The organism is Segatella copri (assembly GCF_019249655.2).
Lineage (GTDB): Bacteria > Bacteroidota > Bacteroidia > Bacteroidales > Bacteroidaceae > Prevotella.
The window spans coordinates 2,473,586-2,531,256 of record NZ_CP137557.1 but is presented as its reverse complement, the minus strand read 5'-3'; the positions used below and the strand labels follow the sequence as shown (position 1 = coordinate 2,531,256).

General features: G+C 48.1%; 40 protein-coding genes and 2 tRNA genes (2 of these 42 running past the window's edge). 12 read left to right on the top strand and 30 right to left on the bottom strand.

All coding sequences use genetic code 11. From position 1 onward, the window contains the following. From KUA49_RS10255 to KUA49_RS10230, 6 genes are all read right to left on the bottom strand, one after another. Positions 1-353, bottom strand: the 5' end (the start) of a protein-coding gene (locus KUA49_RS10255; protein WP_203050989.1) for an oligosaccharide flippase family protein. The gene continues 1,189 nt to the left of window position 1, outside the view; 353 of the gene's 1,542 nt are visible here — the first part of the coding sequence; its start codon is at positions 351-353; its stop codon lies beyond the left edge, outside the window. 3 nt (positions 354-356) lie between these two features. After that, on the bottom strand, positions 357-1,277 hold the full coding sequence (locus tag KUA49_RS10250; RefSeq protein ID WP_412178576.1) for a chain-length determining protein: 921 nt from the start codon (positions 1,275-1,277) through the stop codon (positions 357-359). Between the two features lie 290 nt (positions 1,278-1,567). Continuing rightward, positions 1,568-2,695 carry an AAA family ATPase gene (locus KUA49_RS10245; RefSeq protein WP_218411401.1) on the bottom strand — a complete coding sequence of 376 codons (1,128 nt, stop codon included), beginning with the start codon at positions 2,693-2,695 and terminating at the stop codon, positions 1,568-1,570. A gap of 117 nt (positions 2,696-2,812) precedes the next feature. Further along, positions 2,813-5,413 (bottom strand): SLBB domain-containing protein, encoded by a 2,601-nt coding sequence (locus tag KUA49_RS10240; protein ID WP_218411402.1) that lies wholly within the window; start codon positions 5,411-5,413, stop codon positions 2,813-2,815. A gap of 199 nt (positions 5,414-5,612) precedes the next feature. After that, complete coding sequence (gene nifJ, locus KUA49_RS10235; protein ID WP_218411403.1) at positions 5,613-9,191, bottom strand: pyruvate:ferredoxin (flavodoxin) oxidoreductase; 3,579 nt, start codon at positions 9,189-9,191, stop codon at positions 5,613-5,615. A 100-nt stretch (positions 9,192-9,291) separates the two neighbouring features. Further along, positions 9,292-10,482, bottom strand: a complete 1,191-nt coding sequence (locus tag KUA49_RS10230) for an ATP-binding protein (RefSeq protein ID WP_218411404.1) — start codon at positions 10,480-10,482, stop codon at positions 9,292-9,294. 170 nt (positions 10,483-10,652) lie between these two features. Here KUA49_RS10230 and KUA49_RS10225 point away from each other — a divergent pair, with 170 nt between their 5' ends. Then, positions 10,653-11,747 (top strand): hypothetical protein, encoded by a 1,095-nt coding sequence (locus KUA49_RS10225; protein WP_218411405.1) that lies wholly within the window; start codon positions 10,653-10,655, stop codon positions 11,745-11,747. 74 nt (positions 11,748-11,821) lie between these two features. After that, positions 11,822-13,111 (top strand): serpin family protein, encoded by a 1,290-nt coding sequence (locus tag KUA49_RS10220; RefSeq protein WP_218411406.1) that lies wholly within the window; start codon positions 11,822-11,824, stop codon positions 13,109-13,111. Between the two features lie 68 nt (positions 13,112-13,179). Here KUA49_RS10220 and ligA read toward each other — a convergent pair whose 3' ends face one another. The 4 genes from ligA to KUA49_RS10200 form a co-directional block, all read right to left on the bottom strand. Beyond that, positions 13,180-15,147 (bottom strand): NAD-dependent DNA ligase LigA, encoded by a 1,968-nt coding sequence (gene ligA / locus KUA49_RS10215; protein WP_218411407.1) that lies wholly within the window; start codon positions 15,145-15,147, stop codon positions 13,180-13,182. A 6-nt stretch (positions 15,148-15,153) separates the two neighbouring features. Next, positions 15,154-15,678 carry a GNAT family N-acetyltransferase gene (locus KUA49_RS10210; protein ID WP_218411408.1) on the bottom strand — a complete coding sequence of 175 codons (525 nt, stop codon included), beginning with the start codon at positions 15,676-15,678 and terminating at the stop codon, positions 15,154-15,156. Between the two features lie 207 nt (positions 15,679-15,885). Next, positions 15,886-17,184: a CobW family GTP-binding protein gene (locus tag KUA49_RS10205; protein WP_218411409.1), complete on the bottom strand. Its 1,299-nt coding sequence runs from the start codon at positions 17,182-17,184 to the stop codon at positions 15,886-15,888. 128 nt (positions 17,185-17,312) lie between these two features. Beyond that, positions 17,313-19,388, bottom strand: coding sequence for a protein-disulfide reductase DsbD family protein (locus KUA49_RS10200; protein ID WP_218411410.1), 2,076 nt, complete (start codon positions 19,386-19,388; stop codon positions 17,313-17,315). A gap of 163 nt (positions 19,389-19,551) precedes the next feature. On the opposite strand from KUA49_RS10200, the gene KUA49_RS10195 reads away from it, so the two are divergent. From KUA49_RS10195 to KUA49_RS10160, 8 genes are all read left to right on the top strand, one after another. After that, positions 19,552-19,974, top strand: coding sequence for a DUF6769 family protein (locus KUA49_RS10195; protein WP_218411411.1), 423 nt, complete (start codon positions 19,552-19,554; stop codon positions 19,972-19,974). Between the two features lie 158 nt (positions 19,975-20,132). Further along, a complete protein-coding gene (locus KUA49_RS10190) occupies positions 20,133-21,377 on the top strand; it encodes an efflux RND transporter periplasmic adaptor subunit (protein ID WP_218411412.1) in 1,245 nt (414 codons plus the stop codon). Between the two features lie 13 nt (positions 21,378-21,390). Next, complete coding sequence (locus KUA49_RS10185) at positions 21,391-24,579, top strand: efflux RND transporter permease subunit (RefSeq protein WP_218411413.1); 3,189 nt, start codon at positions 21,391-21,393, stop codon at positions 24,577-24,579. Between the two features lie 51 nt (positions 24,580-24,630). Beyond that, positions 24,631-25,950, top strand: a complete 1,320-nt coding sequence (locus KUA49_RS10180) for a TolC family protein (protein ID WP_218411414.1) — start codon at positions 24,631-24,633, stop codon at positions 25,948-25,950. A 117-nt stretch (positions 25,951-26,067) separates the two neighbouring features. Continuing rightward, a complete protein-coding gene (ftsY, locus tag KUA49_RS10175; RefSeq protein WP_203038445.1) occupies positions 26,068-27,027 on the top strand; it encodes a signal recognition particle-docking protein FtsY in 960 nt (319 codons plus the stop codon). Positions 27,028-27,094: 67 nt separating this feature from the next. After that, on the top strand, positions 27,095-28,393 hold the full coding sequence (rimO, locus tag KUA49_RS10170) for a 30S ribosomal protein S12 methylthiotransferase RimO (protein WP_218411415.1): 1,299 nt from the start codon (positions 27,095-27,097) through the stop codon (positions 28,391-28,393). A gap of 23 nt (positions 28,394-28,416) precedes the next feature. Continuing rightward, on the top strand, positions 28,417-28,710 hold the full coding sequence (locus KUA49_RS10165; RefSeq protein WP_218411416.1) for an HU family DNA-binding protein: 294 nt from the start codon (positions 28,417-28,419) through the stop codon (positions 28,708-28,710). Further along, the gene (locus tag KUA49_RS10160; protein WP_256624718.1) at positions 28,703-30,295 is read left to right on the top strand and encodes an HU family DNA-binding protein; all 1,593 of its coding nucleotides are present in this window, start codon (positions 28,703-28,705) and stop codon (positions 30,293-30,295) included. The genes KUA49_RS10165 and KUA49_RS10160 overlap by 8 nt, the downstream gene beginning before the upstream one ends. Before the next feature lie 152 nt (positions 30,296-30,447). Here KUA49_RS10160 and KUA49_RS10155 read toward each other — a convergent pair whose 3' ends face one another. From KUA49_RS10155 to KUA49_RS10080, 16 genes are all read right to left on the bottom strand, one after another. Further along, the gene (locus KUA49_RS10155; protein WP_218411417.1) at positions 30,448-30,891 is read right to left on the bottom strand and encodes an RpiB/LacA/LacB family sugar-phosphate isomerase; all 444 of its coding nucleotides are present in this window, start codon (positions 30,889-30,891) and stop codon (positions 30,448-30,450) included. A gap of 42 nt (positions 30,892-30,933) precedes the next feature. Then, the gene (locus tag KUA49_RS10150) at positions 30,934-32,955 is read right to left on the bottom strand and encodes a transketolase family protein (RefSeq protein ID WP_218411509.1); all 2,022 of its coding nucleotides are present in this window, start codon (positions 32,953-32,955) and stop codon (positions 30,934-30,936) included. A 174-nt stretch (positions 32,956-33,129) separates the two neighbouring features. After that, positions 33,130-34,701 carry an alpha-N-arabinofuranosidase gene (locus KUA49_RS10145; RefSeq protein WP_256624719.1) on the bottom strand — a complete coding sequence of 524 codons (1,572 nt, stop codon included), beginning with the start codon at positions 34,699-34,701 and terminating at the stop codon, positions 33,130-33,132. A gap of 110 nt (positions 34,702-34,811) precedes the next feature. Next, a complete protein-coding gene (locus tag KUA49_RS10140; protein WP_218411418.1) occupies positions 34,812-36,404 on the bottom strand; it encodes a xylulokinase in 1,593 nt (530 codons plus the stop codon). A gap of 87 nt (positions 36,405-36,491) precedes the next feature. After that, positions 36,492-38,033: an L-arabinose isomerase gene (gene araA, locus KUA49_RS10135; protein ID WP_218411419.1), complete on the bottom strand. Its 1,542-nt coding sequence runs from the start codon at positions 38,031-38,033 to the stop codon at positions 36,492-36,494. 72 nt (positions 38,034-38,105) lie between these two features. After that, positions 38,106-38,804 carry an L-ribulose-5-phosphate 4-epimerase gene (locus tag KUA49_RS10130; RefSeq protein ID WP_218411420.1) on the bottom strand — a complete coding sequence of 233 codons (699 nt, stop codon included), beginning with the start codon at positions 38,802-38,804 and terminating at the stop codon, positions 38,106-38,108. Positions 38,805-38,830: 26 nt separating this feature from the next. Continuing rightward, positions 38,831-39,511: an NUDIX hydrolase gene (locus tag KUA49_RS10125; RefSeq protein ID WP_218411421.1), complete on the bottom strand. Its 681-nt coding sequence runs from the start codon at positions 39,509-39,511 to the stop codon at positions 38,831-38,833. A gap of 261 nt (positions 39,512-39,772) precedes the next feature. Further along, positions 39,773-41,497, bottom strand: coding sequence for a sodium:solute symporter (locus KUA49_RS10120; RefSeq protein WP_203038487.1), 1,725 nt, complete (start codon positions 41,495-41,497; stop codon positions 39,773-39,775). 63 nt (positions 41,498-41,560) lie between these two features. Then, on the bottom strand, positions 41,561-42,748 hold the full coding sequence (locus tag KUA49_RS10115) for an aldose epimerase family protein (protein ID WP_218411422.1): 1,188 nt from the start codon (positions 42,746-42,748) through the stop codon (positions 41,561-41,563). Between the two features lie 259 nt (positions 42,749-43,007). Further along, on the bottom strand, positions 43,008-44,168 hold the full coding sequence (gene galK / locus KUA49_RS10110; RefSeq protein ID WP_218411423.1) for a galactokinase: 1,161 nt from the start codon (positions 44,166-44,168) through the stop codon (positions 43,008-43,010). A gap of 103 nt (positions 44,169-44,271) precedes the next feature. Further along, on the bottom strand, positions 44,272-45,618 hold the full coding sequence (locus KUA49_RS10105) for an MFS transporter (protein ID WP_218411424.1): 1,347 nt from the start codon (positions 45,616-45,618) through the stop codon (positions 44,272-44,274). A gap of 167 nt (positions 45,619-45,785) precedes the next feature. Further along, complete coding sequence (locus tag KUA49_RS10100) at positions 45,786-46,871, bottom strand: aldose epimerase family protein (RefSeq protein WP_256624720.1); 1,086 nt, start codon at positions 46,869-46,871, stop codon at positions 45,786-45,788. A 121-nt stretch (positions 46,872-46,992) separates the two neighbouring features. Beyond that, positions 46,993-48,240, bottom strand: coding sequence for a bifunctional folylpolyglutamate synthase/dihydrofolate synthase (locus KUA49_RS10095; RefSeq protein WP_218411425.1), 1,248 nt, complete (start codon positions 48,238-48,240; stop codon positions 46,993-46,995). Positions 48,241-48,344: 104 nt separating this feature from the next. Beyond that, a complete protein-coding gene (gene dnaJ / locus KUA49_RS10090; protein ID WP_203049975.1) occupies positions 48,345-49,508 on the bottom strand; it encodes a molecular chaperone DnaJ in 1,164 nt (387 codons plus the stop codon). 119 nt (positions 49,509-49,627) lie between these two features. Further along, entirely contained in the window at positions 49,628-50,275 is a 648-nt protein-coding gene (locus KUA49_RS10085) for a nucleotide exchange factor GrpE (RefSeq protein ID WP_218411426.1), read from the bottom strand. 115 nt (positions 50,276-50,390) lie between these two features. Beyond that, positions 50,391-52,013: an ABC-F family ATP-binding cassette domain-containing protein gene (locus KUA49_RS10080; protein ID WP_218411427.1), complete on the bottom strand. Its 1,623-nt coding sequence runs from the start codon at positions 52,011-52,013 to the stop codon at positions 50,391-50,393. 216 nt (positions 52,014-52,229) lie between these two features. On the opposite strand from KUA49_RS10080, the gene KUA49_RS10075 reads away from it, so the two are divergent. Beyond that, positions 52,230-53,276: an RluA family pseudouridine synthase gene (locus KUA49_RS10075; protein ID WP_256624721.1), complete on the top strand. Its 1,047-nt coding sequence runs from the start codon at positions 52,230-52,232 to the stop codon at positions 53,274-53,276. Then, positions 53,269-53,421 carry a sulfate transporter gene (locus tag KUA49_RS10070; protein WP_203038479.1) on the top strand — a complete coding sequence of 51 codons (153 nt, stop codon included), beginning with the start codon at positions 53,269-53,271 and terminating at the stop codon, positions 53,419-53,421. Before KUA49_RS10075 ends, KUA49_RS10070 begins: the two co-directional genes overlap by 8 nt. A 105-nt stretch (positions 53,422-53,526) precedes the next feature. Here KUA49_RS10070 and KUA49_RS10065 read toward each other — a convergent pair whose 3' ends face one another. The 4 genes from KUA49_RS10065 to KUA49_RS10050 form a co-directional block, all read right to left on the bottom strand. After that, entirely contained in the window at positions 53,527-55,008 is a 1,482-nt protein-coding gene (locus KUA49_RS10065; RefSeq protein WP_218411428.1) for a tagaturonate reductase, read from the bottom strand. A gap of 302 nt (positions 55,009-55,310) precedes the next feature. Next, a tRNA-Gly gene (locus KUA49_RS10060) sits at positions 55,311-55,381 on the bottom strand. Positions 55,382-55,430: 49 nt separating this feature from the next. Continuing rightward, positions 55,431-55,503 (bottom strand) — tRNA-Thr (locus KUA49_RS10055). A gap of 222 nt (positions 55,504-55,725) precedes the next feature. Further along, positions 55,726-57,671, bottom strand: partial view of an ATP-dependent Clp protease ATP-binding subunit gene (locus KUA49_RS10050; protein WP_218411429.1) — the 3' portion only. 817 nt of this gene lie beyond the right edge of the window; the window shows 1,946 of its 2,763 coding nt (coding positions 818-2,763); its start codon lies off the right edge, out of view; the stop codon is at positions 55,726-55,728.

Genomic DNA, 57,671 nt, shown 5'->3' with positions numbered 1-57,671 from the left:
AACCAGGGACCAACAATCTCAAATAGGACTAACAGAACGAGAGCTATCAGCACGACTATGTTGAGGCTCACGGAGAAAATCTCCTTTAATCTGTCTGATTCTCCTTTACCCATTGCGAATGAATAAAAGCGTTGGGTGGATAGGGCAAGTACACTGCTAATGCATGTGCTTGCTGTCACCACGCCTGCCACGGCATTGAAGATGCCATAGTCTTCTGTGCCAAGTCCTGCCAATACCCAACGTACCGTATAGAGATTGACGAAGGTGATAATAAGCATTCTAGCGAATAGCACCAATGTATTGGACGCTATTCGCTTAGAACGGTTTTGTATGTCTTTGTTTTTATCTGACATGATTTATTTCTTTTCACCAAAGATAATCTTTCTGATAGAATAAATGGTTATAACCATGAATGCCATGATGCACATTCCCAATACAAACAGCATTCTCTTAGGACCAGCTGGCTTCAGAGGTACAGAGGCACTCTGAAGGGTAGTAAACGCTGGAGTCTGGAGAGTAAGCTTGGCACGGGCTTGCTGTACTTGACCCTGCATTGCTGTATAGTTGTTGTAGAGCAACTGCATCTCGTTTTCCAAATCGTTTTCCTTCAGTTTATAGGATTCCAGAATGACATCATTGTTGGCATCTGCATAGCTTCCATAGGTCTGTCTCACTTTCTCGTATTTGCTTTTTGCATCAGCGCAGAGTTTCTGATAATACTCTAAGTCCTTGCGGGCTTTGCTGGTTCTGTATTCTGTGATAAACTGCTGCAAGCGTGATTGTACCGTATCTGTTATTGTTGCACAAATCAGTGGGTCTTGATCTTCTACTGAAATTGAAATCACATAGTTCTTTTTGTCAACAGAACAGGATACTTTGCTTGCTATATTACGTGCAATTTCATCTTGTTTCTTGGTTAATCTGAATGGATTCACCCGATTATTGGCATGGGCTGTAGAATCCTTATCTGCAAACCATGATTTGATGCCATATATAGTTTTTGACCACCATGGTGATTGCTGCTTAGTGGCAAGGTAGTCATAATATGTGGTATTGATTGTTCCGTCAAGTGACTTGACCTTAACGTCAAACAAACTTGTAAGGAAATCGTTAGACTGTATCAATTCTGGATACAGTTCAGGGAAGATGGCATCTCCATTAGAAGATGAACCTCCGATGTCGAAGCCAAAAGATGAGGCAAGATCGCCCAAAGAGCTAGAATTAAAACTAGACAACTCAGGTGCAAGCTTTGCTGTACTGTTGTAATATCTTGGCACGCAAATAATTAAAAGACAAGAAATTACACAGACTATTGGCAATGTAATGAAGTATAGCTTTTTATGTTGCCACATTGCTTTCACAATTGCCACAACATCTATTTGTTTGATATTTTCGTCTTTATTTTCCATTTTATTCTTTTTTGTTCTTAAATGTCTTGCAAAAGTACTTCTTTTTTCTTAATCTACCAAATATTATTGGATGTTTCTACCTTTGTGGAGGGATTATTCTACAATATCCCATGCTTCAAGCCCACGACTTTCTCTGGAGAACGATAGAACTATGCATGTTACTTGTTTCTTGCTGGCTGCAAACGCATCTCTATCATGTCCTTTGCCTCTCTATTGGGATAGCCTAAGGTATATGTGTCTCCATCAACAGCCTTAATCGTTAGATACCCGGCTTGGTATAGAAACAGTTTCGGGTCTATCATGTTGACATCACTTTCTTCCAGATAGTCTGCGTCGATAAGACAATTGTCTAATTTGGGTATGTCTTTAGCAAACTTATTCAGTATTTTAAAGAGCATCTCATTTGAGCCTGATGCTATCCAATAGGAATTGAGCTTTCCTCTAGAGAAAGCTGACAATACACTATATGGATTATATACATTTAGCATGTTGGAGGCAAAATGATAACCGTCATAAAGTGATTTCATCTCATAGATGGTATCAGCTTCACTCAGCTTGCATTTCTCAGACAACATTGCGATCTCTTTTTGAAAATAGAAGAGAAGTTCTTGGTTGGTGATACCGCAAACTGCAGCTAATGAATCTTCAAAACTGATGTTGACCAGCGTGTTCAGAGTACTGAACAAACTGATTTGCGTAAACTTTGTGATTCCTGTTATGAATACGCATTTGATGCAATAGCCATAGTCTTTAAGACCCGTGAAGAAATCACGATATATCGTGCGGCATTCATCATGGTGCTCTGTCTCGTATGTATGTTGCAGAGGAACATCGTACTCATCAACAATGACTGCAATTTGTGTACCTGCCTGTTCGTATGCTCTTTCAATGATACCGTTGAAACGGTTTCCCAGTGATTGTTCTGCAGGATTTTTGCCATAGATTTTTTCGTAATAGCTCAATCGTTCGTTGAGATATTCTTTTAACGACTGAGCGTCTGATCCTCCTAGACTCATGCTAAGGTAAATCACCGGTCGTTTGATCCAGTCGTTCTCTAATGACATGATCTTGAGTCCCTCAAAGAGTTCTTTCTTTCCTTCAAAATAACATTTTAGGGTAGATGCCAACAATGATTTACCGAAACGTCGTGGACGGCTCAAGTAATTATACTTCCTTTGGTTAGCGATTGCCCAGACCATATCTGTCTTATCTACATAAAGGTAGTTGCCTTTACGTAGTTCTTCAAAGTCTTGAACCCCAAGGGGTAAATTTCTATTTGATGTCATAACGATAGTTGTTTGTTATTGTGAATTTTGAACCAAACTAGAATGAGGGTGATGATGATATAGCCATGGCAGAAGCCTTGAAAACTAGGCTCTGCCATGACTAAATGATATTTTCTGTTATTTACTCAAGTTGGCTATCGTTGCAATCATGGCAGCGATGCTACTCATGCTGGTACCCAGACTCATGGTCTCTGCTACGCTCATCTTACGCTTCAGCTTAGATGGGATAACAATCTCACAACCAGGCTGTACCTTGGCCCCGTGACCTACCTTTGCCACCTTGCCGTTCATATAGATGATGTAAGCCTTGCTCTTCTGGGCATCGCTGGCAAAGCCACCTGCCTCATCGATGTATGACTTCACGCTTCTGCCTTTTTCGTAAGCCACAGTGTTGGCATACATCACGGCACCATTGATCTTCACGGTTCCGTTGTACTGAGGAACAATCAGGCGGTCGCCTTCACGCAGAATCATGTCGGCCTCACTGCCTGGTTTTTTCAATGCTTCTGCCAAGTCGATACCGATAGGATACTCATCTGGAACGTTGAACTTCTCGAGCTCTGCACTCTGGGCTCCCTTTGCTACATCCTGCAGATTGCTGCCGTTGCTGCTGGCTGCCAACTGGAGAAGGTTCTTCTGCTGCTGTTCACGCTGCATCTTCAGAACGGCTCTCATGCGCTCTTTCTCTATAGCGTTGGCTCTTCTTACCAGTCGGGCACCCTTGATGTATGCCTGTTCTGTAGCCCCACCTGATTTGGCAAAGAGGTCGCTGAGGCGGGCGTTGCGGCGAGTCAGGGTATAAGAACCGCTAAACATCACTTCACCTTCTATCTTTACGTTCTTCTGCTCGGCATAGCCAGGGCTCTTGCGAATCATTACCTCATCGAATGGCATCAGTACGAAACCTGGTGTTCCATCTACCACGAATCCGTCTTTCAACGAAAGGGTGAAGGTCTTGGCAATGACGCTGTCTGGCTGCATAGCCTTGTTATCCGCTACTCGTCGGCTTACGCTTACATTTACGGTAGATGCCTTGTCGGTTAAGCCACCTGCCTGAAGTACGAAGTCTTCGATGGTCTCATTGTCCGCATACTGATATGTACCAGGATACTGCACCTCGCCACGAATGGTGATGGTGCGCTCCTGAATCTTGTCCTGACGGGTAGGGATGAAGAGCACATCGTTTTCCTTCAATGGGATGTCAGGTACCTTGCCATCCATGATACCTGCGATGTCTACGGCAATCACTTCCAGGGTGCGGTCCTTCTTCATGCGGTGCATCACGGCACGGTTGGTGAAGGCGTCTTCTGTCATTCCCTCGGCATGCTCAACAAGGGTGCGTACACTGTTTACCTGTTCGCCAAGGTTGTACATACCTGGACGGAACACGGCTCCCTTCACCTCTACGGTGTTGGCATAGCGTGGAAGAATGGAATCTACGCTGATAGAGTCGCCATCATCTACACGGAAGCTGGAGAAGTCGAACTCTCCTACATTATATACGGCATATTCCCTGCCTGTCTTGCGGTTTACTCGAACCGACTTCTTATAGGCATCACCCGTAAAACCACCTGAGTATTTGAGGATGGAGTTGACACTCTCGTTCTTCTTCATCTCGTAAATCATAGGGCGCTTTACCTTACCCGTTACGGTGACGAGGCAGTCGTATGGTCCAACTACGATAACATCGTTGTCACTCAGGCGAACGTTGCCTGTCAACTTACCATTGAGAATGTAGTCGTAGATATCAACCACGGTAACGAGTCGGTTGTTGCGATATACCTTGATGTTACGCAGGGTTCCGAGGTCGTTGGTTCCACCTGCCATGTAGAGAGCATGGAATACGGTGGCGAAGGCTGATAGGGTATAGGTGCCCGGTGCCTTCACCTCACCCATCACGTTGACCATGATGGTTTTGGTCTGGCCCACTGTGAGCTTCACTCTGCTGGAGCGATAACGGCTTCCCAGTGTGCCACGGAGTCTGGCGTTGGCCTGTGCCACGGTGAGACCGCTTACATTCACTGGTCCATATCCCTCGATGGTAACCTCGCCATCAGGAGAAACGGTGCTCTGGATGGTTTTCTGAGAAGCGCCATAGATATCGATGATGACAGCATCGCCAGGCCCCAGACGATAGTTCTGAGGAGTAGCGATGTTCATGTTTGGTTCGAAGCTCAATTCCTTGTTGTTGAAGATGTCTCTACCGAACACTTTCTTGCGAGCCTGGTTGCGCTCGGCAAGCAGCTGCTTCAGCATCAGGGTAGAATCAGGAATAATACCGCTCAGCTCATTCTGGAAATCCATGTATTCCTCATCGTTGTTATCGTAGGTATGACGATAATTGGCGTCTTTCTCTGCCGATACACGATAGTTGCTATAGTTCTGAGATTCCTGGCTGATTCCACTGCCGTAATCTTTACGAGTCTTGCCATTGTTGGTGCGCAGGCGAGAGGCATCCTTGCCGGCTACTTCGGTAGAAGCTCCGGTAACGCCACCCTGTTTCATCTGTCGTTCGTACTTGTCTCGAACTCGACTAATCTGCGATCTGTCGACGCCTTTCTGCATCAGCTTGATCACAATCTGTGCATTGCTAGTGCCGCGTTCGTGCTCCTTGACCACGAAACTCATCACCTGGTCATCGCTCATGCTTGATGACTGAGCCATGACGGGACCGGCTGTCAATGCCAATAGTAATACGAGAATGAATTGCTTTTTCATCTGATATGATATGTTCTTGTTTTTATTCCTTTTTTATATATAACTCGTTTGTACGAATTTTGTTGCAAAGATACTAAAAAAAATGCGGATAAAATAGTGTTTTAGTAGAAAATAAAGAAAAAAGGGAGAAAAAAAGCCTTGGCCACATCCGGAGATGCAACCAAGGCCCAATTTATTTTATAATCTAAAAGTATTCAGATTAGATCTGCTCGCTCCAGTCCTCCTGGCTCTTACGAACGTAAGTCTGGTAACGGAGCTTAGCCATCTTCTCTGCCTGAGAGAAGAGCTCATCAGCCTCCTTAGGGAATGCCTTCTGTACAGAGAGGTAACGAACCTCACCGAGCAAGAAGTCGCGGAAGTTCTCCCAGTTAGGAGCCTTAGAGTCGAGTGTGAATGGGTTCTTACCCTCATCAGCCAACAGTGGGTTGTAACGCCACAAGTGCCAGTAACCGCACTCAACAGCCAACTCTTCCTCGTGCTGTGAACGACCCATACCGCCCTTACGCTTCAAACCGTGGTTGATACATGGTGCGTAAGCGATGATGAGTGATGGGCCTGGATAAGCCTCAGCCTCGCGGATAGCCTTCAATGTCTGAGCATTGTCAGCACCCATAGCTACCTGAGCTACGTAGATGTAACCGTATGTAGTCTGCATCAAACCGAGATCCTTCTTACGGATACGCTTACCCTGAGCAGCGAACTGTGCGATAGCACCGAGTGGAGTAGACTTAGAAGACTGACCACCTGTGTTAGAGTAAACCTCAGTATCGAGTACCAAAATGTTAACATCCTCACCAGAAGCCAATACGTGGTCGAGACCACCGTAACCGATATCATAAGAAGCACCGTCACCACCGATGATCCACTGTGAACGCTTAACGAGGTAGTGATCCAAAGTCTTGAGCTCCTTGCAGATAGGGCAACCCTTCTCAGCGCCGGCAGCGATGAGAGGCTTCAACTCTGCAGCAGCCTCCTTAGAACCCTCTGAATCGTTCATGTTAGCCATCCACTTGTCAGCAGCTGCTACGAACTCAGCAGGAACATGCTCCTGAGCCTTAGCCTCCTCGAGCAAGTGAGCGATGCGCTCCTTCATCTTCTTGTTACCCATTACCATACCGAGACCGAACTCGCAGAAGTCCTCGAACAATGAGTTGTCGAATGCAGGACCCTGACCCTTAGCGTTCTTTGTATATGGAGTAGATGGGATTGAAGCTGAGTAGATTGAAGAACAACCAGTAGCGTTAGCAATCATCTGACGATCACCGAAGAGCTGAGAAATCAACTTAACGTATGGAGTCTCACCACAACCAGAGCAAGCACCAGAGAACTCGAACAATGGCTGAGCGAACTGAGAGTTCTTAGGGCTCTGCTTGATGTCAACGAGATCCTGCTTAGAAGCAACGTTGTGTACGAGGTACTCCCAGTTAGCTGCTTCCTTGACCATATCCTCTGCGTCAACGTTGAATGGAACCATTGTCAACGCCTTCTCACCCTTCTTACCTGGACAGACGTCAGCACAGTTACCACAACCCAGACAGTCGAGTACTGATGTCTCGATGCGGAAGTGCATGCCAGCCATAGCCTTAGGTGCCTTAACATCCTGAGTCTCGAGACCCTCGATGCCTGCGAGCTCCTCATCGGTCAATACGAATGGACGGATAGCTGCGTGAGGACAAACGAATGAACACTTGTTACACTGAATACAGTTCTCAACGTTCCATACTGGTACGAATGCCTCAACACCACGCTTCTCGAATGCTGAAGTACCGTTCTGCCATGTACCGTCTACTGTGTCGTGCTTAACGAAGTCAGAAACCTTCAAGAGGTCACCTGCCTGGCCGTTGATAGGACGAACGAGCTCCTTAACGAATGCTGGAGCGTTATCCTCCTTAGCCTCATCGTCAGCGAGGTTAGCCCAAGCTGGATCTACTGTCAACTGCTTGTACTCACCACCACGGTCAACAGCGCCGAAGTTCTTGTCAACAACGTCCTGACCCTTCTTAGAGTAAGACTTAACGATGAATGCCTTCATCTGCTCTACTGCAAGATCCAAAGGAATAACCTCTGTGATACGGAAGAATGCAGACTGGAGGATGGTGTTGGTACGGTTGCCGAGACCAATCTCCTGAGCAATCTTGGTTGCGTTGATATAGTAAACAGTGATGTTGTTCTGAGCGAAGTAACGCTTTACCTTGTTAGGGATGAAGTTAACCAACTCCTCGCCGTCGAAGATAGTGTTCAACAGGAAGAAACCGTTCTTACGCAAACCACGTGTTACATCGTACATGTGGAGGTAAGCCTGTACGTGGCAAGCTACGAAGTTAGGAGTATTTACCTGATAAGCACTGTGGATAGGGTTGTCGCCGAAACGCAAGTGAGAGCAGGTGAAACCACCAGACTTCTTAGAGTCGTAAGAGAAGTATGCCTGGCAATACTTGTTAGTATTGTTACCGATAATCTGAACTGAGTTCTTGTTAGCACCAACAGTACCGTCAGCACCCAAACCGTAGAACTTAGCCTCGAACAAGTCGTCACCACCCATTGGAATCTCCTCCTCTTCTGGGAGAGAAGTGAATGTAACGTCATCAACGATACCTACAGTGAAGTGGTTCTTTGGCTGTGGCAACTCGAGGTTCTTGAATACAGCAACGATCTTAGCTGGAGTTGTATCAGAAGAACCGAGACCGTAGCGACCGCCAACGATCAATGGCTTGCGCTCGTCATCGTAGAGAGCTGACTTCACGTCGAGGTACAATGGCTCACCCTCTGCACCTGGCTCCTTAGTACGGTCGAGAACAGCGATACGCTTAACTGTAGCTGGGATAACCTTCTTCAGGAAGTCTACAGAGAATGGACGATACAGGTGAACTGCAACCATACCAACCTTCTTGCCCTGCTTGTTCAAGTAGTCGATAGCCTCACGAGCTGGCTCTGTAGCAGAACCCATCAGGATGATGATGTTCTCAGCATCCTCAGCACCATAGTAGTTGAAGAGGTGGTACTCACGACCAGTGATCTTAGTCATCTCCTGGCAGTACTTCTCTACTACCTCAGGGATTGCATCGTAGTAAGGGTTGCAAGCCTCACGGTGTGTGAAGAATGTCTCTGGGTTCTCAGCGGTACCGCGAGTAACAGGACGCTCAGGAGTCAAAGCACGGTTACGGAAGTCCTCGATGAACTCATCCTTAACCAATGGACGGATGTCTTCCATATCCATCTCCTCGATCTTGTGGTACTCATGAGAAGTACGGAAACCGTCGAAGAAGTTGATGAAAGGAACCTTTGTCTCCAATGTAGCCAAGTGAGGAACTGCAGAGAGGTCCATAACCTCCTGAACAGAACCAGAGCAGAACATAGCGAAGCCAGTCTGGCGGCAAGCCATTACGTCCTGGTGGTCACCGAAGATACAAAGTGAGTGAGAAGCCAATGTACGAGCTGATACGTTGAACACGCAAGGGAGCAACTCACCAGCAATCTTGTACATATTAGGAATCATCAACAACAGACCCTGAGAAGCAGTGTATGTTGAAGTCAAGGCACCAGCCTGGAGAGAACCGTGAACTGCACCGGCAGCACCAGCCTCAGATTCCATTTCCTGGATAGAAACTCGCTGACCGAAAAGGTTCTTACGACCTTTGGCAGCCCATTCATCTACATGCTCCGCCATTGGTGATGATGGAGTAATAGGGTAGATAGCAGCAACCTCTGTAAACATGTAGCTTACATGTGCGGCAGCGGTGTTACCATCACAAGTGATAAATTTTTTCTCTTTAGCCATTTTACTTTTAGATAAAATATTAAATATGTTTTGTATAAATTCTCGTTTCTTTATTTCTTTGAGTACAGGAATTCTACCCATAGTACAAGAATCCTATTCTTTAGTATAGGAATCCCAGCAGCCACAAAGGAATCTTGTTGTCCTTTCCCACCTCCGTATTATAGCGGGCATAGATGGTGTCTGGATTGCTTCGAATCTTGTTGGTGGCTTGGGCGTCGCAGATTCTGAACTTCCTGTTGCCGTCTACCGTGTAGAAGTGATCCTTACCTCCCTGGTGCACCTTGTGGTCTTTCCAGAGCGAGTTGACGAAGAATGTTTCCATCACCTCCTGTGTATCTATCTGGATAGGATAGATGGCGTACATGAGGTTCGGGTTGTGCATCATCACTTTGGATGGCTTCTTCGGGAAATCCTGACCTTCTGGATAAATCATATTGATGAGTCGGGCGTCTGCCAGATACTTGATGTAGTTCATCACCGTGGCACGACTGGTATTGATACTGTCTGCAAGCTGGCTCACATTTGGCGCCTTGGCTCCTTCCACTGCCAGCTGATAGAAGAGTGACTTGATCTTCGGCAGGTACTTCAGTTCAATCTGCTTGATGAGGAGGATATCAACCTCGGTCATCATATTCATCGTCTTTAGTAGATTCTCTGTAAAGTTACGCTGTTCCAGGAAGAATGGATAGAAACCATGGTGCAGATAGTCCTGGAAATATTTCATCGGACTTACCTTTGGCAGAATCTGCTTGATGATGTGCTCATGATTGCGCAGGATGTCGTCAAGTTCGTATGCCTTGAAGTTGTTACCCGTCTGCAAGTTGATGAACTCACGGAACGAGAAGCCGCGCAGGTTGTAGCTTTTCACGATGCCGTTCAGCTCAGGGTTCTCTTCCTTCAGTCGCATCACGCTTGAACCGGTGAATACGATTTTCAGTTCCGGATACAGGTCGTAGCACTTGCGGAGCTCCTTGCTCCAGTCCTGCTGCTTGAACACCTGGTCGATGAGCAATGTTCTGCCACCTTGTTTCACGAAGTCGCCGGCAAAGTCGGCGATTCCTCTACTCTGGAAATAGAAGTTGTTCATGTTCACAAACAGGCACTTTCGATCGTGAGGTCCAAAGTGCTCCTTGGCATACTGCAATAGGAATGTCGACTTGCCGACACCTCGTGTGCCCTTGATTCCAATCAATCGGTCGTTCCAATCGATTTCATCCATCAAGGTGCGTCTCACTGGGGCATCTGTATGCTCTACGAGATATGTATGTGTTCTGAAGAATGCTTCTTCCATGCGTTTAATATTGATTCAATTTTGTTTTTACGATGCAAAGGTAATAATATATTTTAAATTTGCAAACTCTAGATAGCAAAAACTAACTTTTTTTTCATTATTTAGCACTTTTCTACGTAAAACCGCCCTTATTTTGCCATTTTTCCCTCTTTATTTTGTAACTTTGCAGCATGAAACTACATATCTTCAATCCGGAACACGATTTGGCCTTGGCCGCAAATTTGCAGCAGTTCACCGCACCTCATGCAGGAAGACAGTTGCGAAGCGACCTGGCGTTTATTCCTGCCTTGTGGGCAGATCAGGGTGATTGGGTGCTTGTTGATGACATCGACAATGCACTCGACAAGGTGCGCCATTTGGGGGAGCATCTTGCAGAAAAAGTTGAGTTTATAACCAAAGTTCAGTTGGAACATGCGCTTAAGACGGAGTTTCTTGACAGCATTCATCCCTGGGGATGGAACTTGAGTCTGAAACATGAGCTGGAGCGAATGGGCGTGCCCGACATCATGTTGCCTACCGACAATACATTAAATAAGGTTCGCATGATAAGTAGCAGGCAATGGGCTGCCCTGCATCTGCAGCAGGGCGTAGTATATGCTGATTCCTATGAGAAGGTGAAGGCGTTGGTGCTGCAGCAGGGCAAGGCTGTGGTCAAGGCTCCCTGGAGCAGCAGCGGCAGGGGCGTGAAGTATGTGGCTGCCGATGAATTCAGAACAGCTGGCGAATATCCTGCCTTTGAACGCTGGACCCGCAACATCATTGCGCAACAGGGTGGCGTTACCGTGGAGCCTTATTATAATAAGGTGAAAGACTTCGGCATGGAGTTCGAAATGCGTGACGGCAAGGTGAACTATCTGGGACTCTCGTTGTTTGATACCATCAAGAATGCTTATTCCGGCAACCTGCTCTGCTCGGAAGAGGATAAGCTGGATATCTTGAAGCAATACGTGAGTGAAGAGACTCTTTCTGCTGCACGTCAAAGAATTATGGATGTTATGGAGCCTGCACTGAAGGATGTCTATAGCGGACCTTTTGGCGTGGATATGATGATTGCCTCCAAGGAAGGTCAGCTGGAACTGGTTTCATGCATAGAACTGAATCTTCGCAGAACGATGGGCCATGTGGCTCTAGATTTGGCAAAGATAGCCAATTCGCAGAGTCTGATGCGTGTGGAGTTTGACGGCAACAGATATCATCTGCGTGTGATGCCAGGCAAGCAGGCAGTTGATGGGGCTTTAGGCAAGCAGGCTGTTAATGAGTCTTAAATTAGAACTGTCTGATGCAAGAAATCGTCGAAACTTGCATTTCATAGACAGATTATCAACAAATATGAATGATTATGAAGAAGAGTAATTTTAGCAAAATGGCTTCTGCTGCCCTCATGATGACGGCAGCTATGGCAATGACTTCCTGCGCCAGCAGCAAGAAGATAAATGGCGATTCTAATGCAAGCAAGAGTAACGATATGGGCAAGAATGAAGAGGACTTGGACAACAGTTATCTGGTTCTTTCTGATTCCCAGCGAGAGATTATCCATAAGAATAATGTTTTCGCCCTTCGTCTTTTCGACAAGCTCTCAGGTCATTCTTCACAGGTGGTTTCTCCGATGAGTGTGGCTTATCTGATGGGTATGTTGGCGAACGGTGCTGATGGAACTACTCAGCAGGAGATATTGAAAGCCATTGGCTGCGAAGGTGTTAACGTTGATGAGTTAAATGAAACCTACAAGGCTATTATCCAAACTGCAGGTAGACTTGACAAGCAGACTAAAGTGGAGATAGCTAATTTCATCGCTGTCAACAAGAGCTTCTCTGTGAACAATGCATTCAGCAAGAAGGTAGGCGACAATTATCAGGCTGCCATTGAGAGTCTTGACTTCACATCGGGTAAAACCACCGACCGCATCAATGGCTGGTGCAAGGAGAAGACCCATGGCATGATTCCGCAGATTATCAGTCAGGTGGATCCTCAGGCTGTTTCTTATCTGATGAATGCCATCTTCTTCAATGGTACATGGCAGTCGAAGTTTGATGCACGCAATACAAAGGAGGTCAACTTCCGTGGTTACACCCGTGATATTCAGAAAGTGCAGATGATGCATCAGGTTAAGAAGTTCTTCTATTCAGAGAATGATACCTTCAAGGCCATCGACCTTCCTTACGGCAACGGTACCTATCGCATGATGGTGCTTCTTCCTAATGAGGGCAAGAGCATCCAGGACATGATGAAGGGATTGGATGCTGATAAGATTACGAATCTGGGAAACAACATGGAGGAATGCATGGTGAACCTGAAGCTGCCAAAGTTCACCATCGAGCAGGAGTTGTCGCTTAATGATATCATCAGCGGCTTGGGCGCGCCTTCCATGTTCAATCCCAACGAGGCAAACTTCACCCATTTTGCCAATGGTCCTTTCTTTGTAAGCAAGATGCTACAGAAAGCTAAGATTGAAGTAAGCGAGCGTGGAACCAAGGCGGCTGCCGTAACTGCTGCCGTTATGCTCACATCGATGGCTCCTATGGAGATACGCAATGTAGAGTTTCATGCCGACCATCCGTTTGTCTATATGATTCAGGACACACAGAGTGGTGGTATCCTCTTTATGGGCCAATATTGCGGAACACACTAATTTCCTGGATTAACTATATTAAAAGAAATCCCTTAGACTTGATATGAAGCCTAAGGGATTTCTTGTTTTTATCCGAATTTCTCGACGAACTCATCTTCTGTAATGATAGGGATGTTGAGCTCATGCGCTTTCTTGTTCTTGGAACTTTGAGAGGCAGCATCGTTGTTAATCAGGAAATTAGTACTCTTGCTCACGCTTCCCGTCACCTTGCCGCCTTGGCTCTCTATGTAAGCCTTCAGCTCGTTGCGGTTCTTATAATGATGTACATCGCCGGTTATAACGAAGGTCAGACCGTCGCAGGCGCTTCCTTTCTCTACCGCTTCCTGTTCTACGATTTCCAGCTCTTTCATCAATTTCTGTACATGGGAGAAGTTGGTGTCGTCCTTGAACCAGCCAATGAACTTGGCGCTCTTTTCTGGTCCGATGCCGTCGATGCTGGCAAACTCATCGTCAAACATGCAGAGGCGGGCGGTCTCTATCAGTTCTTTTACCGGATAACGCTCGATGAGTTTCTTTGCCACATCGCCTCCGCAGAGAGGAATGTTGAGGGCATAGAGCAGATGGCGGCCATCTGTCTGGCGACTCTTTCTTACGCTTTCCAGCATGTTGGTAACGCTCTTCTTTCCAAAACCATCCCAGGCTGCTATCTCGTAGGCATAGTCGTTGAGGTGATAGAAGTCAGCGTATTCGCTGATCAGTCCTTCGTTTACCAGCTTCCAGATGGTCTGTTCTGAGATTCCTTCTATATTGAGACCTTCCTTGCTCACGAATCTGGCAAACTTCTTAATCTGCTTGGCTGCACAGTGAGGATTGCTGCAATGCAGGGTCTTTGTTCCGCTCTCGCTTTCCTTGACGGTAGCCTCGGCATGGCAGACAGGGCATTTGGTTGGAATCTCGAAGATGCCCATCGGTTCCGTTACATTGATAACCTTCGGGATAATCTTGTTTGCCTTGATAACCTGCAGTTTGCTTCCCTTGCCGCCGATGCCCAGTCGTTCGCATTCGCTTACGTTGCAGAGTGAGGCACGCTTAACGGTGGTTCCTTCCAGTTCTACCGGTTTGAATACTGCCACCGGAGTGATGGTGTTGGCTGCGCACGACCATTCTATGTGGTCCAGTTCTGTATCTGCATGTTCATCCTGCCATTTGAAGGCGTATCCAGCTCTTGTGGCATGGTGCCCGGTTACGGAACCGGTTGCTGCGTAAGCTGTATCATCGTAGCAGATAACGAGTCCATCCACAGGATAAGGGTTGGTCTTGTCGGTCACCTTTTGGGTGAAGCGGTCGATTTCTGCCTGGATGCTTCTTTCGTCAGGATGTTCGATTCGGGTTCTTTCCACTGGTTTGAAGCCTAAATCCTGCAGCATCTGCATGCGTTCTCCCCACGAATTGATTTCCTTTTCGGTGTAAACCAGGGTGAAGGGAATCCATTGGATATGGCGCTGCTTTACTTCCTCGGCGTCCTTCAGTGAAAGCGAACCGGAAGCAAGGTTTCTCGGGTTGGCATAATCGCCTTCGCTCTCGATGATAAACTGTTCGAAGTCGGTATACGAGATAACGGCTTCGCCACGAATCACGAGATGGCCTTTCTCCTTGATGGTTTTAGGTATACCGCTGATGGCAGACGCCAGATGAGTGATGTTGGTTCCGATATGTCCGTTGCCACGGGTTACTATCTTCGAAAGCTTTCCGTTGTCGTAGGTTACTACAAGGGTAAGACCATCCAGTTTCCAGGAAATCCAGATAGGGCGGTCTTCTGCCCATTTCACCAGGTCGCTCACCAGTTTGGTCTTGGCAAGTGATAGGGCGGCAAATTCGTGTTCTTCCTTCTTGCCCACGATGGTGTCTTCTGAAACCTTGTTGGTAGGAGAGTCGGGCAGCACTTCGCCGGTTTCCTCCTCCAGTTTCTTGAGTTGGTCGAACTTGGCGTCCCACTCATAGTCGGTCATCAGTTCCCCTTTGCCGTTATAATAAACGTCAGAAGCCTGGTTGAGTTGTTCAACCAAGCTTCTCATCAATATCATTTTATCTTCCATTGAGTCTTAATAAATTTGCGGTTGTATGGTAAGCTTCTCAAAAGCGAAGCGCATGCCGCGGTTGCCATAGTTGATTCTGCCGCAGATGCTGAATCCCATGCTTGAAAGCAGGCCAATCATCGGCAGGTTGTCGAAATTGGTATCCACCTTGATGCTTGGCACCTTTTCTACTTCGCAGAGACTGTTCACCTTATTAATAAATATACGTGCGAATCCTTCTCGTTGGTATTTAGGGAGAGTGGCGAAGCGATGAATTACATAGTAGTCGCCAGTGGTAAGCCATTTGCCGTCGATGAAATCGTACTGAGGTTCTCCATTGAGAATGACTGCTCCATAGACGGCTATTTCGCCATCCACAGTGAGTACGTAGGCATTGCCATTGTTGATATCTTCTTTTATGTCGTGTTCGGCAGGATAGTCGCTGGTCCATTGGTGGCGGCCAGAGGCAATCATGGAGCGACGAGCTTGGTCGATGATATTCCAGCAAGCCTCAAAGTCCTTGATATATGCAGGTCGAAAATCGGTCTTCATTTCTTTATACATTCGCTAATTATTATTAATCGGGTGCAAATTTAACAAAAAAAAACGAATTAAAAGTATAAACGGAGAAAAAACTGCAAAAATACTGCAATTTTTCCTCCGTTTTCTATCTTAAGTCAAGAAAAAGTCTCGTTTTATAGACTTTTTTCTGCATTTTCATTCATCTTTCTTCAAGGTCATATTTTCCCTTCAAGTACATTAGAGTGCCAGACATTTGTCGAGTTCTGCAATGATGGCATCCTTCTGTTCCTTGATGTGCTGACCGATGAAGACGAGTTTGATCATGCGGTCGCCATACTCCTCATCCCATTCCTTTTCAAGCTGAGGATTGTTCTTGCGGAGTTCGGCAAGCTGGTCGGCTGGCATGGTGGCAAGCCACTGTCCTGCCTGCTTCACGGTCTTCTGCTGTCCTGCCTGCTCAAATACGTAGCACATGTCGCGTTCGTCTGCGAAATAGCAGATACCCTTGGCGCGAACCACGTCGCGAGGCCACTTTCTTGCTACGAACTCATCGAAGAGTGACAGGTCGAATGGCTTACGGCGATAATATACGAATGTTCCGATGCCGTATTCCTCCACCTCGCCGCCTTCGTGGTCGTGGTCGTGATGGTGGTGGTGATGATGATGTCCATGCTCATCATGATGGTCATGGTCATGATGATGCTCGTGATCCTCATGCTCATGGTCGTGATGATGCTCGTGCTCGTCTTCATCGTGATGATGATGCTCGTGCTCATCCTCTTCTTCTTCGTTTTCACCGTTTCTTTCGGCCTCAATCTCCTGAATCCAGCCGGCAGAGGTAGCTACGGTCTGCCAATCAAACTTATGGGTATTGACGATGAGGTCGAGGTCTACATCTCCGTAGTTGCACTCAAAGATTTCTGCCTTAGGCTGGATGGCGCGGATAATCTGCTTCAGATGCTCCAACTCCTTAGGCTCTACTTCTGCCGCCTTGTTCAGCAGGATGATGTTGCAGAACTCCATCTGCTGGATAACGAGTGAAGCCAGATCTTCCTCGTCGATATCCTGCTTCATCAGGTCGGAACCGTTGGCAAATTCGTCCTTCATGCGGAGGGCATCTACCACGGTAACGATGCTGTCGAGGCGCAGGATGCCGTTCTTGATGTATTGAGGACCGAGAGATGGGATGGAGCAGATGGTCTGCGCGATTGGAGCTGGTTCGCAGATACCGCTTGCCTCAATCACGATATAGTCGAAGCGCTTCATGTCTACGATTTCCTTCAACTGCTCCACGAGGTCCATCTTCAAAGTGCAGCAGATGCAACCATTCTGCAGGGAAACGAGCGAATCGTCTTTCTGACCTACCACGCCACCTTTCTCTATCAGTGCCGCATCAATGTTCACCTCGCCGATATCATTTACGATGACAGCGAACTTGATACCTTTCTTATTTGCCAAAATCTTGTTGAGCAGGGTTGTCTTGCCGCTGCCCAGATAGCCTGTCAAAAGCAGGACTGGAACTTCTTTTGTGTTCATACTTATATTATTTGTTGATATTTTTACTGCAGTTGATATTTTCAATGCATGTCAATTTCTGATAAAAATGACGAAAGCGAGGTAGCAAATAATATGCCATCCTCGCTTCCGATATGTTTGTTTTAATATTATTTACGATACTGATCCAAACCCTTGTTCAGGAAATCGAGGTAAGCACTTACGTCTTCCTTGAAGCCGAACGAACCGGTAAGAGGGTTTCCCTCGTTGTCTACAGCTACGTAGAAAGGCTGGGCATTGGCGCCAAACTTGCTTGCCTGCAAGTAGCTCCACTTGTCACCGATGGTGCGAAGGGTGCGCTTCTCGCCGTTAAACTCTACTTCCATTGGCTGTGGCAATGGAGTCTTGTCGTCTACATAGAGTGAAATGAGCACGTAGTCCTTTGTCAGTTTGTCAGCCACAGATGGGTCTGTCCATACGGAAGCCTCCATCTTGCGGCAGTTCACGCAACCGAAACCGGTGAAGTCGATGAGCACAGGCTTGCCTGCTGCCTTGGCTGCGGCCATACCCGTCTCGTAGTCCTTGTACTCAGATTCCACGGTCTTGTTGTTGAGGTTGAAATCCTGGGTGTTGATTGGTGGAGCGAAAGCGCTGACAGCCTTGCATGGTGCACCCCAGAGACCTGGAATCATATATACAGAGAATGCCAGAGAGCAGAGACCCAGCATGATGCAAGCCACTGGCATTGGCTTGTTGATGTCACCACCGATGGCGTCTACCTGGAACTTGAGCTTACCGATGAGATAGAGACCCAAGAGACCGAAGATGACAATCCAGAGTGAGAGGAACACCTCGCGGTCCATGATGTGCCAGCCGTAAGCCAGGTCGGCAACGCTCAGGAACTTCAAAGAGAAGGCGAGCTCAATGAAACCAAGCACTATCTTGATGGTCTCCATCCATGAACCTGACTTTGGAGCCGACTTCAACCAGGATGGGAAGAGGGCGAAGAGGGTAAATGGAAGGGCGAGAGCCAGGGCGAAACCAAACATGCCCACGGTAGGAGCGAGCCAGTCGCCGGATGTTACCGTCTGAACCAGCAGCAATCCGATGATAGGAGCGGTGCAGGAGAAGCTGACCAGTACGAGGGTGAATGCCATCAGGAAGATGGAAATCAGACCTGTGGTGCTGGAAGCCTTGCTGTCTACGGCATTTCCCCAACTGTCTGGCAACTTGATTTCGAACCATCCGAAGAAGGAGAATGCAAATATAGCCAGGAGCAGGAAGAGAATGATGTTGAATACAGCACTTGTACTCAAGGCATTCAGGGTGCTTGGACCGGCAATGGCTGTAACGGCAAGACCGAGAACCAGATAGATGATCACGATGCTCAATCCGTAGGTAATAGCATCACGGATACCCTTCTTCTTGTCGTTCTTGGCACGTTTCAGGAAGAAGCTTACGGTCATTGGGATGATAGGCCAGATGCAAGGCATCACGAGGGCGAGCAAACCGCCCACGAATCCGATGATGAAGATATATAGGATGCCATGGCTTGCGATGTCGTTGTTGCCGCCGAATGCCTGCAACTCCTTCACCACAGGTTTCCACCATGCCTTGGCGTCATCGCTGTTGGCTTCTACCGAGAAGGCAGGGTCGATGCTGGCTGTGCTGTCCACTTTCTCTGCATTGGCAAGATTTGCCAGGGAGTCGGCCTGTGCCTTAGCCAGTGCTGCTGCGTCAACCTTGTTGACGTCTGCAGCATTGTCCTTTGCAGCCTCCTTGCCATCTACGGCAGGAGAAGTGCCGCTCTTCTTGATGCTAGCCTCGCTTGGTGGCAGACAGTTCTGCTCGCTGCAGGCACCATATTCCAAGTAAGCATCAATGACATACGTTGGCTTGGTGAACTTAATCTTCTGCACGAAGGTAGCACTTCCTTCGAAGTAGCGCAACTTCATCTCGAAGAGCGGGTCGAAGGTGGAAATCTCTTTTCCCTTTGCCTTTAACTTGCCAACCGGTTCAGCACCTTCCATCTTGTTGACGTTGAAACTGGCGGAGATAGGACCATCTGCACCAAGGCCAGTAGAATAGACATGCCATCCTGGATGAATCTTACAACTAAATACGATTTCTGCCTCCGCTGACCCGTTGGTCTTCAAAGTGCTGGTCACCTTCACGGGGTTTAGCATTTGAGCGTTGGCCAATACTACTGCCAGGAGTAGTTGGAAAATTAATAATACTTTTTTCATGTTATCATAATGTAATTTTGATGCAAAGTTACGAAAATTTAAAGTAATAACGTTCGTCTTCGTGCTTTTGGGTACTACCTTTTATCTTTTTTAAGAAATTATATCGCGTTTTTTGATGATTTCTTTGGATTTTCGCCGTAAAACTCGTAACTTTGCAGGCGGAATGAACAAGAGAACCTTATACATATTCAGTCTTTGGATTGCCACCATCACGGTGTTGCTATCCACGGTGGTGAGCCATCATCACCACATGGACCGTATCTGTATGGTTCAGGAAGAATGCCAGGAAGATGGCAACATCAACGATGAGCATACTGGGCATCATGACCAGGATTCGAATACCGACCGTGGCAACTGCCGTGTGCATCAGATGCACCACTTTGTCACCAATGCCAAGGTAGTGAAGGGCATCCGCAAGTTGCTGGTAGATGAGAGCCATCAGTTTGTAGTCCTGTCTTGTTCTTCTCTTTTAATCCTCCCTCGTCGCTCACTCATTTCTGTGAGATGGCAGCATGTGGCAGCTTCTCCTCTTGCAGAGGAACTGTCGGCTGGCTATAGCAGGCGGGGACCTCCTTCTATTTTATGATTTTATTCAAGTTTGCCACTTGGTTGCAAAAATCGGTTTGAAGATTCGAATGCAACTGAGTTGCAAGGATTTTTGTGTACTTTTGCCAGCGGATTCATGATAAGATCCGTTGTGTGAAATTGTAGTGTAGAATTATAAAATAGAAGGAAAAAACAAACATGAAAAGAATTATTTTAATAGTCGCCGTTACGGCGATTGCCTGGGCTGGCTTCGCTTTCTTTGCGAAACAGACCGGTTCAGAGGCTCATGCACACGAGGAACATGAGCACGAAGAAGTAGATTTTGATCATATTCCGTTGACAGCCAAGCAGGTCAGCACCGTAGATTTGAAGATGGGTGAGGCTGTGGAGCGCGCGATGGATGCTACCATTGATGCGAAGGGTTCGCTCGTGCTGCGTGCACAGGCAATGGGCGATGTGGCTTCGCTCATGGGAGGCATCGTGAAAAGCATTTCCGTAAAGGAAGGACAGTTTGTACACAAGGGTCAGGTGGTTGCCACTGTTGAGAATACCGATGTGGTGAGTCTGCAGCGTGAGTACTATTCGGCTGCCAAGGAGTGTGAACTTGCCCGAATTGATATGGAGCGTCAGAAGCTGCTTGCTCATAATGGAGCCGGCATCAAGCGCACCCTGCAGCAGGCTCAGAAAGATTACCATGTGGCTCATGCCAACATGTTGGGCATCGGTCGCCAGTTGGCACAGATGGGCATTTCTACTGCCGCTGTAGCCAAAGGCAAGTTTACCACAGCATTCCCGCTGCGTGCACCTATCTCCGGCATCGTGAGCGAGATGACTGCCAGTTTGGGCAGTTATGCTGATATGCAGACTCCTCTGATGAAGATTAGAAACACCCAGGCGGTGGAATGCGACCTCAACGTCTTCGAGAAGGATTTGGCGAAGATCAAGGTGGGCAATCGTGTGACCCTGAACCTGACCAATCAGCCTGGCGTAAAACTTTCAGGAACCGTTTATGGCATGAACCAATACTTTAACGATAACACGAAAGCCGTTGCTGTTCACGTAAAATTGGATGCTGCAAGTGTGAAGAGTTATCTGCATTCTTCATCTGGCAACACCCATGGCGGAAAGCTTTTCGCAGGTATGTATGTAAGCGGAAAGATAGCTACAGGCAGCCAGCAGTGCCTCGCTTTGCCATCCCAGGCTATCGTGAGCAGCGATGGAAAGCAGTATGTCTTCGCTCTCAATGGAGCTCCCAGCAAGGGTAACTACAGCTTCTCCCGCCACGAGGTAACCACAGGTGCTTCGGATGGTAAATATACAGAGGTGAAGCTATGCGACCATCTACTCAAAGGCAAGGATGGGGCTGCCGGCAAGAAAATAGTAACCGAGAATGCTTATTATCTGGCTTCGCTTACAGGCGAACATGGTGAGCATGCGCATTAAGAAAGGGTAGCTTATGTTTCAGAAACTTATTACTTATTCCATTCGCCATAAACTGGTGATTGGAGTACTTTCTATAGCCCTGGCGATATGGGGTGTATGGTCGCTGGTGCATCTTCCATTCGATTCCACTCCAGATATTACCGATAATCAGGTGCAGGTCATCACGCAGGCTCCTTCGCTGGGAGCCCAGGAGGTGGAGCAATACGTAACCACTCCTGTAGAGATGGCACTTGCCAATATCTCCCGCATCCAGGAACGCCGAAGCATTTCAAGAAGCGGACTCTCGGTTATTACGCTTGTCTTCGACGATGCCGCCGATATCTATTGGGCACGTTCGCAGGTGAGTCAGGTGGTGGAACAGTTGGAGAAAGAACTGCCTAAGAATACAGAAACCGAGATGGGACCTATCGCCACCGGATTGGGCGAAATCTACCACTATACCATTCGTGCCAAGGAGGGATACGAGCATAAATACTCGCTCACCCAGCTCAGAACCATGCAGGACTGGATTGTGCGTAAACAGCTTTCCGGAACCCCGGGTGTTGCCGAGGTAAGCGGTTGGGGCGGTTATGTCAAGCAGTATGAGGTGGCTATCAATACCGACCAGCTGAACGCCAGCGGGGTTTCCGTAAGCGAGGTGTTTGATGCCTTGCAGCGCAACAATGCCAATACGGGTGGCAGCTACATCGAGCAGAATTCCAATCAGTATTATATCCGAGGCATCGGTGTGGTGAAGAATTTGGAGGATGTTGCCAACATCACGGTGAAGACGGTGGATGGAACACCTGTTAAGGTGGGCGATGTGGCAAAGGTTCAGTTGGGCCATGCCACCCGTTTCGGTGCCGTTACCCGCAATGGTGAAGGCGAGGTGGTGGCAGGTATCGCCATCATGCTCAAGGGCGAGAACTTCCAGGAGGTAATCAAAAACGTGAAGGAGCGAATCAGTCAGATTCAGAAATCACTGCCCGAAGGCGTGGTCATCGAACCGTTTATCGACCGTACCAACCTGGTGGATAGAGTAGAGGGCACCATCGCCCGCAACCTCATCGAAGGTGGACTCATTGTTATCTTCGTGCTTGTCATCTTTCTGGGCAACTGGCGTGCAGGACTGGTGGTGGCGAGTGTCATTCCGCTCAGTATGCTCTTTGCCTTTGGCATGATGAAGACCTTCGGCATCGATGGCAATCTGATGTCATTGGGAGCCATCGACTTCGGTATGATTGTCGATTCCGCCGTCATCATCGTCGAGGCGGTGGTTACACATATTAATACAGGTCATTTCTCGCAGCCCGAGGTGCGTGCGGCCTATCTTGCCCAATGCCAGAAGGAAGGAAATGCGGTTCCTTTCGCCCTGACCCAGAAGCAGATGGACGAGGAGGTTCACTTCTCGGCTTCCCGCATCCGCCAGAGTGCAGCCTTCGGCGAAATCATCATCATGATTGTATACATTCCGCTGATGACCCTGGTGGGCATCGAGGGAAAGATGTTCCGTCCGATGGCGCTCACCGTGTTCTTCGCCATCCTCGGTGCCTTCATCCTGTCGCTCACCTATGTGCCGATGGCAAGTTCGCTCCTGTTGAGCCGTAAGGTGCACAGCAGGAAGACTTTCTCTGATAAGATGATAGAGAAGTTGCAGGGCTGGTATCGTCCTATCCTCGATTGGGTGCTTGCCCGTAACAGGGATGTCATCACGGGAGCCGTGGCTTTGTTCTGCGTCAGCGTGGTGGGCTTCAAGTATCTGGGAGGCGAGTTTATCCCGAGTCTGGAAGAAGGCGATTTCGCTGTGGAAATGAGTATGTCGCAGGGAACGTCGCTCTCGCAGATGGTGGAGAGCTGCAGCAAGGCTGAAAAACTGCTCAAGAAGGAATATCCTGAAATCAAGCAGGTGGTGAGCCGCATCGGAAGCGCCGAGATTCCTACCGACCCGATGCCTGTGGAACGTGCCGACATCATGATAGCCCTGAAACCGAAGGCAGAATGGACCTCTGCCAAGACGACTCCCGAACTGATGGAGAAGATGGAGGAAACCCTCAGCGCCATTCCTGGTCTGGAGGCAGAGATTTCCCAGCCTATCCAGATGCGCAACAACGAGTTGCTTACGGGTATCAAGCAGGATGTGGCTATCAAGATTTTCGGTGACGACCTCGATGTGCTTACCCAGCAGGCAGGAAAGGTGAAGAAGATGATAGAAGGCGTGCCGGGCGTGAGTGGCATCTTTGTAGAAGAAGTTGCCGGCTTGCCTCAAATCCAGGTAAGATACAACCACGAGAAGATGGCGGCTTACGGCATCAGCGTGGATGATATCAGCAGTATTCTGGAGACTACCTTTGCCGGTGCCGTGGCTGGTTCCGTCTACGAGGGCGACAGGAAATTTGATATCGTGCTTCGCATGGATCCTTCGCAGCGCAATGTAGAGCAGCTTGAACTGTTGAGTATTCCGCTGAAGGATGGCACGAATATTCCGCTTTCGCAAGTAGCGGATATCGATTATTCGCCTGCTCCGGCACAGGTGTCGCATGAGAATGGTGCCCGACGCATCTACGTGGGCTTCAATGTGAAGGGGCGTGATGTGCAAAGCACGGTGGAGGATATCCAGGAGATTCTCGACGAAAAGCTGAAACTCCCTGAAGGCTACTATTATAATTATGGTGGTGAGTTTGAGAATCTGCAGAGTGCCAGCCGCCGACTGATGGTGGTGATTCCGATAGCGCTGGTCATCATCCTGCTGCTGCTCTATGCCACGGTGAAGAATGTAAAAGAGTCGCTCTTCGTCTTCTCGGCGATTCCTCTGGCTGCCATCGGCGGTGTGTGGGCACTTTGGCTCCGCGGAATGCCTTTCAGTATTTCGGCAGGTGTGGGCTTCATCGCCCTCTTCGGTGTGGCGGTGCTCAACGGAATCGTGCTCATCGGTCAGATGAACCAGATGCAGAAGGAACAGCTCCGGTTGCCGTTAGTAGCGGGAACTGATGCGGGTGAGATGATTCATCGTCGCATCATCGATAGCTGCATGCTCCGTCTGCGTCCTGTCCTGATGACGGCTTTGGTGGCTTCCATGGGATTCCTCCCGATGGCGCTCTCGCAGGGCGATGGTGCCGAGGTGCAGCGACCACTTGCCACAGTGGTGATTGGCGGACTCATCACGAGTACCCTGCTCACCCTGCTGGTACTCCCTGCCATCTACAAGACATTTACCAAGCGTTAGAATTTTCAGATACTGAACTTGTTTGAATATCAAGCATTAGAATTGAATAATATGAAGAAGTTTTTTAAGAAGAATCATATATGGCTTGCATCCTGGATGCTGCTGATGCCTTTGGCGACGGATGCACATCTTTCAGTAAAGAAGGAAGAAGCACATCTTTCTGCCTCGGATGCATCACGCTTTGATGCAAGTATTCCGGGTCAGAAGATGACCTTGCAGCAGTGTTTCGAACTGGCTGATAAGCAGAACATCGCCTTGCAGACCGGCAGAAAAGCCATAGAAAAGGCTCAGGTGATGCAGGCAACGGCATGGGATCTGGACAAGACGGAAATCGCCTTCTCGCAGAACCCGGCTTCCAGCGGTGATACCGATAATGGACTCACCTTCTCGCAGAGCATCGAGTTTCCTATGGTCTATACAGCCCGTCGCAATCAGTTGAAGGCAGAGACCCAGGCAGAGAAAAGCCGGTTGAACGTCACCTCCCAGCAGCTCAGACTCGAAATCGCCAGTGCCTACTATGCGATGCTCTATCAGACCCATCGCCTTCAGATTCTGCAGCAGCAGGATTCCATCATCCAGCACTATTGCGATGTTGCCGGAAAGAGATACAGGGCAGGCGAGGCGAGACAGCTGGAGTTCCTCTCTGCCGACCGCATGAGGAACGACAACCGCCTGGAGATGACGAAGATGAAGAATGAGGCAGAGAATCTGCAGACTGCCCTGATGGCTCTGCTCAACACCACTACGCCTGTGGTGCCTGATGGGAATCTTCTCATCTCGCAACGTTCGCCAGTGAATGCAGCCTTCAACTATCAGCAGACTGCCGATGCGCAATATCAGAAAGACCTCATCACAGCACTCGACAAAGAAGTGAAGTGTGCCAAGACGGGCTATGCGCCATCGCTCTCGCTCGCCCTGCGTTCGCAGCTCCTCATCGATAGCTGGGACCCTTATCACATCAACCGCCAACGCTTCACCGAGGGCAATTTCTTCGGTTTCGAGGTAACCGTGGGCGTTCCTATCTTCTTCGGAGCCACCAAGGCGAAGGTGAAGGCCGCACAGAAAGACCGCGAGATGGCGCAGATGGCGATGCAGCAGGAGCAGCGCGAAAAGGAACGGGATTACAAACAGGGATATAACCGCCTGCAGAATGCCAGCCAGCGCATGGAGTATTACAGCGGCGAGAATATGGCGAAGGCGAAGGACATAGAACGTCTCAGCACCCTGGAGTATGAGAATGGTGAAATCAGTTATGTGGAATACACCAGTGCTTTGCAGGAGGCGATAGATATGCGGTTGAAGCAGGCTGAGGTCATCAACGAATATAATGAGGCAGTTCTTGCCTTAATGGCACTCAATAATAGCCTGTAAAAATAGTCAATAAAGGAATAAATAGCATGCATCGGTACTTTTTTTGGTGTTTTTTCCAAAAAATGTACCGATGCTTTCGTTTTTTTTTGTATCTTTGCAAAAAATATAGCTATAATTATGGGATTATTCGGATTATTCAGCAACAAAAAGAAAGAAACTCTCGATAAAGGACTTGAAAAAACCAAGGAGAGTGTGTTTAGCAAATTAGCTCGTGCGGTGGCTGGTAAGTCAACCGTAGATGACGATGTGCTCGACGACCTCGAAGAGGTGCTCATCACATCGGATGTGGGCGTAGAGACTACGGTGAAGATCATTCATCGCATCGAGGAGCGCGTGGCTCGCGACAAGTATGTTTCTACCTCAGAGCTCGACAGAATCTTAAGAGAGGAAATCGCCAGTCTCCTGGAAGAGAACCATAGCGATGACAATGAGAATTGGGACTTGCCTTCTGACCACAAGCCATACGTTATCCTGGTGGTGGGTGTAAATGGAGTAGGCAAGACTACTACCATCGGTAAGCTTGCCTACCAGTTTAAGAAGGCTGGCAAGAAGGTTTATCTGGGTGCTGCCGATACCTTCCGTGCCGCAGCGGTGGAGCAGATTTCCATCTGGGGCGACCGTGTGGGGGTACCGGTGGTGAAGCAGCAGATGGGTTCCGACCCTGCAAGCGTGGCTTTCGACACCCTGCAGAGTGCCAAGGCAAATGGTGCCGATGTGGTGCTCATCGATACTGCAGGAAGATTGCATAACAAGGTGAACCTGATGAACGAGCTGAAGAAGATTAAGGAGGTGATGAAGAAGGTGATGCCTGAGGCACCAGACGAGGTAATGCTCGTATTGGATGGCAGTACGGGTCAGAACGCCTTCGAGCAGGCCAAGCAGTTTGCTGCCGTTACCAATATCACTTCTCTTGCCATCACCAAGCTTGACGGCACAGCCAAGGGCGGCGTGGTCATCGGAATCTCCGACCAGCTCAAGGTGCCGGTGAAATACATCGGATTGGGTGAGGGCATGGAAGACATGCAGCTCTTCAACAAGAAGGAATTCGTGGATTCCCTGTTCAAGAAATCAAAGTAGATTTCGGATGCAATTTATATGAAAAGAAACGGGAATCAGATTAGTATATATAATAAGGTATAGGTGAATGAAAAAGAACCAGATAGATATCATAACTTTGGGCTGTTCGAAAAACCTGGTCGACAGCGAGCTGTTGATGAAGCAGTTTGAGGCGAACGGCTACCATTGTGTACACGATTCAAAGCGCCCTCAGGGCGAGATAGCCGTCATCAACACATGCGGCTTCATCGAGGATGCCAAGCAGGAAAGCATCGACACCATCCTCGAATTTATCCAGGCTAAGGAAGAGGGACGCCTGAACAAACTCTATGTGATGGGCTGCCTCTCGCAGCGTTATCAGAAGGAATTGGAGGCTGAGATGCCTGAGGTGGATAAGTTCTACGGCAAGTTCAACTACAAGGAACTGCTCAAGGAGCTGGGTAAGGCTGAAGTGCCTGCCTGCAACGAGCGCCGCTATCTTACCACTCCTCACCACTATGCATACATCAAGATTTCAGAGGGATGTGACCGCCGCTGCGCCTATTGTGCCATTCCGCTCATCACGGGCAAGCATATTTCCCGTCCTAAGGAAGACATCCTGAACGAGGTGCGCGAACTGGTGGCCGACGGCGTGAAGGAGTTCCAGATCATCGCTCAGGAACTTACCTACTACGGCATGGATATCGATGGCAAGCATCATATCACCGAACTCATCAGCGAGATGGCCGATATCCCTGGCGTTAAGTGGATTCGTTTGCATTACGCCTATCCAAACCAGTTCCCGCTCGATCTGCTCGATGTGATGCGCGAGAAACCAAACGTATGCAAGTATCTTGACATCGCCCTGCAGCACATCAGCGACCACATGCTCACTCGCATGCATCGCCACGTAACCAAGCAGGAGACGCTCGACCTGCTCACCGTCATCCGCAACCGCGTGCCGGGCATCCATATCCGCACCACGCTGATGGTAGGTTTCCCAGGCGAGACCGAGGAGGATTTCCACGAGTTGCTCGACTTCGTGCGTGAACAGCGTTTCGAGCGCATGGGTGCCTTCGCCTATTCTGAGGAGGAGGGAACCTATAGTGCCAAGAACTACGAGGATGATGTTCCTGCCGATGTGAAGCAGCGCCGTCTTGACGAACTGATGATTCTGCAGCAGGACATCAGTGCAGAGATTGAGGCAGGCAAGGTGGGACTCACGATGCCGGTGGTTATCGACCGCAAGGAAGGAGATTACTATATCGGCAGAACTGAGTTCTGTTCGCCAGAGGTTGACCCAGAGGTGCTTATCAAGGCAGACCAGCGCTTGCGTGTAGGCAGTTTCTACAAGGTAAAGATGACCAGCAGCGAGGAGTTCGACCTGTATGGCGAAGTAGTGAGATAGAATTATATTTAAAGAATCAGAAGATGAACAATAAGGACTATATAGCAGAACTGGCTCAGCAGACGGGTTATTCGCAAGACGACACCCAGAAGATGGTGCGCAAGGTGATAGACGCCATGATTGCTGAATTTGAGGACGGGGAAATTGTCTCCATCCCCAACTTTGGTACGTTCGAGGTGAAGAAGCGCCTAGAGCGCGTGGTGGTGAATCCTACCACCAGGAAGCGACAGCTGGTTCCGCCTAAACTGGTGCTCGGCTTTCGTCCTGTTGCTGCCGTTAAGGAAAAGCTAAAGAATGGAGGAGAAGCTTATGAGTAAGAACAGTTTGACTGTATTGGCACAGAAGCTGGCTGAGAAAACAGGTATCAGTCAGCAGGATGCCGAGTTGTTCATCAGAAAAATGTTTGATGTAGCTAATGAAGGGCTCCAGGCTGACAAGCAGGTAAAGATGAAATGGCTTGGAACCTTCAAGGTTACTTCGGTGAAGGATCGGGAGAGCGTGGATGTCAACACTGGCGAACGCATCGTCATCGAGGGAAGAGATAAAATCTCCTTTACCCCGGATACGATTCTCAAGGAAATCATCAACAAGCCGTTTGCCCAGTTTGAGACGGTGGTGGTGAACGACGGGGTAGAGTTTGATGAAATCGACAGGAAGTTTGAGGCAGAAGAACTGCTGGCTGAGAACCGGCAGATGAATGAGGCAGAGGAGATTCCTGAACCTTTGGATGGTTCTGAAGCATCAGATGATACTTCTGAAGCAACTGATATTTCTGAAATATCTGATACTTCAGAAACTTCAGATGTGATTGATTTCCTGGAGGAAACAGACACTCCATCCGTAAGCGATGAAGTAGTTGTAATAGGCGAATCTGAATCTCACTATGAAACTTCTCCTGAAATCATAACAGAAACCATTGTAGAAAAGTCGGTTAAGGAAATGAAGGATGAGGCTGGTGAGCAGGAAGAAGTTCAGAATGAATTGGAAAATCAGGAAGAACTGGCAGATTTGAGAGAATCAGAACCTGAACCAGAGCCTGTATCTGATTCTTTATCTGAATCTGAGTTTGAACCAGATCCAGAGTCAGAGCTTGAACCTGAGCCTACACCTGAACTTGAAGCTGAGTCAAAGCTAAAATCAGCATCTGATTCTGAACCTTTAGTTGAAGCTGCTTCTACTTCAGATTCAGAAACATCAGAAAACTCAGAGTCTTACGATACTTTTGAATCCACCAAAAAGGGTGTAGTGATTCCTCGTTATCTGGTAGTAGTTGCTTGTTTCATCATCGTAGCTTTGATTGGCGGCATCGGTTGGTTTGCCTTTAATTATGGTAAGATGGCAGCGCAACGCGACCATCTAGCCCTTCAACTGGATAACTTCCATCAGGACAACAAGGCTGCTAAATCAACTCCGGCTTCTCTTTCGCAGGAAGAAATCTTGCGAAAGAAGGCGATAGAAGACAGCATCCGAATGGTGCAGGCAAGCGAAGCTGTGAAAATGGCTGAGGCTGATGGTAAGCAGGTAGATAAGAAGGACTCTCTTCTTGCTGCTAAGCAGCAGAAAGATGCTGAGGCTAAAAAACAGTCAGTACTAAATAAGCAGACTGAAGCCAAGAAGTTAGCAGAGGCAAAGAAGCATCAAACCGAAAATGCTACTGCTCACGCATCTGCCAAGTATGGCCAGGATGTCCGTGTCCGCACAGGTGCTTATCGCATCGTGGGTGTAGCCGAGGTGGTTACAGCCCGAGAGGGTCAGACCATAGAAGCTATCAGCAAGCGTTATTTCGGTCCGGGCATGGAGTGTTATGTTGAGGCTCTCAATGGTTCCGGCAAGTTGAAAGCTGGTCAGAAAGTAAAGATTCCGAAATTGGAATTGAAAAAGAAGTCAAGTAAAACAAAATAAAGAAGTTGATTTTGAAGGAAAAGATTTCCCTTAAGGCAAAAAATATTTAGCCTTAAGGGAAAATATTTTTTGCCTTAAGACTAAATAAAAAAAGCCCCCAGCCTGCTTTTTCAAGCGGGATGGGGGCTTTGGTTATATTCAGTTCAACACAATTACTGCTGAACAGGAATCTTCTTAACGCGACGTTCATGACGACCACCCTCGAAAGTAGTGGTAAAGAACTCGTCGAGGATAGCCTCGGCAGTCTTATTGTCAATGAAACGGCCAGGAAGTACCAATACGTTGGCATCGTTGTGCTGACGAACGAGATGAGCAATCTCCTTGCACCATGCCAAACCGGCACGTACACCCTGATGCTTGTTCAATGTCATGGCGATACCTTCGCCGCTTCCGCAAATGCCGATACCTGGATAAACCTCGCCGCTCTCAATGCCTTCGCCAAGAGCATGACCGAAGTCTGGATAGTCAACGCTTGCATCGCTGTATGTACCGTAATCCTTTACAGGATAACCCTTCTTCTCCAAATATTCCAATACGAACTGCTTCAATGGAAAACCTGCATGGTCACATGCAATACCAACTGTCTTTACTTCCATAATACTTAAGTTTTTTAAGTGAATCCTAACGAATTATTCTAATTAAGCCTCAGCCAAGAAATCCTTTACCTGCTTGTAAACGTTCTCGCCTGTGTAGCCGAGCTTCTCATCGAGCACCTTGTAAGGAGCAGAGAAACCGAAGCTCTCCATACCCCAAACCTTACCATTAGCGCCTACAAGACCCTGGAGTGTTACAGGAAGACCGGCAGTCATACCGAAGATCTTAGCGTTCTTTGGCAATACGCTCTCCTGATACTCCTTAGTCTGACCACGGAACAAACCCTCTGATGGAGCACTTACCACGCGAACCTTGATGCCATCAGCACGCAATGCTTCGCAACCAGCCTCCAATGTAGAAACCTCTGAACCGCTAGCTACCAGGATAACATCTGGATTCTCGTCACTGCCTGCTACGATGTAAGCACCCTTAGCTGCCTGCTCGTAATCTGTTCCCTCTGGCAACTTAGCGATGCCCTGACGAGAGAAAATCAAAGCTGTTGGAGTATCAACGTTCTCCATAGCGAGCTTCCAGCAAACAGTAGTCTCATCAGCATCAGCTGGACGGAATACGCGAACGCTGTCCTTACCTGCATGGTTCTTCAACTTCTCCATCAAGCGGATCTGTGCCTCCTGCTCAACTGGCTCGTGAGTAGGTCCGTCCTCACCAACGCGGAATGCATCGTGAGTCCAGATAAACTTAACAGGAACCTGCATCAGGGCAGCGATACGAACAGCTGGCTTCATATAATCAGAGAATACGAAGAATGTACCCATTGCTGCAACCACACCACCGTGGAGCATCATACCGATACACATATCAGCCATTGTCAACTCAGCAACACCTGCCTGGAAGAAAGCACCTGAGAAATCACCACGAACGATGCTCTTGGTCTTCTTCAAGAAACCATCTGTCTTATCTGAGTTAGAAAGGTCAGCAGATGCACAGATCATGTTAGGAACCTGCTCTGCCAAAACTCCGAGACAAGCAGCAGAAGCAGCACGAGTAGCTGAACCAGCCTTCTGCTCAACCTTGCTCCAATCTACCTTAGGAGCCTTGCCGCTGAACCACTCATCCATCTGAGCAGCCTTCTCTGGGTTAGCCTTGCGCCACTCAGCCTCTGCAGCCTTGCGCTCAGCAACGATCTTCTTCAACTCCTCAGCACGCTTAGCGTAGATCTCCTTTACATCGTCGAAGATAACGAATGCATTCTCAGGATCACCACCCAGGTTCTTGATAGTATTTACGTATGCGTCGCCACCGAGAGGAGCACCGTGAGTGTTGATGCAAGCCTCGTAGCTTGTGCCGTCTGCGCGGAGGGCACCCTTACCCATTACTGTCTTACCGATGATGAGGGTAGGGCGATCCTGCTCCTTCTGAGCAGCATCGAGAGCCTCACGAATCTGAGCTACGTCGTTACCGTTAATCTTGATGACATTCCAGCCCCAAGCCTTGTACTTCATCTCAGTATCCTCGTTCATTACAACGCCACACTCTGTAGAGAGCTGAATGTCGTTGGAATCGTAGAACATGATGAGGTTGTTCAAGCCGAGGTTACCGGCGATACGACCAACACCCTGAGAAATCTCTTCCTCTACAGCACCATCAGAAATGTATGCGTAAATCTTGTGCTGCATCATGGTTGAACCCAGACGAGCCTCGAGGAACTTCTCTGCTACAGCTGCACCAGCTGCGAGGGCGTGACCCTGACCGAGAGGACCAGATGAGTTCTCGATACCACGCTGAAGGTCGAGCTCTGGGTGACCTGGAGTTACAGAACCCCACTGGCGGAACTGCTTGAGGTCTTCCATTGAGAAGAAACCGCGCATTGCCAAACCTGCATAGAGCATTGGGCTCATGTGACCTGGGTCGAGGAAGAAGCGGTCGCGACCCGTCCATGTTGGATCTGCTGGATCATAAACCAAGTACTCAGCGAAGAGCACGTTGATGAAATCAGAACCACCCATGGCACCACCTGGGTGACCAGAGTTTGCTTTTTCTACCATTGAAGCAGCCAAGATACGGATGTTGTTAGCTGCATGATTCATTACTTTAATGTCGTTCATCATAATATAATGTATTTATTATTGTTATAGATTTTCTACTGATTTTCTACTGATTTCTGCTGAAACATTCCTGCCATCTCATTCCTTGGTGCAATGGATTTACGGAACTGTTTATCCATCAGCCCCTTAACAAAGAATGGGCTGATGAATTGATTGAATTACCCTACAAATATACTACTTTATTTTCAAAACTACGATAGATTTTGCAGGAATTTTCACTTTCAAGGTGTTTTTCTTCAATTTCGCATCCTTGAAGGTAGCTGGCTTCACTACCTCAGAGTGCTCGAAATCGTTGAAATCGCTCACCTTCTTGCAGGTAAGAATCTGGCCTGCCACTGCCTTTGGAGCCTTCAGACCATCGAGGTTGAACTCTACCTCCTGTGCCTTGTCGAGACTTACATTGGCGAGTGATACAACCACGGTGCCATCTGCCTTCTTGGCTGCTGAAGTTGAAACCAGAGGAATCTTTCTGCCGTCTTTTGCGTGCTGGTCGCCACGTACATCAATCGAGTCGCACTTCACGTCCATAGGAAGATAAGTGGCTCCCTGGAAATCCTTATACATATTGAATACGTGGTAGGTTGGGGTCAATACCATGTGACCAGTGCCCTTTGTATCTGTGAGAATCATAGATTGGAGCACGTTGACCACCTGTGCGATGTTGGCCATCTTCACGCGGTCGGCGTGGCGATGGAACACATTCAGCGAGAGGGCGGCAACGAAGGCATCGCGCATACAGTTTTGCTGATAAAGGTGGCCCTTGATTGTACCTGGTTCCTCATCCCACCAGGTTCCCCATTCGTCTACGAGCAGACCAATCTGCTTCTTTGGGTCTGCCTTATCCATGATGGCTTCATGCTTCTTGATGACATCCTCAATGCCGAGGCATTTTCCCATGGTCCAGTAGTAGTCGTCGTTGCTGAACTTGGTGGCAGAACCCTTGCTGCCGTCCCAGCCGGTTACTGTATAATAATGTAAGGAGATTCCGTTGGCACGATGACCTACACGGTCCATCAATACCTTGGTCCAGTTGTAATCGTAGTCACTGGCTCCCGATGCAATCTTGTAAAGCTCGTTGCCATCGTAGTTACGGCAATATACAGAGTAGCGGCGATAGAGATCAGAATAGTACTCTGGACGCATGTTTCCACCACATCCCCAACTCTCGTTACCCACACCGAGGTATTTCACCTTCCAGGCCTTATCGCGACCATTCTGTCGGCGGAGCTTAGCCATAGGAGTATCGCCGTCGCTGGTCATATACTCTACCCATTTAGCCAACTCCTCTACTGTGCCTGAACCCACGTTACCGCTGATGTAAGGCTCGCAGCCCAGCATCTCGCAGAGATTCAGAAATTCATGAGTACCGAAGGAGTTGTCCTCGATGGTGCCACCCCAGTTGTTGTTCTGCATCTTAGGGCGCTTCTCGCGCGGACCGATACCATCCATCCAGTGATATTCATCAGCGAAGCATCCTCCTGGCCATCTTAATACAGGAACCTTGAGGTCCTTGAGGGCTTGGAGCACGTCGTTGCGATAACCCTGGGTATTAGGGATGTTGGAATCCGGACCCACCCAGAGACCACCATAGATGCAGCTTCCGAGGTGTTCGGCAAACTGACCATAGATTTCTCGATTAATCTTCTGCGTACCTTGGTTCGCATGGATTGTGCCTGTCACATCCTGAGCCTGTGCTGAGAAGGCTACAGTTGCAGATAAGAGAGCAGTAGCGAAAAGTCTGTTCATGTCTTATGTAAGTTTTTGTCTTTGTTTATAAAAGGGTTGAATTGATATATTTTATTTATAATACGTTTGTGAGGGAAAATTCCCCCACAAACATACTTATTTTTATTAGATTATTTTTTGTTTGCTACGGCTGCCTGTTCAATGGCCAAGCCTGCCTTATAAGTTTCGATGTACTTATCGAAACCTGCAACGTCTTCTGCTGTAGGTGCAATTTCTACACCAGTATTGCCTGCGAACACCTTTTTGTCGAGGTAATCAGCCAGGCTCAGTTTCTCAGCATTGTTTACGAGATAACCTGCGAGCAGGGCGATACCCCATGCACCACCTTCGCCTGCTGTCTCCATCACTGAGATAGGGGAGTTGATGGCTGCAGCGAGGATGCGCTGACCTACACCCTTGGTCTTGAACAAACCGCCATGACCTGTGATGCGATCTACCTGCACCTTCTCGTCCTTGAACAATACATCGTTACCAATCTTCAATACAGCTACTGAAGCGTAGAGGTTGGCACGCATGAAGTTGGCGAGGTTGAAGTGGTCGTTGGCTGAACGAACGAACATAGGGCGACCTTCAGCCAAACCTGTTACAGGCTCACCAGAAATATAGTTGTAAGCAATCAAGCCGCCGCAATCTGCATCGCCCTCAAGAGCGTGGTTGTAGAGCTTGCCGAATACCTCGTTCATATCTACTGGAACACCGAGCAACTCCTGATATTGCTTGAACAAACCTACCCATGCATTGAGGTCGGAAGTACAGTTGTTGCAGTGAACCATGGCTACAGGACTACCGTCTGGAGTTGTCACCATATCAATTACTTCGTAAGGTTTGCTCAAGGCTTTCTCCAATACAATCATAGAGAAAGAAGAAGTACCTGCACTTACGTTACCAGTGCGCTGACGAACAGCGTTGGTAGCTACCATACCTGTACCTGCATCACCCTCTGGAGGACAGAGAGGTGTACCAGCCTGGAGTGTGCCTGATGGGTCGAGTTTCTTGGCACCTTCCTCGGTCAATACGCCAGCATCTTCGCCTGCGTTCAATACCTCAGGGAGAATGTCGAGAATCTTCCAGCCCAAGTTCTTAGGCTCGATGAGCTTATCGAACTTAGCTACCATCTCTGCATCGTAGTTGTTGGTGTTGGAATCGATAGGGAGCATACCAGATGCATCGCCTACGCCCAAAACCTTCTTGCCTGTGAGCTGCCAGTGGATGTAACCGGCGAGAGTGGTGAGGAAGTCAATCTTGTTGATGTGCTCCTCACCGTTCAGGATAGCCTGATAAACGTGAGAGATGCTCCAACGCAATGGGATGTTGAAGTGGAAGAGCTCTGAAAGCTCGGCTGCAGCCTGGGCTGTGTTGGTGTTACGCCAGGTGCGGAAAGGAACGAGAATGTTCTCATCCTTGCCGAAAGCCATGTAACCGTGCATCATCGCAGAGATACCGATGGCAGCCAACTGCTTGATTTCGCAGTCGTACTCAGCCTTCACGTTCTTGCGCAGGTCGGCGTAGCAATCCTGCAGTCCTTTCCAAATGGTGTCGATGCTGTAGGTCCACAAACCATCAACCAGCTGGTTTTCCCACTCAAAGCTACCCTGTGCGATAGGGTTGTTGTCGGTGTCAATCAAGACAGCCTTGATTCGGGTAGAACCAAACTCGATACCGAGAATGGCCTTACCTGATTCTATAATAGTTTTTGCGCTCATTTCTTTTAAATGTTTAATGTAAAGAACAAAGGGTAAAGTGTTGAATTTCAACTCTCTTTTCCTTTTGTTCTTCACTCTTTACTTTAATTATCGCAATGCCTTGTTGAGCATGTAATAAATCTCGTTGTTGCGGAGCTGCTGCTTGAAGCTGCTGATAGTTGTGTTCTTGTCGATGTTAACGAACTCAATACCCAGAATCTCGCAGAAGTCCTCCCAGTACTCAGCAGTGATATCGTAAGAGAATGCACTGTGGTGTGTACCACCAGCGAGGATCCAAGCACCTGCACCAATCTCGAATGTTGGCTGTGGAACCCAGAGAGCTGAAGCTACAGGGAGCTTAGGCATTGCCTTTGGCTCGATGCACTCTACCTCACTTGCGATGAGACGGAAGCGGTTGCCGAGGTCAACTACTGTTGCCTTTACACCCTTACCGGTCTTAGATGTGAATACGAGACGAGCTGTCTGCTGCTTGCGGATACCGATGCCGAGGAAGTGAACCTCGAGTTTTGGCTTGTCTGTTGCAATCAATGGGCAAACCTCGAGCATGTGGCTCTGGAGGCTAGACGTGCGGTCCTCAGCGAAGTTGAGTGTGTAGTCCTCGAGGAATGAGCAACCCTTCTCCAAGCCCTGGTTCATTACCCAGAGTGTGCGATAGAGGCAAGCTGTCTTCCAGTCACCCTCTGCACCGAAACCGTAACCCTCTGCCATCAGGCGCTGTGAAGCCAAACCAGGAATCTGGTCGAAACCGCAGAAGTTTGGATCGTCGATGTCTGCATCACCGAGGTCATCGAAGTTTGTTGTGAATGCTACTGCGTTCTCATCCTTCAATACGCGACGGAGAGCAATCTCAGCCTTAGCTGCGTTCTTTACCTTCTCCCAATATACTTCCTCGCCAGACTCATCGATCTTGATGGTGTATTCCTTCTTGTACTCCTCAACGAGTGCATCTGCCTCAGCATCAGTTACCTTCTTGAAGTACTCCATGAGTGAAGATACTGGGTAGTAATCTACGTGGTAACCCATGCGCTGCTCAAACTCTACGCGGTCGCCATCTGTTACGGCTACGTTGTTCATGTTCATACCGAACATCAGGCAGCGTACGTTGTGAGCATCAGCTACACCGGCAGCTACGCGAGCCCAAGTAGCAATCTGCTTCTGAGCCTCTTCGCTATTCCAGTAGCCTACAACTACCTTTCTAGGGATGCGCATACGAGTGCAGATATGGCCGAACTCGATGTCGCCGTGAGCAGACTGGTTGAGGTTCATGAAGTCCATGTCGATAGAATCCCAAGGGAGTTCTGCGTTATACTGTGTATGGAAGTGGAGGAGAGGCTTCTCGAGTGCCTGCAAGCCCTTGATCCACATCTTAGCTGGTGAGAAAGTGTGCATCCATGTGATGATACCCACGCACTTAGCGTCGTTGTTGGCAGCCTTCATCACAGCCTCTACCTCTGCAGAAGAGTTTGCTGTGCCCTTGTAAACCACCTTGATTGGGATGATGCCACTGTTGTTCAGACCATCTACCATATCCTTAGAGTGACCATCTACTATCTTAACTGTCTCGCCTCCGTAAAGAAGCTGTGCACCAGTTACAAACCATACTTCTAAATTCTCAAATGCCTTAATCATGATTGTTTGTTGTTTTTTAAATGTTGTTATTGTTAATGTTATTTCAAAAATTGCTTAATGCTATTTTAAATATTACTTCTTCTTCTGTCCGTAGTAAGCGTTAGGACCGTGCTTGCGGTTGAAGTGCTTCTCTACGAGCAGTGGGTTCATGGTGGTGTTTGGATTCACGCTGAAAGAGATGAACGCCATCTTAGCCACCTGCTCAGCTACCACTGCGTGGTAAACAGCCTGGTCGGCATCCTTACCCCATGTGAAAGGACCGTGGTTCTTGACCAATACGCCTGGTGTATGAACCGGGTTGATGTTGTCCTTCTTGAAGCGATCAACGATTACCACACCTGTATTGTATTCATACTCAGCCATCATATCCTCTGTCATTGCATCAGTGCAAGGGATGCAATCGTGGAAATAATCTGCATGAGTTGTACCGATGTTAGGGATGTCCATACCTGCCTGAGCCCATGCTGTGGCATAAGTAGAGTGAGTATGAACCACACCGCCCAGCTCAGGGAATGCACGGTAGAGCACCAGGTGGGTTGGAGTATCTGAAGATGGATTCAAGTCGCCTTCAACCACCTTGCCGGTTTCCAAGTCAACTACCACCATGTCGCTAGCCTTCATGGTGTCATAGTCAACGCCTGATGGCTTGATGACAACAAGACCTTTTTCGCGGTCGATGCCACTCACGTTTCCCCATGTAAAGAGCACGAGGTTGTGCTTTACGAGGTCAAGATTTGCCTTGAACACTTTTTCTTTTAATTCTTCTAACATAATATATATAGTTTGAGTTGAATATTCTATTTCAAGTTGAACGATGGGTCTTCCTCATAGGCCTTTTTGTTGAAGCGATAGAGGGCGGCACCTCGTTTCGAATTGACTTTGTCAATCAGTTCTGTCTTCTCGATGAAGTCGATTTCCTTCACGCGTTTGCGGAAGTTGCGCTTATCAATATCTTCTCCAAGTACAGCCTCGAACACGTGCTGAAGCTGTGTCAGCGTGAAGAGGTCGGGGAGGAGTTTGAAACTCAGCGGTTCATGATTGATGCGACGGCGAATCTGACAGATGGCATCGTGAATCATGGTTCTGTGGTCGGAATAGAGTTCTGGAAGTTCGTTCAGACTTACCCATTCCAATCCATGTTCGATGCGGAGACTATCATCGTAGTCTACTACATTGATGAGGGCACAGTAGGCGATTGAGATAACTCGTTCTCCCGGGTCACGGTCAATGCGGCCAAATGCTCCCACCTGTCTGATATAGAGGTTTCGCATTCCTGTAAGTTCGTAGATAACTCGGTTGGCTGCATCTTCGAGGTTTTCCTTTGCGCCAACGAAGCCACCATAGAGTGACCATTCGCCACGTCCTGGATCCATCTTTCGTTTGCCTATCAGTACCTGAAGGCTACTGCCGTTGAATCCGAAGATGATACAATCCACGGATACCAAAACCTTGGAGTATTCGTTATAAAACTGTGTCATGGTTGTGTTGATTTGAATGTTAAGATTCTAAGAATTGATTTATTGTTTATAATACTGTTTCCTTAGGTTGCTCCCTTTCGGAAGCTTTGCATCTTGTTGGAAGAAAGCTGGGAGCCAGAAGCAGAAGAAAGGATGGTTGGATATAGGCAAATCCACATGTTGATTACATGATTCAATATATGCAGATTGCATTATATTTGTAGATTACACTAAAGGAAAATCCTAACTCCTAACTTCTAACTCCAAACTTTGTTTTATGTTTTACCAGAAGTATGCGTAGAATGCAGCGCAGAGACCGATTACTACGAGTGTACCAATGATATCGAAAGCACCCCAGCTCTCACGGATAGACTTCTTGAAGTCTGATGTGAAGGTGATTGCCTCTACCTGCTCCTTGCTTGGAGCTGGTGTGAAGCAGCTCACTACTACCATGAAGATAATGAGGAAGACGAGCAACCAGCACTCGAATACGAGCCAGTTGGTCTGCCAGAACCATGCGGTGTAATCCCAGAAAGCACCATCCATTGTTGCCTTACCTGTATCTGTGATGACGTTGGTAACGAGGCGGAGCATACCGATGAGGAAACCAGTAATCATGGTGTATTCACCTGCCTTTGGAGTAATCTTCTTGAAGAAGATACCCATTGCGAATACGGCTACCATGGCTGGAGCCAGAAGTGACTGGATTCCCTGGAGATAGTTATATAATGTATCCATCTTCATCATGATTGGCAACCATGCGAAACCGAGGATAACAACTACCACTGTAGCTATACGGCCTACGAGTACGTAGTGAGCCTCAGACATACCTTTCTTCAATGGCTTGTAGAAGTCCTCGGTGAAGAGGGTAGCACAGCTGTTGAAGAATGCTGCCAATGAAGCAACGAGTGCGCAGATGAAACCGATGGTTACGATTCCCTTGATACCAGCAGGAAGTACGGTCTTTACCATGATGGCGAAGGCAGCGTCAGTCTCGTTCATCTGAATTGCGCCCTTCTGAGCCAAGGCTGCTGCAATCATACCTGGAATGAGGAACATGAAGCAAGGGAGAACCTTGAAGAAACCGGCTGCAATAGTACCGCGGCGAGCACGCTTCATTACCTCTACGTTGCTCTCGCCAGGAACCTGACCGAGTACACGCTGAACGATGTGTTGGTCAGTACACCAGTACCAGAAACCGATGATGGTTGCACCAATGAATACTACGAAACCAGGATACTCCTGATACATAGAGTCACCTGCCTCCCAGTGGAACATGTGGGTTGTACCATAGCCGTTGTTCAACTTGCCGCAGTAGTCCATCATATCAGCCCAACCTGCAGAGATGCTGCCACCACCGAGGGTAGAGAGACCGAGGAAGAGCACGAGGAATGAACCGATGACGAGGATAGGTGTCTGGATGGTTGACAAGGTCATTACACCCTTCATACCGCCGAATACGGTGAAGATGGTGGTGAGGATGATCAAACCGATGGCACCTACCCAGAAGTTCAAGCCCCAGAGATACTCGAAGAAAATTCCACCTGTAAGAGCAGTAACGCTCACCTTGGTGAGGATGTAAGCTACGAGTGTGATGATAGAGAGCCATGAACCTGTGCGCTGAGTGTAGCGGAACTTCAGGAAGTCTGGCATGGTGATGATCTTACCCATCTTGTTAATGAGCAACTGATAGAATGGTACGAACAACCAACCGAGGATGAGGATCATCCAACCCTGCATCTCCCAGTGAGCCATACCTACACCGCTCTTGGCGCCAGTACCAGCAAGACCCACGAGGTGCTCTGAACCGATGTTGGCTGCGAAGATAGCCATACCGATTACATACCATGGCTCGCCCTTACCGAAGAGGTAAGCAGAAGAGTCTTCGCCCTTCTGAGCCTTTCTGTCTTTCACGATCGCATGCCAGACAGCCCAGATTACACCGATTACACCAATGGCGAGCACTGTCCAATCAAGCCATACGAATTCTGTTGAATTCCAATTCATAATTACTATAAGATTGTTTTTTATTTATTATTTGTTTATTCTTTCTTTTATTGGATGCCTTCCTTACTTCTTAACGCTAAACTTGTAAGCGAGGTGAGAGTAATACTTCTCTCCAGGCTTCAAAGTTGCATCTGTCCAGCCCTTTACGCCCTGGGCAATCTTGGTTGGAGAATCAGGATACTTCTGGCTCTCGAAGCATACGCTTACGTGCTTTGGATACTTGATGCCATGCTTGCAGGCAATGCCTGTGCCCTGGAAGTTACCAGTGTAAACCTGAATACCTGGCTCGTTGGTGAATACCTCGAGCAGGATGCCGCTCTTTGGAGAATAGAGGCTAGCGCATACTGTCTTGTCATCGCCCTTGCCATCCTTATATGTATTCAGACACCAGTTGTGGTCGTAACCAGTAGCGTTCTTGATCTGGTCGAAGCTGTAATCCACCTTCTTGCCAATCTCTGTAGGAGTGCGGAAATCCATTGGAGTTCCCTCTACGCTCTTGATTTCACCTGTTGGAATGTACAGGCTATCAGCTGGTGTGAACTTATCTGCATTGATGTACATCACCTGGTCGAAACCTTCCTTAGAAGGATCGCCATTAAGATTGAAGTAGCTATGGTTGGTCATGTTGACAACAGTTTCCTTATCTGTTGTTGCACCAAATTCGATATCGAGTGTATTATCACTCTTCACTGTATATTTAGCAGTAGCTGTCACATTACCAGGGAAACCATTCTCGCCATCCTTTGCCTGGATAGTGAAGGTTACAGAAGAATCATTCTTCTCTGTAATATCATAAACCTGATTCAACCAACCGGTAGCACCACCGCCATGGAGGCAGTTGCCATTATCGTTTGGCTTCAGATTGTAAGTCTTGCCAGCAATAGTCAACTTTGAATCCTTGATACGGTTGGCGTAACGACCTACTGAAGATCCGTAATCAGATGGAGAGTTGAGCGTATCTGCATACTGATGGATGTTATCATAACCCAATACTACATCTGTAGGTTTGCCATCCTTGTCAGGAACTGATATGGAAACTACACGGCCACCATAGTTGGTGAGGCACACTTCCATGCCACTGGCATTCTTGAGGGTTACTAACTCAGTCTTCTTGCCCAAAACAGTAGAATCGAAGTCTGCTGGATTCAAGCCTGACTGTGTAAGACTAGCATTGCTGCTTGAAGAACAAGCTGAGAGGGTAGCGATTGCCGCGAAACCAACTCCCATAAAGAGGTTCTTTGCGTTACTCATTTTTAGGTTGTTTTATATCGTTTATTAATTTTGGGTGTAAAATTACAATTTTATTTCGAATTAGCAAGCGTTTTCCCTAACTTTTTTCATTCTAAAGTGTGATTTTAACACTATTTGCATATAATTACCCTATTTCGGGCGTATTTACCTCAATTTTCCATGTTTTTTTCGGAATTCTTTTGGGTTAAAAAAAGGACATAAAAAAACTGCAGTCGGCAAATGTCAACTGCAGTTCCTTTATATATATTAATAATGAATATTAGCAAACCTTGTGAGAACCCTCAGAGATAACCACTGGGTAAATCTCAGGAGCGTGACCATACTTAGCTGTGAACTTAGCGGTAACATCCTCAACAAACTTGTCGTAGATGTCGTCCTTTACCAAGTTGATGGTGCAGCCACCGAAGCCACCACCCATGATACGGCTACCAGTAACACCGTTCTCCTTGGCAACATCGTTCAAGAAGTCGAGTTCCTCGCAGCTTACCTCATATTCCTTGCTCAAACCATGGTGAGTCTCGTACATCTTCTGACCTACTGTCTCGTAGTCGCCCTTCACAAGGGCATCGCAGACTGCCAATACGCGGTCCTTCTCGCCCAATACGAAGTGAGCGCGGCTGTAATCCTCTTCGCCAACCTCAGTGCGAACTTCCTCCAGCTGCTCCCATGTGCAATCGCGGAGAGTCTCGAACTTAGCCTCTGGGTGCTTGGCAGCAATGTGCTTAACCACATTCTCGCATGAGTTACGACGGTCGTTGTATGGAGAACCTGCCAACTCGTGCTTAACCTTAGAGTTTACCAAGCAAAGCTTGTAACCCTGTGGGTCGAATGGGAAGTACTCAAACTCACGGCTGTTGCAGTCGAGACGCATCAGCTTGCCTTCCTTACCGAATACAGAAGCAAACTGGTCCATAATACCGCAGTTTACACCTACGTACTTGTGCTCAGTAGCCTGACCAGCGAGAACGAGATCCCACTTAGAAACTTTGTTGTCACCGAAGAGGTCGTTCAGAGCGAAAGCGAAGCAGCTTTCAAGAGCAGCAGAAGAAGACATACCTGCACCGAGAGGCACATCACCATAGAATGCTGCATTGAAACCTTTAACGTCAACGCCCAAAGCCTTCATTTCCTGGCAGATACCATAGATGTAGCGTGCCCATGAAGCGCGAGGACCCTCTGGGTCATTTACCTTGAACTCAACGCGGTCCTTCAAGTCGATAGAGTAGAGCATAACTGTATCTGTTCCGTTAGGACGAATCTCAGCCATAATGCCCTTGTCAACTGCACCTGGGAATACGAATCCACCATTATAGTCAGTGTGCTCGCCAATCAGGTTAATACGACCTGGTGACATATAGATGTTACCTGTTTTACCATCAAAGTGCTTGATAAAGCGGCTTCTTACTTTTTCAATATCCATAATTGCTGTAGTTTAAAAAGTTATTATTAAAGTTTTGATTATCATTTTGTTATCCCAGAGTAGTAAAAGCTTTACTTTACTCTGGGATAAGTTGTTCCAAAGATTACTCTACTGGGATGTCCTTGTTTACGTTCTTGCAACCTGCGAGTGCGTAGAAGAGAATGTAGGCAATCATGGCGATGATTACCCAGTAAGATGCGATAGGACCAGCAGCCTTAGCAACTGCATCCTGAATAAGAGGCATTACACCACCACCAACTACCATCATCATGAAGATACCTGATGCCTGAGCAGTGTATTTGCCAAGACCCTCAACAGCGAGGTTGAAGATTCCACCCCACATGATAGAAGTACACAAACCGCAGACTGCGATGAGCACACACTTGGTAGGGATGGTAAATGCAACAACGCCAGTACCATGGTCGTCGAGCTTGAGGAGATTAGCAATCTCCGAGTCACCTGCCAAGGCAAAGTTCAGAGTGTTGGTCTCTGGCAAGAAGATAGCTGTGAGCAACAGGAGAATTGCTACAGAAGAAACCACTGTCATCTGAGTCTTGGTAGAAATGGCACCGCTGATGAATGAGCTGAGGAATCGGCCGCACATCATGAGTAACCAGTAAACTGCAGCGAAAGCACCACCTACAGAAGCAGCACCTGTAAAGTCCATGCTACTGATGTAGAAGATGAGCTGAGCAGGAATACCAATCTCAACACCTACATAGAAGAAGATACCGATGACACCGAGTACGCAGTGGCGGAAAGACCAAGGGCTGTGGTCGTACTGAACATTCTCCTTCTTGATGTTTGGCTCAGGAATAGCAACGAACCAGATGATGAAGAAAGCTGCGATGAACACAGCCATACCGATGAAGAGGAGAGGAGCAACGTCGCTCATACTTGTGTTGGCTGTAACTGTACCTACGAGCACACCTGCCAACAATGGAGTAAGAGTACCGCTCAAAGAGTTCAATGTACCACCAATCTGAATGAGCTGGTTACCACGGTTACCACCGCCACCAAGCAAGTTCAACATTGGGTTTACCACTGTGTTAAGCATACATACGCAGAAACCGCAGATGAAAGCACCCAACAGATAGATAATCAAGTTGAGGCAAACTGCGCCTGAACTGAGTGTGAAGACAGGAATGTCGTCACCGAAGATGCTTGATAAGTACTGGATCATCAAACCGATTGTACCGACAGCAAGTGCGATCAATGCAGTTTTCTTGTAACCCTTGTTTTCAATCATCTTGCCGGCAGGAATACCCATGAAGAGGTAAGCGGCAAAGTTCATGAAGTTACCCATCATGGCTGCCCAAGAGTACTTAAAGCCCCAGATGTTGCCAAAAGGTGCTCCCATGTTAGTTACAAACGAAATCATTGCAAAGATAAAACACATCGTAATGATTGCAATGATGCGACCGTTGTTGTTTCCAATTTTTTGTTCCATTGTTTAATTTTGATAGTTGATATTTTATTGTTATGTTTAATATTTTGCGTTTTATTGCCGGTTTACCCGTGTTTTGTTTACTCAAGTCTGTTTTACCGCAAAAAGGAGCAACTGCCTCTGCATGAATTATTTAGAGGCAGCAACTCCTAATATTGTATGAAAGATTTTTATTTCTCTACGCCAAACTTATAGATTGTTTTCTGGGTGTATGTCTCACCTGGATTCAATCGGCAACTTGGGAAGTAAGGATGGTTAGGTGTATCTGGGAACTTCTGTGCCTCGAAGCATACTGCGCTGCGGCGTGGGAAGGTTGCACCATGCTGACCCTTGATGCCTGCCAGGAAGTTACCTGTGTACATCTGCAGACCTGGCTCTGTGGTGTAAACCTCCATGGTACGACAGCTAACTGGATCTTTGATGCGAGCAGCAAAGCTCATCTCGCCTTCTTCCTTCTTATTCAATACATAGTTGTGGTCGTAACCCGAACCATTCTTAATCTGCTCGTTGTCCGCGTTGATGTCCTGACCGATTGGCTTTGGAGTGCGGAAATCGAATGGTGTACCCTCTACCTTCAGGATTTCACCTGTTGGGATAGACTCCTCATCTATAGGCAGATAGTAGTCTGCGTTAACCTGACAGATGATGTTGTCGATGGTTGGAGTTGGGTTAGCAATTCCCTGGATAGAGAAGAATGCGTGGTGGGTCAGGTTGCAGATGGTCATCTTGTTGGTTGTAGCCTGATACTTGATGACGAATTCGTTGTCGTCAGTTAAGGTGTAAGCTACCCAAACTGTAAGCTCTCCAGAGAATCCTTCCTCGCCGTATGGGCTGGTGTACTTCAATACTACGGCATTGTCGCTCATGCGAGTTGCATCCCAAACGTGTGCGTGGAATCCAGTAGGACCTCCATGCAAGTGGTTCTTGCCATCGTTGCATGCCAACTGATATTCCTTGCCATGAAGGGTAAACTTACCCTCCTTGATGCGGTTACCGTAACGACCGATGAGGACGCTCAAGAAAGGTTCAGGCGAGTTGATGACATCCTGGATGTTGTCGTGACCCTGAATGAGGTTGGCGTAGTTGCCGTCCTTGTCAGGCATCATAATTGCAACAACAGCACCACCGTAGTTAGTCACAGCAATCTCGTTGCCCTGCTTGTTTCTCAACACGAAGAGATCAGTCTTCTTTCCGTTCACTGTGGTCTGAAAATCTTCTCTTTTCAAACCACACTTGTTAACTGGTTCTGTATTCATAATATGTCATTGTTTAGTTACTCTACTTTATGTACTAAAGTAATTTACTGCAAAGTAACTAAAAAAAAATGAATGTGACAAATCTTTTAGCAATTATTTGATTTAAAAAAACTAAAAATTTTCAGGAGAGCAAATCTGCCACTACGTAACTTGAACCGCCAACGAAGATGAAATCGTTATTTCTCGCATTTTCTTTTGCTGCTTTATATGCTTCTTTTACAGAATGATATGCATTTCCGTGCAAGTCATACTCCAATGCGAAATCTCTCAGTTTCGCCACAGGGATGGCTCTTTTGGTAGAAGGCTGCGTCCAGTAGTATTTTACCCCGTTTTTGAGCTGTTGACTCAAAAGTTGCAAAACGTGTGTCACATCCTTGTCGTCAACCATGCCGAAGACGATGTGCTTGGTCTCTGCCTTCACACTCTTGATTTGTGGAGCCAGATAGTTCCAGCCAGCCAGATTATGCCCCGTATCGCAGATGGTGAGAGGTGCATCATTGAGCTTCTCCCATCTGCCGCGGAGTCCGGTCAGTTCACAAACCTTGGCGAAGCCTTTTCTGATGGCAGCGTTGCCGATAGTAGTGTTCTGTCGGAGGATGTTGAGTGCTGCAAGGATGGTTTTCCTGTTGCATTCCTGGTAGGAACCCTTCAGTTCCATCTCTACATGGCTTTCCATCTCTGTATCCTGCGCAGAGAAATCCTGCGCAAAGAGGATAGGAGCCTGCATCTCCTTCGCCTTCTCTTCGAACACAGGACGGGTTTCTTCCAGGTATTCGCCGATAACCACTGGCACGTGTGGCTTGATGATACCTGCTTTCTCGCCGGCAATCTCTGCCAGCGTGTTGCCCAGAAACTGGGTGTGGTCGAAACTGATGTTGGTGATGATGGAAAGCATTGGGGTGATGATGTTGGTGCAGTCGAGTCTGCCGCCCAGTCCTACCTCGATTACGGCGTAATCTACCCCCTGCTCGGCAAAGTACTTCAGTGCCATGGCAGTGGTCAGTTCGAAGAAGGATGGATGGAGGGGTTCGAAGAAGCTTCGGTTCTGCTCTACGAAGTCAATGACATACTGCTCCGGAACGCATTCGCCGTTAACTCGGATGCGCTCTCTGAAATCTACGAGATGAGGGGAGGTGTAGAGACCTACCTTGTATCCCTGACTCTGCAGGATGGCGGCGATGGTATGAGAGCAGGAACCCTTGCCATTGGTTCCGGCAATATGGATGGTCTTGTATTGGCGATGGGGATGTGCGAAGTGTTCGTCCAGGGCATGGGTGGTTTGAAGGCCTGGCTTGTATGCTTTGGCTCCAATCTTTTCGAACACTGGGGTGCTGTTAAAAAGGTATTCTGTTGTCTCTTGATAATTCATGAGCTATATATTAATGTATGAGATGAAAAAAGGCAATCTCATCACCGGCGATAGCCAATGCATGAGATTGCCAGTATTAATACTAAAAACTACAACTTCCGTTTTTACTTGAACAGGTTCTTGATGCTGTCGAAGATTGACTTCTTGTCAGCATTATCAGCCTTGAAGTTCTCGCATTCCTTGAACTTCTTCACCAGTTCCTTCTCCTCCTTGTTCAGAGTCTTAGGAATGTAGACGGTGATGTTGACGATGATGTCGCCTCTTCCGTAACCATATCCCTTGATGGCCGGCATTCCCTTGCCGCGAAGACGAAGCTGCTTGCCTGGCTGAGTTCCCGGTTCTATTTTGATGGTGGTCTTGCCTTCGAGTGTTGGAATCTCTATCTCGCCGCCAAGAACGGCTGTCGAGAAGTCGAGCACGAGATTGTAATAGAGATCCTTGTCCTGGCGTTCAAACTGCTCGCTCTTTTCCACGCGTACAATCACCTGCAGGTCGCCGTTCACGCCATTGTGCTTGCCGGCACCACCCTTGCCAGGAACCGTGACAACCATTCCGTCGTCAACACCTGCCGGGATGTTTACCTCTACCACTTCCTCGCCGGCAACGATACCCTCGCCGCCGCAAGCCTTACACTTGTTCTTGATTACATGGCCTTCGCCGCCGCAAGTAGGGCAGGCAGCCTGGGTCTGCATGGTTCCGAACATAGAGCGAACCGTGCGTACGGTGTAACCCGTGCCGTGACAGGTAGGACAGGTTTCTGGCTGAGAACCAGCCTCGCAGCCCGAACCGTGACAAGCCGTACAGGTCACGTCCTTGCGAATCTTAAACTTCTTGGTGCATCCTGTGAAGGCTTCCTGCAGGGTGAGCTTAGCCTGAACGCGCAGGTCTCTTCCCTGATACTGCTGTGGCTGAGCGCCACCGCCTCCAAAGCCACCGCCGAATCCGCTGAATCCCCCGTGTCCGCCGAAGATGTCGCCAAACATAGAGAAGATGTCATTCATGTCCATGCTGGCTCCACCACCGAATCCGCCGCCGAATCCGCCCTGAGGACCGTTGAATCCAAACTGGTCGTACTGCTGACGCTTCTGAGGGTCGTGCAGAACCTCGTAAGCCTCGGCAGCTTCCTTGAACTTTTCTTCCGCCTCCTTGTCGCCAGGGTTGCGGTCAGGGTGATACTTGATGGCTATCTTGCGGTAAGCCTTCTTGATTTCGTCTTCTGATGCCTGCTTATCTACGCCAAGCACCTCATAATAGTCTCTCTTAGCCATTGCTAATTCTTTATTCTAATAATGATGTTTCTTGAATGATATTCTCCTCCTTGATGATGGATAAACTGAAGCCAATCAAATTATAGGCAATTAAATCACGAAGATGATTGGCGCTCAGATTACTGACCTACGGCAACCTTGGCGTGACGGATCACTTTATCGTTGAGGGTGTAACCAGTCTGTACACAGTCGATTACCTTGCCCTTCTTGTCGTCGCCCATTCCTGGTACCATGGCGATGGCCTCGTGGAAATCCACATCGAAATCCTTGTCGGCAGTTTCAATCTTCTTCACGCCAAGACCCTCAAGTGTCTTTACGAACTTATTGAAAATCATCTGTACGCCTTCCTTGATGGCCTTAGGGTCCTCGCTCTTGTCGGCGAGTGCACGCTCAAAGTCGTCGAGAACAGGGAGGATGGCAGAAATGGTCTTCTCGCCGCCGTTGAGGATAAGGTCTGCCTTCTCCTTCATGGTGCGCTTGCGGTAGTTCTCAAATTCTGCAGTCTTGTAGAGCAGCGTCTTCTTGAGTTCTTCCACTTCCTGCTGAGCCTTGGTCAATGGGTCAACCTCAGCGTTCTCTGCCTTGTTGTCAGCGTTCTCTGCCTTGTTGTCAGCCTTAGCCGACTCATTGTCAGTTCCAGCTTCCTGCTCTTCGGCATTTGCCTCGGCATTATTCTCGTTTTGAGTAGCGTTCTGCTCAGCGTTCTCGTTAAGAACCTGCTCCTGAGCGTTACCGTCTTCAACTTTTATATTCTTTTCTTGTGACATAGTCTTAAATTTTTTAAACATGATTATTTTTTATTAGGTGTTTAACAAAGAGTGTGCCAATCCGATTCGCATCAGATTGGCACTCTCTCTATATATATAAATATGTGTATTCTGGTTACTGCTGCACACCATACATCTTTGCCTTCTGCTCCTTGATGGCCTCATCGTAGATATACTCGTCGTAAGACATGAGCTTGTCGATGGTTCCAGATGGAGTGAGCTCAATGATGCGGTTTGCCACGGTGTTGATGAACTCGTGGTCATGGCTGGCGAAGAGGATGTTGCCTCTGAAAGCCACCAGGTTGTTGTTGAATGCCTGGATACTCTCCAAGTCCAGGTGGTTGGTAGGAGTATCGAGAATCAGACAGTTGGCGTTCTGCAACTGCATGCGGGCAATCATACATCTCATCTTCTCACCTCCTGAGAGCACGTTCACCTTCTTCAACACTTCCTCGCCGCTGAAGAGCATTCTTCCCAGGTAGCCCTTCATCGCTACCTCGTTGCCTGGACCATACTGGCTCAGCCAATCTACCAGGTTCATGTCGCTCTGGAAGAACTCGGTGTTGTCGAGTGGGAGGTAGGCAGTGGTGATGGTTACACCCCACTTGTATTCACCTACGTCAGCCTTACGGTTGCCGTTGATGATCTCGAAGAGCGCAGTCATCGCCTTAGGGTTATGAGAGAGGAATACCACCTTCTCGCCCTTCTCGATGTTGAAGTTTACATTGTCGAAGAGCACTGTTCCGTCTTCATCGCAAGCCTTCAAGCCCTCAACCTCCAGAATCTGGTTGCCTGGTTCACGGTCCATCTGGAAGATGATACCTGGGTACTTACGGCTAGATGGGCGGATTTCCTCAACATTCAGCTTCTCCAACATCTTCTTGCGGGATGTGGTCTGCTTACTCTTAGCCACATTGGCAGAGAATCGGCGGATGAACTCCTCCAACTGCTTCTTCTTCTCCTCAGCCTTCATCTTCTGGTTCTGAGCCTGGCGGAGAGCCAACTGAGAACTCTCGTACCAGAAAGAGTAGTTACCGGCGAACATGGTTACCTTACCGAAGTCGATATCCACGGTCTGTGTACTGACAGCATCGAGGAAGTGACGGTCGTGAGAAACCACGAGAACAGTCTGCTCGATGTTGCTGAGGTATTCCTCCAACCACTCTACGGTGTCGAGGTCGAGGTCGTTGGTAGGCTCATCGAGGAGGAGGTTGTCTGGGTTACCGAAGAGAGCCTTCGCCAGCATCACGCGCACCTTCTCTGTGTTAGAAAGTTCACCTACGAGCTTATCGTGGAGTTCCTCTTTTACGCCAAGGTTCTGGAGCAGCTGGGCAGCGTTGCTTTCAGCCTCCCAACCATTCATCTCAGCGAACTTGAGCTCCAGCTCAGCAGCCAGGTTACCATCTTCCTCTGTCATTTCTGGCTTAGCGTAGAGGCGCTCGCGCTCCTTCATGTTTTCCCACAATGGCTGATGGCCCATCAGTACGGTGTCCATCACGCGGAACTCGTCATACTTAAAGTGGTCCTGCTCCAAAACGGAAAGGCGCTCGCCTGGTCCCATCTCCACAGTTCCCTTGTTTGGCTCCAAGTCGCCGCTGATGGCGCGGAGCAGGGTAGACTTACCGGCACCGTTGGCACCGATTACACCGTAAATATTACCATGAGTGAACTTGAGGTTTACATCTTTGTAAAGCACTCGCTTACCGAATTGAATTGCAAGATTTGTTACTGTAATCATTCCTTATTTCTAAATATCTTTTATCTGATTTTATCTTAATTTGGGTGCAAAGTTACGAAAAATTATTTGTATATCAATGTTTTATTGGCAAAAGTTACTAATTTTTAGTTAAAAAAGGGGCTCTTCTTTGTTATTTTGCAGAAAAGTCTTACTTTTGTAGGCTGAATTGGCACCAAGAGGGGCTGATCAAGACACAAGATAGCAACAAAACAAGAAATGAAACAACAGAATAATAAAGGAAATTTCAGTAAGCACAGCAACAATGCTTACGGCTATGGCAACCCCAACGAATACGACCACTACAAGGTGGAGAAACCAGCACAGCTGTTGGAGTGGCTGATGGAGAACGTGAAGGGTCCTAGCAAGACCAAGGTGAAGCAAACCTTGCAGGGTAGGGGTATCAAGGTGGATGGAAAGACCATCACCCAGTTTGACTACGCCCTGAAACCGGGCATGAAGGTGAGCGTAAGCAAGACCAAGAAGAACCAGGAGGTCTTCAAGAGCAGATACATCAAGATTGTTTACGAAGACCGCTACATCATCGTAGTTGAGAAGAACGTGGGTATCCTCAGCATGGCTGCCGGTCATTCTACGCTCAACGTGAAGACCGTATTGGATGATTACTTCCACAAGACCCGCCAGAACTGTCAGGCTCACGTGGTTCACCGACTCGACCGCGACACCTCGGGTCTGATGATCTACGCCAAGGATAAGCAGACCGAGCTTGCCCTGGAGGATGACTGGCATCATAACGTTTACGACCGCCGATATGTGGCCCTGGTTTCCGGAGAGATGGAGGAAGATGAGGGAACCGTAGCCAACTGGCTGAAGGATAACAAGGCTTATATCACTTATGCCAGCGATACGGACAATGGCGGCAAGTACGCCGTTACCCATTTCCATACCCTGCAGCGCACCACCGAGCATTCTCTGGTGGAATATAAGCTGGAGACGGGTAGAAAGAACCAGATTCGTGTGCATACTGCTGATATGGGACACCCGGTTTGTGGTGACATTAAGTATGGTAATGGCGATGATCCATGCGGTCGTCTTTGCCTGCATGCTTATGTGCTCTGCTTCTACCATCCGGTAACCCATCAGCCGATGGAGTTCGAAACACCGATTCCTAACGAGTTCGTCAGAGCGATGAAGGAAGACAGCAAGCCTTTCGACGAAAGAGGAAAAAAGTCATTTGATGAAAGAGGAAAGAAGCCTTTTAATGCAAATCGCAAGCCATTCAGAAAGGAGGGGCGCAATGGATAATTTCCTTTATTATGCTTTTGCATTGGCGGCTCTGGTGATTGGAATCGTTGTCTTGAAGAAGGTTGCCACCTGCATGATCAAGATGGTGGTAGGCTCCATTATGGTTTTGGTGCTCCTGGCCATTTATTGGCTTTACATTTCATGATGAAAATACTCTGATAAAAAATAAGTCCGGTAAGAATCAAGCCATGCTTGAACTTACCGGACTCTTTTTACTATCCTTTTACCTTGATAACTATTTCTTCTTCAATTAGAGGATGGTCTTCACAGCCTCCAACATACCCTTCTCCTGGATGAGGTCGAGATCCTTCTTAACCAACTCTGTCAAGCCAGGAACAGTCTCGTTCAGATTCTCATGCCAGATGTAGTCGAAGCCGAGTACACCCTCTGCCACCTTCTGGGTGTCGCCAGTAGCCCAAAGCTCAGTCAGCTTGTCCATGATCTTCTGGTCGTCGTTTGGCTGGATAGGAGCACCGTCCTCACGAACACCACCCTTATAGTAAGTGATGATGGCAGCAAGACCGAATACCAATCCCTGTGGCAACTCGCCCTTACGCTCCAGGTAAATCTTCACGCCTGGGAGGTCGCGAGTCTCGAACTTAGGGAATGAGTTCAGCATGATGCTGGTTACCTGGTGGTCAACGAATGGGTTCTCGAAACGCTCCAATACGTCAGAAGCGAACTTCTGAAGCTCGTCCATAGGGAGATTCAATGTCTGCATCAACTCCTCGAACTGTACCTTGTGGATGTACTTGCCCAATACTGGGTGCTCGCAAGCATCGCGAACGATGTTTACGCCGCTGAGGTATGTAACAGGGCTCAATACTGTGTGAGGGCCATTCAGCAAAGTAACCTTACGCTCGTGGTATGGCTTCTCGTTGTCTGTGATGAGAACGTGAAGACCAGCCTTGTGAGCAGGGAACTCCTCCTGCATCTGCTCTACAGTCATGTTCTCAGCCTTCTCGATTACCCAGAGGTGGAAGCTCTCAGCCTTTACTACGAGGTTGTCCTTGTAGCAAACCTTCTGCTGGATTTCCTTGATGGTGTCGCGTGGGAAACCAGGAACGATACGGTCTACGAGTGTAGCGCAAACATAGCAGTGGTTGGTGAACCACTCCTTGAAGCCCTCGTAGTCAGCACCCATGTCTTCCTTCCAAAGCTCAATATACTGGTAGATGCACTCCTTCAGGTGGTGACCGTTCAGGAAGATCAGCTCACATGGCATCAGAATCATACCCTTAGTTGGGTCGCCCTCGAAGAACTTGTAGCGGTGGAACAGCAACTGAACCAACTTACCTGGGTAAGAAGCAGCAGGAGCATCTGTGAACTTGCAAGAGTCATCGAATGCAATACCTGCCTCAGTTGTGTTAGAGATGATGAAACGCATCTCAGGCTGCTCAGCCAAAGCCATGAAAGCCTGGTTCTGAGAATATGGGTTCAGTGCACGGCTGATTACGTCGATACGCTCCAATGTATTGATTGCCTGGCCGTTCTCCTTACCCTGAAGGTTTACGTGATAGAGACAGTCCTGACCGTTCAGCCAGTCAACCATACCGCCAGCCAATGGCTGAACTACAACGACAGAACCGTTGAAGTCGGTCTTCTTGTTCATGTTCCATATAATCCAGTCAACGAATGCACGCAGGAAGTTACCCTCGCCAAACTGGATGATTTTCTCTGGCGCTACGCTCTTAGGAGCAGTGCGCTTGTTCAATGCTTTAAGCTCTTTCATGATTTATTATTTTGTCTGTTATTTGTTTTAAAATTAGTATACTTTTAAATTATACATCTATTTCTTTCTCTTTAATAAATGTTGTATAGAGATCAGATTTTCATATCTTTCTGAAATCTGATGCAAAGGTATAAAAAATATCGGTAGATTGTACCTCAAAACAGCAAAATTCGTGCGTAAAGGTTTACGCTGGGAAAGCAAAAAAAGAGAGCATGATGAAATAGAGAGGGTGAATGATGAAAAAAGGGATGATGATGAAAATGAGGGAGTGAATAATGAAAAGGGGGATGAAAGAATAGGAGAGCGAGATACGGGAGTCGAACCCGCCTCACAGGCTTGGGAAGCCCGTGCACTACCGATGTGCTAATCTCGCAATAAGCGTTTTGTAGTGCTATATTTATAAACCTAATAGATATATAAGGAGCCACGAGCGGGACTCGAACCCGCGACCCACGCATTACGAATGCGTTGCTCTACCAACTGAGCCATCATGGCTTTTTTCTCTTTTAGCGGATGCAAAGGTAATGAATATTTTTCAATTGATGAAATGATTTCCGAAAAGTTTTCATGCCGTTAACCATCATTAACAAAAGAACGAGCTGACTATCACTAGCCAGCTCGTTCTTCGTTAGAACGGCTTCCGCTGAAGCCGCCAATGAACTTGGAATCTTTCATTCCAAGTTCATTTTAAACTTTTTTTCTATTTTACTCTTTATATCATTTTTTATTTCTTTTGAATGTCAATTCGTCTTTCTTCACACTCTTCCCGATGCAGATGGTGTCGCCTGGCTGCAGGCTTTCTTCCATCAGCAGTTCGCAGAGTCCGTCTTCCACGTAGTTCTGGATAGCTCGCTTCAGTGGGCGAGCGCCGAATTGAACATCATAGCCCTTGGTTGCCACGAATTCCTTGGCCTTGTCGGTCATCTGGAAGTGGTAACCCTTTTCTTCCACACGCTTTACCAGCTTCTTCAACTCCAGGTCCACAATGCGCTTGATGGCATTGATGTCGAGCTGGTCGAAGGTGATAATCTCGTCGAGACGGTTCAGGAATTCTGGGGCAAACTGCTTGGCAAGGCTCTTCTGAACCACGCTTCTTGCGTATTCCTTGTCCTTCTCGCCGATAAGCGTACCCTCACCGCTCAGTCCGCCGGCATTGAAGCCCACGCCACGGCCAAATTCCTTCAGCTGTCGGGTTCCGGCATTCGAGGTCATGATGATGATGGTGTTCTTGAAGTCGATGAGTCGGCCGTTGCCGTCGGTCAGTCGGCCTTCGTCGAGCACCTGGAGCAGCAGGTTGAACACCTGGCTGCTGGCTTTCTCAATCTCGTCGAGCAATACGATGCTGTAAGGCTTGCGTCTCACCTTCTCGGTCAGCTGTCCGCCCTCGTCGTAGCCCACGTATCCCGGAGGCGAACCGATGAGTCGTGCCGTATTGTAGCCTTCAGCGTATTCGCTCATGTCGATGCGGAAGAGAGCATCAGCCGAACCGAAGAGTTCCTCTGCCAGTTTCTTGGCAAGATAGGTCTTTCCCACGCCGGTAGGCCCCAGGAACATGAACACGCCGATAGGGTGGTTCGGGTCTCGGAGTCCCATTCTGTTGCGCTGTATGGCTTTCACCACCTTATCTATAGCGCTATCCTGGGCAATGACCTCCGCCTTCAGCACATCAGCCATTTCCTTGAGTCGCTTGTTTTCCGATTCAGCCATGCGCTGCATAGGAATACCGGTCATTCGGCTGATTACGTCGGTCACTTCAGTCTCGCCAACCAGTGTGCGGTGGCTCGGGTCTCCGTGTTCCCATTTCTTTCGGATAACCTCAATGTCCTGCTCCTGCTTGGTCTGGCAGTCGCGCAGGGTAGCCGCCATCTCGAAATTCTGGCAAGCCACGGCAGCCTGTTTCTTGGCGACAATCTCGTTGAGCTTTTTCTCTGCCTCAATCAGTTCTTCCGGAACGGTGGCAGAATTGATATGGATATGTGAGCCCACCTCGTCCATCACGTCGATAGCCTTGTCTGGGAAGTTGCGGTCGTTGATGTATCTTTCGCTCAGCTTCACGCAGGCCTCCAGTGCCTCGTCGGTGAAGGTTACGTTGTGGTGCTGCTCATATTGTTCCTTGATGTTGCGCAGAATCTGCAGTGTCTCTTCCGGGGTAGTAGGGTCTACTATCACCTTCTGGAATCTTCTTTCCAGTGCTCCGTCCTTCTCGATGCTCTTGCGATATTCGTTCAGGGTGGTGGCTCCGATACACTGCAGGGTGCCTCTTGCCAGGGCTGGTTTCAGGATGTTTGCCGCATCCATCGTTCCCTCGGCGCTTCCGGCTCCAATCATCGTGTGAATCTCGTCGATGAAGAGGATGATGTCCTCGTTGCGTTCCAGTTCTCTGATGATGCCCTTGATGCGCTCCTCAAACTGTCCTCTGTATTTGGTTCCGGCTACGAGCCCGGCAAGGTCGAGGCTCACGATTCGCTTGTTGAAGAAGAGTGAGCTCTGGTCGCTGCCCTGCTTGGCGAGCAACAGAGCCAGTCCTTCCACGATGGCACTCTTGCCCACGCCCGGTTCGCCTATCAGCACAGGGTTGTTCTTCTTGCGTCTGCCCAGGATTTCAAGCACGCGGTTAATCTCCTTGTCTCTTCCAATCACGGGGTCGAGCTTTCCGCTCTTTG

Bases quoted from the DNA above. Each gene is read 5' to 3' on its own strand.
- KUA49_RS10245 (WP_218411401.1), bottom strand. From the start codon at position 2,695: ATGACATCAAATAGAAATTTACCCCTTGGGGTTCAAGACTTTGAAGAA.
- KUA49_RS10240 (WP_218411402.1), bottom strand. From the start codon at position 5,413: ATGAAAAAGCAATTCATTCTCGTATTACTATTGGCATTGACAGCCGGT.
- nifJ (WP_218411403.1), bottom strand. From the start codon at position 9,191: ATGGCTAAAGAGAAAAAATTTATCACTTGTGATGGTAACACCGCTGCC.
- KUA49_RS10230 (WP_218411404.1), bottom strand. From the start codon at position 10,482: ATGGAAGAAGCATTCTTCAGAACACATACATATCTCGTAGAGCATACA.
- KUA49_RS10225 (WP_218411405.1), top strand. From the start codon at position 10,653: ATGAAACTACATATCTTCAATCCGGAACACGATTTGGCCTTGGCCGCA.
- KUA49_RS10220 (WP_218411406.1), top strand. From the start codon at position 11,822: ATGAAGAAGAGTAATTTTAGCAAAATGGCTTCTGCTGCCCTCATGATG.
- ligA (WP_218411407.1), bottom strand. From the start codon at position 15,147: ATGGAAGATAAAATGATATTGATGAGAAGCTTGGTTGAACAACTCAAC.
- KUA49_RS10210 (WP_218411408.1), bottom strand. From the start codon at position 15,678: ATGAAGACCGATTTTCGACCTGCATATATCAAGGACTTTGAGGCTTGC.
- KUA49_RS10205 (WP_218411409.1), bottom strand. From the start codon at position 17,184: ATGAACACAAAAGAAGTTCCAGTCCTGCTTTTGACAGGCTATCTGGGC.
- KUA49_RS10200 (WP_218411410.1), bottom strand. From the start codon at position 19,388: ATGAAAAAAGTATTATTAATTTTCCAACTACTCCTGGCAGTAGTATTG.
- KUA49_RS10195 (WP_218411411.1), top strand. From the start codon at position 19,552: ATGAACAAGAGAACCTTATACATATTCAGTCTTTGGATTGCCACCATC.
- KUA49_RS10190 (WP_218411412.1), top strand. From the start codon at position 20,133: ATGAAAAGAATTATTTTAATAGTCGCCGTTACGGCGATTGCCTGGGCT.
- KUA49_RS10185 (WP_218411413.1), top strand. From the start codon at position 21,391: ATGTTTCAGAAACTTATTACTTATTCCATTCGCCATAAACTGGTGATT.
- KUA49_RS10180 (WP_218411414.1), top strand. From the start codon at position 24,631: ATGAAGAAGTTTTTTAAGAAGAATCATATATGGCTTGCATCCTGGATG.
- ftsY (WP_203038445.1), top strand. From the start codon at position 26,068: ATGGGATTATTCGGATTATTCAGCAACAAAAAGAAAGAAACTCTCGAT.
- rimO (WP_218411415.1), top strand. From the start codon at position 27,095: ATGAAAAAGAACCAGATAGATATCATAACTTTGGGCTGTTCGAAAAAC.
- KUA49_RS10165 (WP_218411416.1), top strand. From the start codon at position 28,417: ATGAACAATAAGGACTATATAGCAGAACTGGCTCAGCAGACGGGTTAT.
- KUA49_RS10160 (WP_256624718.1), top strand. From the start codon at position 28,703: ATGAGTAAGAACAGTTTGACTGTATTGGCACAGAAGCTGGCTGAGAAA.
- KUA49_RS10155 (WP_218411417.1), bottom strand. From the start codon at position 30,891: ATGGAAGTAAAGACAGTTGGTATTGCATGTGACCATGCAGGTTTTCCA.
- KUA49_RS10150 (WP_218411509.1), bottom strand. From the start codon at position 32,955: ATGAACGACATTAAAGTAATGAATCATGCAGCTAACAACATCCGTATC.
- KUA49_RS10145 (WP_256624719.1), bottom strand. From the start codon at position 34,701: ATGAACAGACTTTTCGCTACTGCTCTCTTATCTGCAACTGTAGCCTTC.
- KUA49_RS10140 (WP_218411418.1), bottom strand. From the start codon at position 36,404: ATGAGCGCAAAAACTATTATAGAATCAGGTAAGGCCATTCTCGGTATC.
- araA (WP_218411419.1), bottom strand. From the start codon at position 38,033: ATGATTAAGGCATTTGAGAATTTAGAAGTATGGTTTGTAACTGGTGCA.
- KUA49_RS10130 (WP_218411420.1), bottom strand. From the start codon at position 38,804: ATGTTAGAAGAATTAAAAGAAAAAGTGTTCAAGGCAAATCTTGACCTC.
- KUA49_RS10125 (WP_218411421.1), bottom strand. From the start codon at position 39,511: ATGACACAGTTTTATAACGAATACTCCAAGGTTTTGGTATCCGTGGAT.
- KUA49_RS10120 (WP_203038487.1), bottom strand. From the start codon at position 41,497: ATGAATTGGAATTCAACAGAATTCGTATGGCTTGATTGGACAGTGCTC.
- KUA49_RS10115 (WP_218411422.1), bottom strand. From the start codon at position 42,748: ATGAGTAACGCAAAGAACCTCTTTATGGGAGTTGGTTTCGCGGCAATC.
- galK (WP_218411423.1), bottom strand. From the start codon at position 44,168: ATGGATATTGAAAAAGTAAGAAGCCGCTTTATCAAGCACTTTGATGGT.
- KUA49_RS10105 (WP_218411424.1), bottom strand. From the start codon at position 45,618: ATGGAACAAAAAATTGGAAACAACAACGGTCGCATCATTGCAATCATT.
- KUA49_RS10100 (WP_256624720.1), bottom strand. From the start codon at position 46,871: ATGAATACAGAACCAGTTAACAAGTGTGGTTTGAAAAGAGAAGATTTT.
- KUA49_RS10095 (WP_218411425.1), bottom strand. From the start codon at position 48,240: ATGAATTATCAAGAGACAACAGAATACCTTTTTAACAGCACCCCAGTG.
- dnaJ (WP_203049975.1), bottom strand. From the start codon at position 49,508: ATGGCTAAGAGAGACTATTATGAGGTGCTTGGCGTAGATAAGCAGGCA.
- KUA49_RS10085 (WP_218411426.1), bottom strand. From the start codon at position 50,275: ATGTCACAAGAAAAGAATATAAAAGTTGAAGACGGTAACGCTCAGGAG.
- KUA49_RS10080 (WP_218411427.1), bottom strand. From the start codon at position 52,013: ATGATTACAGTAACAAATCTTGCAATTCAATTCGGTAAGCGAGTGCTT.
- KUA49_RS10075 (WP_256624721.1), top strand. From the start codon at position 52,230: ATGAAACAACAGAATAATAAAGGAAATTTCAGTAAGCACAGCAACAAT.
- KUA49_RS10070 (WP_203038479.1), top strand. From the start codon at position 53,269: ATGGATAATTTCCTTTATTATGCTTTTGCATTGGCGGCTCTGGTGATT.
- KUA49_RS10065 (WP_218411428.1), bottom strand. From the start codon at position 55,008: ATGAAAGAGCTTAAAGCATTGAACAAGCGCACTGCTCCTAAGAGCGTA.